The sequence below is a fragment of the Candidatus Thalassolituus haligoni genome, from assembly GCF_041222825.1.
In the GTDB taxonomy this organism is placed as follows: domain Bacteria; phylum Pseudomonadota; class Gammaproteobacteria; order Pseudomonadales; family Oceanobacteraceae; genus Oceanobacter; species Oceanobacter antarcticus.
This window is the reverse complement of record NZ_CP139482.1, coordinates 1,135,418-1,193,088: the sequence shown is the minus strand read 5'-3', so window position 1 is coordinate 1,193,088 and position 57,671 is coordinate 1,135,418. Positions and strand designations below refer to the sequence as shown.

At 54.1% G+C, this 57,671-nt stretch carries 54 protein-coding genes and 1 tRNA gene (2 of these 55 running past the window's edge); 23 read left to right on the top strand and 32 right to left on the bottom strand.

Going from position 1 to position 57,671, the window contains the following annotated elements; translation table 11 throughout:
- Positions 1 to 336: the 5' portion of an ATP-binding protein gene (locus tag SOJ49_RS05430; RefSeq protein WP_369858034.1), read on the bottom strand. Its footprint begins 3,261 nt before the window's first position; the window shows 336 of its 3,597 coding nt (coding positions 1-336); its start codon is at positions 334 to 336; its stop codon lies off the left edge, out of view.
- 223 nt (positions 337 to 559) lie between these two features.
- On the opposite strand from SOJ49_RS05430, the gene SOJ49_RS05425 reads away from it, so the two are divergent.
- Complete coding sequence (locus SOJ49_RS05425) at positions 560 to 1,006, top strand: group II truncated hemoglobin (protein ID WP_369857219.1); 447 nt, start codon at positions 560 to 562, stop codon at positions 1,004 to 1,006.
- A gap of 93 nt (positions 1,007 to 1,099) precedes the next feature.
- Here SOJ49_RS05425 and SOJ49_RS05420 read toward each other — a convergent pair whose 3' ends face one another.
- From SOJ49_RS05420 to SOJ49_RS05400, 5 genes are all read right to left on the bottom strand, one after another.
- Positions 1,100 to 1,489 (bottom strand): hypothetical protein, encoded by a 390-nt coding sequence (locus tag SOJ49_RS05420; protein WP_369857218.1) that lies wholly within the window; start codon positions 1,487 to 1,489, stop codon positions 1,100 to 1,102.
- An 82-nt stretch (positions 1,490 to 1,571) separates the two neighbouring features.
- The gene (locus SOJ49_RS05415) at positions 1,572 to 1,808 is read right to left on the bottom strand and encodes a thioredoxin family protein (RefSeq protein ID WP_369857217.1); all 237 of its coding nucleotides are present in this window, start codon (positions 1,806 to 1,808) and stop codon (positions 1,572 to 1,574) included.
- Between the two features lie 82 nt (positions 1,809 to 1,890).
- Entirely contained in the window at positions 1,891 to 2,883 is a 993-nt protein-coding gene (locus SOJ49_RS05410) for a permease (RefSeq protein WP_369857216.1), read from the bottom strand.
- 165 nt (positions 2,884 to 3,048) lie between these two features.
- Positions 3,049 to 3,849 (bottom strand): class III extradiol ring-cleavage dioxygenase, encoded by an 801-nt coding sequence (locus SOJ49_RS05405; RefSeq protein WP_369857215.1) that lies wholly within the window; start codon positions 3,847 to 3,849, stop codon positions 3,049 to 3,051.
- Between the two features lie 97 nt (positions 3,850 to 3,946).
- Entirely contained in the window at positions 3,947 to 4,429 is a 483-nt protein-coding gene (locus SOJ49_RS05400; RefSeq protein WP_369857214.1) for a DoxX family protein, read from the bottom strand.
- A 159-nt stretch (positions 4,430 to 4,588) separates the two neighbouring features.
- Here SOJ49_RS05400 and SOJ49_RS05395 point away from each other — a divergent pair, with 159 nt between their 5' ends.
- Positions 4,589 to 5,515, top strand: coding sequence for a LysR family transcriptional regulator (locus tag SOJ49_RS05395; protein WP_369857213.1), 927 nt, complete (start codon positions 4,589 to 4,591; stop codon positions 5,513 to 5,515).
- A 90-nt stretch (positions 5,516 to 5,605) separates the two neighbouring features.
- Here SOJ49_RS05395 and SOJ49_RS05390 read toward each other — a convergent pair whose 3' ends face one another.
- Together SOJ49_RS05390 and SOJ49_RS05385 are read right to left on the bottom strand one after the other, a co-directional pair.
- Positions 5,606 to 6,523: a glutaminase gene (locus SOJ49_RS05390; protein ID WP_369857212.1), complete on the bottom strand. Its 918-nt coding sequence runs from the start codon at positions 6,521 to 6,523 to the stop codon at positions 5,606 to 5,608.
- Between the two features lie 70 nt (positions 6,524 to 6,593).
- Positions 6,594 to 7,115: an NlpC/P60 family protein gene (locus SOJ49_RS05385; RefSeq protein WP_369857211.1), complete on the bottom strand. Its 522-nt coding sequence runs from the start codon at positions 7,113 to 7,115 to the stop codon at positions 6,594 to 6,596.
- 287 nt (positions 7,116 to 7,402) lie between these two features.
- Between SOJ49_RS05385 and SOJ49_RS05380 the strand changes: the two genes are divergently transcribed.
- The gene (locus tag SOJ49_RS05380; protein ID WP_369857210.1) at positions 7,403 to 9,109 is read left to right on the top strand and encodes a diguanylate cyclase; all 1,707 of its coding nucleotides are present in this window, start codon (positions 7,403 to 7,405) and stop codon (positions 9,107 to 9,109) included.
- Between the two features lie 198 nt (positions 9,110 to 9,307).
- Positions 9,308 to 9,946: an NAD(P)H-dependent oxidoreductase gene (locus SOJ49_RS05375; RefSeq protein ID WP_369857209.1), complete on the top strand. Its 639-nt coding sequence runs from the start codon at positions 9,308 to 9,310 to the stop codon at positions 9,944 to 9,946.
- Positions 9,947 to 10,043: 97 nt separating this feature from the next.
- On the opposite strand, the gene SOJ49_RS05370 is transcribed toward SOJ49_RS05375, so the two are convergent.
- From SOJ49_RS05370 to SOJ49_RS05330, 9 genes are all read right to left on the bottom strand, one after another.
- A complete protein-coding gene (locus SOJ49_RS05370) occupies positions 10,044 to 10,823 on the bottom strand; it encodes a hypothetical protein (protein ID WP_369857208.1) in 780 nt (259 codons plus the stop codon).
- A gap of 788 nt (positions 10,824 to 11,611) precedes the next feature.
- Positions 11,612 to 12,646, bottom strand: coding sequence for an Rpn family recombination-promoting nuclease/putative transposase (locus SOJ49_RS05365; protein WP_369857207.1), 1,035 nt, complete (start codon positions 12,644 to 12,646; stop codon positions 11,612 to 11,614).
- A 67-nt stretch (positions 12,647 to 12,713) separates the two neighbouring features.
- On the bottom strand, positions 12,714 to 13,715 hold the full coding sequence (locus SOJ49_RS05360; protein WP_369857206.1) for a hypothetical protein: 1,002 nt from the start codon (positions 13,713 to 13,715) through the stop codon (positions 12,714 to 12,716).
- Positions 13,716 to 13,725: 10 nt separating this feature from the next.
- Positions 13,726 to 16,125 (bottom strand): hypothetical protein, encoded by a 2,400-nt coding sequence (locus SOJ49_RS05355; protein WP_369857205.1) that lies wholly within the window; start codon positions 16,123 to 16,125, stop codon positions 13,726 to 13,728.
- Between the two features lie 398 nt (positions 16,126 to 16,523).
- The gene (locus SOJ49_RS05350; protein WP_369857204.1) at positions 16,524 to 16,970 is read right to left on the bottom strand and encodes a hypothetical protein; all 447 of its coding nucleotides are present in this window, start codon (positions 16,968 to 16,970) and stop codon (positions 16,524 to 16,526) included.
- A 27-nt stretch (positions 16,971 to 16,997) separates the two neighbouring features.
- Complete coding sequence (locus tag SOJ49_RS05345; protein WP_369857203.1) at positions 16,998 to 17,984, bottom strand: hypothetical protein; 987 nt, start codon at positions 17,982 to 17,984, stop codon at positions 16,998 to 17,000.
- The gene (locus tag SOJ49_RS05340) at positions 17,981 to 18,874 is read right to left on the bottom strand and encodes a hypothetical protein (RefSeq protein WP_369857202.1); all 894 of its coding nucleotides are present in this window, start codon (positions 18,872 to 18,874) and stop codon (positions 17,981 to 17,983) included. The genes SOJ49_RS05345 and SOJ49_RS05340 overlap by 4 nt, the downstream gene beginning before the upstream one ends.
- Positions 18,871 to 19,686 carry a hypothetical protein gene (locus SOJ49_RS05335; protein ID WP_369857201.1) on the bottom strand — a complete coding sequence of 272 codons (816 nt, stop codon included), beginning with the start codon at positions 19,684 to 19,686 and terminating at the stop codon, positions 18,871 to 18,873. Before SOJ49_RS05335 ends, SOJ49_RS05340 begins: the two co-directional genes overlap by 4 nt.
- Entirely contained in the window at positions 19,679 to 20,158 is a 480-nt protein-coding gene (locus tag SOJ49_RS05330; protein WP_369857200.1) for a transposase, read from the bottom strand. The genes SOJ49_RS05335 and SOJ49_RS05330 overlap by 8 nt, the downstream gene beginning before the upstream one ends.
- A 307-nt stretch (positions 20,159 to 20,465) precedes the next feature.
- Between SOJ49_RS05330 and SOJ49_RS05325 the strand changes: the two genes are divergently transcribed.
- Complete coding sequence (locus tag SOJ49_RS05325; protein WP_369857199.1) at positions 20,466 to 20,717, top strand: type II toxin-antitoxin system Phd/YefM family antitoxin; 252 nt, start codon at positions 20,466 to 20,468, stop codon at positions 20,715 to 20,717.
- Positions 20,714 to 20,974: a Txe/YoeB family addiction module toxin gene (locus tag SOJ49_RS05320; RefSeq protein ID WP_369857198.1), complete on the top strand. Its 261-nt coding sequence runs from the start codon at positions 20,714 to 20,716 to the stop codon at positions 20,972 to 20,974. The genes SOJ49_RS05325 and SOJ49_RS05320 overlap by 4 nt, the downstream gene beginning before the upstream one ends.
- 262 nt (positions 20,975 to 21,236) lie before the next feature.
- Here SOJ49_RS05320 and SOJ49_RS05315 read toward each other — a convergent pair whose 3' ends face one another.
- The 3 genes from SOJ49_RS05315 to SOJ49_RS05305 form a co-directional block, all read right to left on the bottom strand.
- Positions 21,237 to 21,539 carry a transposase gene (locus SOJ49_RS05315; RefSeq protein WP_369857197.1) on the bottom strand — a complete coding sequence of 101 codons (303 nt, stop codon included), beginning with the start codon at positions 21,537 to 21,539 and terminating at the stop codon, positions 21,237 to 21,239.
- 204 nt (positions 21,540 to 21,743) lie between these two features.
- A complete protein-coding gene (locus tag SOJ49_RS05310) occupies positions 21,744 to 22,481 on the bottom strand; it encodes a transposase (protein WP_369858033.1) in 738 nt (245 codons plus the stop codon).
- A 992-nt stretch (positions 22,482 to 23,473) separates the two neighbouring features.
- Complete coding sequence (locus SOJ49_RS05305) at positions 23,474 to 24,301, bottom strand: IS110 family transposase (protein ID WP_369857196.1); 828 nt, start codon at positions 24,299 to 24,301, stop codon at positions 23,474 to 23,476.
- A 146-nt stretch (positions 24,302 to 24,447) separates the two neighbouring features.
- Between SOJ49_RS05305 and SOJ49_RS05300 the strand changes: the two genes are divergently transcribed.
- The 4 genes from SOJ49_RS05300 to SOJ49_RS05285 all read left to right on the top strand — a co-directional run bounded on the left by SOJ49_RS05300 (position 24,448) and on the right by SOJ49_RS05285 (position 28,546).
- Entirely contained in the window at positions 24,448 to 24,594 is a 147-nt protein-coding gene (locus SOJ49_RS05300; protein WP_369857195.1) for a hypothetical protein, read from the top strand.
- A 403-nt stretch (positions 24,595 to 24,997) separates the two neighbouring features.
- The gene (locus SOJ49_RS05295) at positions 24,998 to 26,653 is read left to right on the top strand and encodes a flavin-containing monooxygenase (RefSeq protein WP_369857194.1); all 1,656 of its coding nucleotides are present in this window, start codon (positions 24,998 to 25,000) and stop codon (positions 26,651 to 26,653) included.
- Positions 26,654 to 26,679: 26 nt separating this feature from the next.
- On the top strand, positions 26,680 to 27,447 hold the full coding sequence (locus tag SOJ49_RS05290; protein ID WP_369857193.1) for an SDR family NAD(P)-dependent oxidoreductase: 768 nt from the start codon (positions 26,680 to 26,682) through the stop codon (positions 27,445 to 27,447).
- A gap of 49 nt (positions 27,448 to 27,496) precedes the next feature.
- On the top strand, positions 27,497 to 28,546 hold the full coding sequence (locus SOJ49_RS05285) for an alpha/beta fold hydrolase (protein ID WP_369857192.1): 1,050 nt from the start codon (positions 27,497 to 27,499) through the stop codon (positions 28,544 to 28,546).
- A gap of 110 nt (positions 28,547 to 28,656) precedes the next feature.
- Here SOJ49_RS05285 and SOJ49_RS05280 read toward each other — a convergent pair whose 3' ends face one another.
- The 4 genes from SOJ49_RS05280 to SOJ49_RS05265 form a co-directional block, all read right to left on the bottom strand.
- Complete coding sequence (locus SOJ49_RS05280; RefSeq protein WP_369857191.1) at positions 28,657 to 29,544, bottom strand: helix-turn-helix domain-containing protein; 888 nt, start codon at positions 29,542 to 29,544, stop codon at positions 28,657 to 28,659.
- A 576-nt stretch (positions 29,545 to 30,120) separates the two neighbouring features.
- Complete coding sequence (locus SOJ49_RS05275; RefSeq protein ID WP_369857190.1) at positions 30,121 to 31,338, bottom strand: argininosuccinate synthase; 1,218 nt, start codon at positions 31,336 to 31,338, stop codon at positions 30,121 to 30,123.
- Positions 31,339 to 31,495: 157 nt separating this feature from the next.
- A complete protein-coding gene (locus SOJ49_RS05270) occupies positions 31,496 to 32,200 on the bottom strand; it encodes a hypothetical protein (RefSeq protein ID WP_369857189.1) in 705 nt (234 codons plus the stop codon).
- A 44-nt stretch (positions 32,201 to 32,244) separates the two neighbouring features.
- Positions 32,245 to 33,603, bottom strand: coding sequence for a thrombospondin type 3 repeat-containing protein (locus SOJ49_RS05265; RefSeq protein WP_369857188.1), 1,359 nt, complete (start codon positions 33,601 to 33,603; stop codon positions 32,245 to 32,247).
- Between the two features lie 339 nt (positions 33,604 to 33,942).
- On the opposite strand from SOJ49_RS05265, the gene SOJ49_RS05260 reads away from it, so the two are divergent.
- Together SOJ49_RS05260 and pbpC are read left to right on the top strand one after the other, a co-directional pair.
- Positions 33,943 to 39,159, top strand: a complete 5,217-nt coding sequence (locus SOJ49_RS05260; RefSeq protein WP_369857187.1) for an alpha-2-macroglobulin — start codon at positions 33,943 to 33,945, stop codon at positions 39,157 to 39,159.
- 97 nt (positions 39,160 to 39,256) lie between these two features.
- Positions 39,257 to 41,545: a penicillin-binding protein 1C gene (gene pbpC, locus SOJ49_RS05255; RefSeq protein WP_369857186.1), complete on the top strand. Its 2,289-nt coding sequence runs from the start codon at positions 39,257 to 39,259 to the stop codon at positions 41,543 to 41,545.
- Positions 41,546 to 41,820: 275 nt separating this feature from the next.
- Here the strand turns inward: pbpC and SOJ49_RS05250 are convergent, their stop codons facing one another.
- Complete coding sequence (locus tag SOJ49_RS05250; RefSeq protein ID WP_369857185.1) at positions 41,821 to 42,822, bottom strand: OmpA family protein; 1,002 nt, start codon at positions 42,820 to 42,822, stop codon at positions 41,821 to 41,823.
- A 297-nt stretch (positions 42,823 to 43,119) separates the two neighbouring features.
- Here SOJ49_RS05250 and pyrC point away from each other — a divergent pair, with 297 nt between their 5' ends.
- From pyrC to SOJ49_RS05230, 4 genes are all read left to right on the top strand, one after another.
- On the top strand, positions 43,120 to 44,157 hold the full coding sequence (gene pyrC / locus SOJ49_RS05245; protein WP_369857184.1) for a dihydroorotase: 1,038 nt from the start codon (positions 43,120 to 43,122) through the stop codon (positions 44,155 to 44,157).
- Between the two features lie 62 nt (positions 44,158 to 44,219).
- On the top strand, positions 44,220 to 44,849 hold the full coding sequence (rnt, locus tag SOJ49_RS05240) for a ribonuclease T (RefSeq protein ID WP_369857183.1): 630 nt from the start codon (positions 44,220 to 44,222) through the stop codon (positions 44,847 to 44,849).
- A gap of 101 nt (positions 44,850 to 44,950) precedes the next feature.
- Positions 44,951 to 45,316 carry a YacL family protein gene (locus SOJ49_RS05235; protein ID WP_369857182.1) on the top strand — a complete coding sequence of 122 codons (366 nt, stop codon included), beginning with the start codon at positions 44,951 to 44,953 and terminating at the stop codon, positions 45,314 to 45,316.
- An 18-nt stretch (positions 45,317 to 45,334) separates the two neighbouring features.
- Complete coding sequence (locus tag SOJ49_RS05230; protein WP_369857181.1) at positions 45,335 to 45,838, top strand: GNAT family N-acetyltransferase; 504 nt, start codon at positions 45,335 to 45,337, stop codon at positions 45,836 to 45,838.
- 116 nt (positions 45,839 to 45,954) lie between these two features.
- On the opposite strand, the gene SOJ49_RS05225 is transcribed toward SOJ49_RS05230, so the two are convergent.
- Together SOJ49_RS05225 and SOJ49_RS05220 are read right to left on the bottom strand one after the other, a co-directional pair.
- The gene (locus tag SOJ49_RS05225; protein WP_369857180.1) at positions 45,955 to 46,776 is read right to left on the bottom strand and encodes a protein-glutamate O-methyltransferase CheR; all 822 of its coding nucleotides are present in this window, start codon (positions 46,774 to 46,776) and stop codon (positions 45,955 to 45,957) included.
- A gap of 106 nt (positions 46,777 to 46,882) precedes the next feature.
- On the bottom strand, positions 46,883 to 47,806 hold the full coding sequence (locus SOJ49_RS05220; RefSeq protein ID WP_369857179.1) for a chemotaxis protein CheV: 924 nt from the start codon (positions 47,804 to 47,806) through the stop codon (positions 46,883 to 46,885).
- A 128-nt stretch (positions 47,807 to 47,934) separates the two neighbouring features.
- On the opposite strand from SOJ49_RS05220, the gene flgA reads away from it, so the two are divergent.
- From flgA to SOJ49_RS05200, 4 genes are all read left to right on the top strand, one after another.
- Complete coding sequence (flgA, locus tag SOJ49_RS05215; protein ID WP_369857178.1) at positions 47,935 to 48,633, top strand: flagellar basal body P-ring formation chaperone FlgA; 699 nt, start codon at positions 47,935 to 47,937, stop codon at positions 48,631 to 48,633.
- A 162-nt stretch (positions 48,634 to 48,795) separates the two neighbouring features.
- Positions 48,796 to 49,110, top strand: a complete 315-nt coding sequence (flgM, locus tag SOJ49_RS05210; RefSeq protein WP_369857177.1) for a flagellar biosynthesis anti-sigma factor FlgM — start codon at positions 48,796 to 48,798, stop codon at positions 49,108 to 49,110.
- 13 nt (positions 49,111 to 49,123) lie between these two features.
- The gene (gene flgN, locus SOJ49_RS05205; protein WP_369857176.1) at positions 49,124 to 49,624 is read left to right on the top strand and encodes a flagellar export chaperone FlgN; all 501 of its coding nucleotides are present in this window, start codon (positions 49,124 to 49,126) and stop codon (positions 49,622 to 49,624) included.
- Positions 49,625 to 49,668: 44 nt separating this feature from the next.
- The gene (locus SOJ49_RS05200) at positions 49,669 to 50,448 is read left to right on the top strand and encodes a flagellar brake protein (RefSeq protein ID WP_369857175.1); all 780 of its coding nucleotides are present in this window, start codon (positions 49,669 to 49,671) and stop codon (positions 50,446 to 50,448) included.
- Positions 50,449 to 50,534: 86 nt separating this feature from the next.
- On the opposite strand, the gene SOJ49_RS05195 is transcribed toward SOJ49_RS05200, so the two are convergent.
- The gene (locus SOJ49_RS05195) at positions 50,535 to 51,797 is read right to left on the bottom strand and encodes a copper resistance protein B (protein ID WP_369857174.1); all 1,263 of its coding nucleotides are present in this window, start codon (positions 51,795 to 51,797) and stop codon (positions 50,535 to 50,537) included.
- Complete coding sequence (locus SOJ49_RS05190) at positions 51,794 to 53,623, bottom strand: copper resistance system multicopper oxidase (RefSeq protein ID WP_369857173.1); 1,830 nt, start codon at positions 53,621 to 53,623, stop codon at positions 51,794 to 51,796. The genes SOJ49_RS05195 and SOJ49_RS05190 overlap by 4 nt, the downstream gene beginning before the upstream one ends.
- A 148-nt stretch (positions 53,624 to 53,771) precedes the next feature.
- Here SOJ49_RS05190 and SOJ49_RS05185 point away from each other — a divergent pair, with 148 nt between their 5' ends.
- The 3 genes from SOJ49_RS05185 to SOJ49_RS05175 all read left to right on the top strand — a co-directional run bounded on the left by SOJ49_RS05185 (position 53,772) and on the right by SOJ49_RS05175 (position 56,042).
- Positions 53,772 to 54,452 (top strand): heavy metal response regulator transcription factor, encoded by a 681-nt coding sequence (locus tag SOJ49_RS05185; protein WP_369857172.1) that lies wholly within the window; start codon positions 53,772 to 53,774, stop codon positions 54,450 to 54,452.
- Positions 54,445 to 55,908 carry a heavy metal sensor histidine kinase gene (locus SOJ49_RS05180; RefSeq protein ID WP_369857171.1) on the top strand — a complete coding sequence of 488 codons (1,464 nt, stop codon included), beginning with the start codon at positions 54,445 to 54,447 and terminating at the stop codon, positions 55,906 to 55,908. Before SOJ49_RS05185 ends, SOJ49_RS05180 begins: the two co-directional genes overlap by 8 nt.
- Before the next feature lie 58 nt (positions 55,909 to 55,966).
- Positions 55,967 to 56,042 (top strand) — tRNA-Arg (locus SOJ49_RS05175).
- Between the two features lie 290 nt (positions 56,043 to 56,332).
- Here SOJ49_RS05175 and SOJ49_RS05170 read toward each other — a convergent pair.
- From SOJ49_RS05170 to SOJ49_RS05160, 3 genes are all read right to left on the bottom strand, one after another.
- The gene (locus tag SOJ49_RS05170) at positions 56,333 to 56,896 is read right to left on the bottom strand and encodes a putative toxin-antitoxin system toxin component, PIN family (RefSeq protein WP_369857170.1); all 564 of its coding nucleotides are present in this window, start codon (positions 56,894 to 56,896) and stop codon (positions 56,333 to 56,335) included.
- Positions 56,896 to 57,357: a helix-turn-helix domain-containing protein gene (locus SOJ49_RS05165; protein WP_369857169.1), complete on the bottom strand. Its 462-nt coding sequence runs from the start codon at positions 57,355 to 57,357 to the stop codon at positions 56,896 to 56,898. Before SOJ49_RS05165 ends, SOJ49_RS05170 begins: the two co-directional genes overlap by 1 nt.
- A 181-nt stretch (positions 57,358 to 57,538) precedes the next feature.
- On the bottom strand, positions 57,539 to 57,671 hold the final stretch of the coding sequence (locus SOJ49_RS05160; protein ID WP_369857168.1) for a DNA methyltransferase. The gene runs 3,434 nt beyond the window's last position; the window shows 133 of its 3,567 coding nt (coding positions 3,435-3,567); its start codon lies off the right edge, out of view; the stop codon is at positions 57,539 to 57,541.

Sequence of the window (57,671 nt, the reverse complement as noted above, 5' to 3'; positions counted from 1 at the left end):
ATAACCAAATCCGGCACCGCGTGTCAGCAAGTCGATATCCAGACCGTGCTTGGCGGCATAATAGGTAATCGGTACGCCGGTGATAAAAAACAGCAGACACACCACCAGCATGGCATACACGGTATTGGTAAAGCCGTAGTTCAGCGTCACCGCCGCCGCCAGCCCTTCCAGTGCCAGAAATGCCGTTGCTCCCAACGCCGTTTGTGCCACCCGTTCGATCGACATACGCCGACCGCTGCGAGCGGTAAAGCGCAGGGCAAAGTCTTCCAGCGTCTGATCCGCCACCCAGCGATTATAATGGCGGCGAACTTTGAAAATCTTTTGCGAGGCAGGCATAAGTAAGCAGTCGATATACAAACGGTCAGCGCGCAGCATACCCAAACCGCCGCCAGAAGACTGCAATTGCGCACCGCCACCACCGCATACAACCGACGCACTGGCCAAATACCAGTCCGTCATCGGCCAAGCGGTGCCCCAAATAACCTGCGATAGATCAGTGAGTCTGCACAGTAGGCTGATATAGTCCGTTGGTTTATTTTACGAGATCAAGGCAACCGACATGAGCCCAACCTCAAATACTCCCGCGTATGGACAAGGCGACGCCACTTATCAGGCCGCCGGTGGTCTGGAAGGTATCACCGCATTGGTCGACCGTTTTTATCAACGGATGGACACTCTGCCAGAAGCCAGAATCCTGCGTGCCATGCACTCAGACGATCTGACCTCATCGCGGCAAAAACTCACCTGGTTTCTGTCTGGCTGGACTGGCGGCCCGAAGCTGTATGCCGAGCACGTGGGTGCCATCAGTATTCCTGTCGCTCACGCCCACCTGCCAGCCGATGAAAGCAGCGTTCAAGCCTGGCTGACCTGCATGGATCTGGCGTTACAGGATCTGAACTACCCGGATGATTTTCGCCACTACATGATCCAGCAGCTGTCACGACCGGCCGAAAGTATTCGACTGATGTGTAAATTCCACGCCGATAAAAACGCCAATGGTTCGTAGGGACGCCCTCTGTGGCTGTCCGCAACGATGCTAAGCCGGAGCAGCAGCCACGCACTGAGGCGGGCCTACGGAATCGCAATGGCGCGGTCGATATCAGACCGACAGCGTTGACAACTGCTCTTTCAGGGAGCGAATTTCCCTGAAGCGGGCAAGCGCCGTCGGAAACATACCACTATCGTAAAACGCCAAAGTCGGCAGACTTTCCGGGCTGATGCCGTGCGCAGCGGCAAAGTGCTGAATCAAACCAGCGGTGTCGCTGAGATACTGACCCGGAGACAATTCGACGGTTGGAAAGGAGGCCACCTCGCCAGTCAGTTGCTGAAGCTCAGACCGACGAGCATTCAGCTGATCTTCATCATCCGCATCGACCCGAACCACTTCGACCTGATCCAGCAAACCGGCTTCCGTGATAAACAGCAAAAACCGAAAGCAAAACGGGCAGGAACTCTTCAACCAGGCTTTGGCTTTAAACTCGTTGGTCATCGTGATCTCCGGGATTCAAATTGGAAAAAGTGCGCCATCCTGCCAGTTTCCAGCCGCTGTTGTCCAATACCCGCACCTCCTGTCAGCTTGTCAGCCAAGACTCAACACTGGCCCGATCCGGGATTGAACCAGAATGCACCAGCTGTTCATCCACCACCACCGCCGGAGTACTCATCACCCCGTAACCCATAATGGTCTCGGGACTAGTGACCTTATTCAACTCAATCGTTACCCCTTGTTCGGCGGCAATTTTCTGTATCAAATCAGCGGTTTTCTGGCACTTGGTACAACCACTGCCGAGCACATTAAACACTTTCATATCAGTCACCTTTTACGTAAAAAAAGACACAGAACGGCATTCATATAACTCTCATCAAACCACTGTCTTCAAACCACTATCTTCAGACCAACAGTAAGGCCACCGCATTTAACACCCAACCCACCAGCGTGAATGCCACCAGCAACAATGCAAATACCGTCGCCAGCAATTTCCACTGCATCACCTGTTTCAACAAGATAAATTCAGGAAAACTGGCCGCAACCGTACTCATACAAAACGCCATCGTCGTGCCCAGTGGCAGCCCCTTCAGAAACAGACTTTCCATCACCGGGATAACCCCGGTCGCGTTGGAATACAATGGCACGCCAACCAATACCGCAGCGGGTACCGACCACCATTGCCCTTGTCCCAAGGTGTTTTGCAGCCAACCTGCCGGAATAAACCCATGCAGCGCCGCCCCAAGGCCAACACCGATAAATACCCACTTCCAGACCCGTGAGACAATGTCGGTCAGCTCAGCCAGAGCAAATACATGACGCTGCCTGAACGACAATTGACTGGCTGTTACTGCGCCCGCATCTGTCTGGGCGCTGGCATTCAGATAAGCCTTGAGCGCAAACGGCTGCAACCAGCGCTCGGCATGAATCGCATCCAGGAACATCCCGCCCAATACCCCCACCAACATGCCTACCAGCACATAGATGGCGGTAATCTCCCACCCTACCAAACTCAGCAATAACAACACTGCCACCTCGTTGATTAACGGCGAGGTCAGCAAAAACGCCATGGTGATGCCTACCGGAATACCGGCCGAGGTAAACCCCAGAAAAATCGGAATACTGGAACAGGAACAAAACGGCGTAATGGCACCGAAGACACTTCCCAGCAGATAGCCCACGCCCCGGTTGGTACTGGCCAGATAACGGCGTACCCGCTCCACATTCAGCGAGGCGCGAATAAACGACACACAATAAATCATCACCACCAGCAAAAAGAAAATCTTGCTGGTGTCTTCAATAAAGAAATGCAGCGACTGCCCAAGTCGCGAGTCAGGATCCAGCGCCAACAGCGAATACGTCAGCCAGGAAGCAAAATCGGTAAACCACGACAGCATGACAAAGTACCCTCTGAACAGATCAAGCTGATTTCTTTTTACACCCGTTCTGCAATGCCAACTTGATCCAGATTAATAACCGAATGGTTATAAAAAATGCGCTGAACATACACACTATTCAGCAGCGGTGATTCTTACGCGGAACCTGGGAAGGCGGGCCGCCCGTCAAGCCGACCAATAAAACATGCCAGACTTTTTATTCAGAATGGTCGCCACATAATGGGCATCACACGGCTTGCCTGCCAGCCCGTAACACACATGCAAGGGTAACAAGTGCTCTTCGCGAGGATGACAGAAACGAGCGGCTGGAGCCTGCTCCCATGCCACAAAACGGCGACTGCGCTCCCCTTCATCCAGCGCCTGGCTGGAACAGGTTTCCAGTAACCAGTCTTCAAATGACTGGTTACGTGCTCGCATCTCGGCTGAATCCGGCGCAAAAAACGCCCGCATATTATGGAATGAAAAACCGGAACCCAGCACCAGCAGATTGTCATAATCAAGTGCCTGCAAAGCCTGGCCAATCGCCAGATGATCCGCTGCATCCAGGTTATGTTTCAGCGACAGCTGCACACACGGAATATCCGCCTGCGGATACATCAACATCAATGGCACAAACAGGCCATGATCAAAGCCGCGCTGAGTATCCAGCCGACTCGGAATGCCAGCAGATTCTAACGACTGATAGACTCTATTCGCCAGCTCCGGCTCGCCGCCGCAAGGGTACTGCAACTGATAGGATTCTGGCGGAAAACCATAATAGTCATAAATCAGCGCCGGATCGGCTCCGGCAGTAATCGTCGGTACTTGCTCTTCCCAATGGGCGCTGATTACCAGAATCGCCGCAGGCTTCTTTAATGTGGCGGTAATTTCCTGTAACCGTTGCACCATCTCACGGTGGCCAGGATCGCCTAGCAACGGCATCGGACCACCACCATGGGAAATAAACAAAATATCTTTGTGGCTCATACTCGGGTTCTCACGTTAACCGGCAGTCAATTAACCGGCAGTAATAGGAGGTGCAGGGCTCTGAGTGCAATACGCGGCTCAATACCCTGACCTGGCTTCAGACAGTCACCGGCTCCAGACGGTTAACACGACCGCCCTTGAGCGCTTGATGCAACCACTGATCCAGCGCCAGGCTTCCGCCTCCCTGAACCGTCAGCGCCGCCGTCACCGCCAATAAGCTTAACGCGTATTCATAGCCGTTATTGCTCAGAAACAAACCATGACTGATATGAGTGCTGAAGATCGCCACCAGCATGGTCAATGCAATGACCAGCGCCGCCGGACGAGTCAGTAGCCCCAACACCAGCGCCAGACCTCCAAAAAACTCCGCACTACCGGCCAGCAACGCCATCAGATAACCGGGTTCCAGGCCAATACTGGCCATCCACTGACCAGTACCTTCCAGGCCGTAGCCACCCCACCAGCCGAACAGTTTTTGAGAACCGTGGGCGGCTAATACCAGGCCGACGGGTACACGCAGAATCAGCGCAGCCAAACCCGCATCAGAAGCCAACAAGGTCGTGATCAATTTATTACTCATGGTGAATCCTCACAGAAATAGTTAAGTGCCCGCGCCATTACGTCAGGCGATAAGCACACTTTACTCTTGCGATTCATAAACACTAAGATGGCAGCCATTGCTTAATTAGCAACGATATGTTGATAACCAACCCCTCATACTCTTAAACAGGAAGCCGCTATGGATCGTATCAGCGCCATGCGCGCCTTTATCACCGTGGTTGATGAAGGCGCGTTTGCCCGTGCAGCTGAACGGCTGGATACCTCTCCCCAGCTGATCAGTAAATACGTCTCACAGCTGGAACAACACCTGGGCGTTCGGCTGTTGAACCGCACCACCCGCAAAGTTCACCTGACCGAAGCCGGTAGCCGCTATTACCAGCGTGCCAGCCAGCTGCTGGATGACCTTGACGACATGGAAAGCCAATTGGGCGATATGCAAGGCCAAGCCCAGGGGCTACTGAGAATCAGTGCGCCGGTCTCGTTTGCCACCCAGCATCTGGCGGCGTTGCTGTGCGATTTTCAAAAAGCGCATCCCGCTGTCGGCATCGACGTCCAACTGAATGACCGCAAGGTTGATATTGTTGAGGAAGGTTTCGACGTCGCCCTGCGCATCGGCCATTTAAAAAGCTCGTCACTGATTGCCCGCAAAATTGCCCCGGTGCGCTTGCTAATGTGCGCCTCGCCGCAATACCTCGCGCAACACGGCACTCCCACCAGCCCCGACGACCTGCAACAGCATCGCTATCTGCACTACAGTTATATGAAAAGCGACAGCAGCCTGAACATCCATCAGCGGCTGAAAGATGCCGGGCGTGAACAGCAGTGGAATATCATCAGCAACAACGGCGACATACTGATAAAAGCCGCCATTGAAGGCGCGGGTATTACCATTCAGCCGAGTTTTATTTCCGGGGCCGACATTGCGGCAGGCCGACTGCACGTCATCCTGCCAGAGTACGAACCGGAACCCATGGGGCTATATGCGGTGTATGCCCATCGCCAGCTATTGGCCAGCAAGGTACGCTGCTTTATCGACTTTATGGAAGGCTACTTTGGCTCGCCACCCTATTGGGACAAAGGGTTAGAGATTGGGACAAAGGGTTAGAGTCGGCTACGATCCGGTATTAACAAAACGTCTGCTCCAGCTCGAATTGAATAAACGTCATGTCGAGCGCAGCCATTTATCGATATGCCCTCAAGCAAATACCGACCAGCCGGTCTGCTGCACCAGCTTCTCCAACGCCTCAGTGCCCAATTTACTGTTGCCCACCTCATCCAGCCCCGGCGACCAAACCGCAATCGAGGCATGCCCCGGCGCCACCGCCAGAATACCGCCGCCGACGCCACTCTTGCCCGGCAAGCCCACCCGATAGGCAAACTCACCGGAGCCATCGTAATGGCCGCACATCATCATCAGCGAATTGATTCGGCGCGCTCGACGGGCAGACACTACCCGCGTCCCGGTGACCGGGTTTTCGCCATCCCCCGCCAAAAACAACCCGGCTTTGGCCAACTGCTGGCAAGTCATGGCAATTGAACAGTGGTGAAAATAGGTACCCAGCACATAATCGACCGGATTATTCATACGGCCGAACGACGCCATAAAATGTGCCAGCGAAGCGTTACGATCGCCGGTTTTCAACTCGGATTCCGCCACGTTATGGTCGATACAAATACTCTCATCGTCAGCAATAAAGCGCACAAACTGCAGAATTTCTGCCAACGTCTCTTTCGGCTGATGCCCCACCATAATGGCATCGGCAATCGCAATCGCACCGGCATTAATAAACGGGTTTCTTGGTTTGCCGTTTTCATGCTCCAGCTGCACGATAGAATTAAACGGATCTCCCGACGGCTCTCGTCCTACCCGCGCCCAGACGCCATCACCCAACTTGCCCAGTGCAATGGTCAGCGTAAACACCTTGGAAATACTCTGGATAGAAAACAGCTGCTGATGATCCCCGGCACTGAACACCCGGCCATCCGCCAGCGCCACAGAAATAGCAAACTGGTTCGGGTCGATACACGCCAGCTGCGGAATATAATCGGCCACCTTGCCACGGTCGTTGCTTACACCAATCGTCGCAACGATCTCATCCAAAATAGCTTGCACAACAAAACTCCACCGAAGAATATGGCCATCGATTGTAGTCAGTCGGCCGTCAGGATGCTTCTTTTTCTATTCAAGGAGCCATTCGACGGGCTTGCCAGAACTTGCCTCGCCAGTAGGCGCTATCCAGCCTGGAAATAATCACCCCTTCACTGCTGGACGCATGCAGGAACTTGCCCTTTTCAAGATAAATACCCACATGACGAACCTTGTCAGCCGTCTTGAAAAACACCAGGTCACCGGCCTGTAATTCACCCATCGCGACCGGCTCACCAAACTGTGACTGCAACAAAGTGGTACGGGGAACCCAGCTATCCAGCTGATCGCGATAGGTCACATTCACAAACCCTGAACAGTCCACTCCATTTCTGGTGGTACCACCATACAAATAGCCAGTGCCACGCCAATCGTCATACTGCTGATACAAGTGCTTGAGCCAGTCACTGCGACGGACAGCCGCTGCAGAATCAGCCGATTCTAACGCACGATCCGGGGTAGCGAATCCAGATTCAACCGAAGTCATACTGCTGCAACCACTCAACAGTACCGTGGCGAGATACAACCAGCTCAACATCGGATACACCCGCGAAGACATACACACTCCTGCTATAGTGACAAAATTGACAATACAGGCCACACTCTGGCGCCAGCTTAGAGCAACAAGCTCAGCGAATAGCATGCCTGCGGTATAAAAGCGTGATAGTCTCAGAGTATCGCTGGTTGTCCAGTTGTAGAGCAATTAACAACACTGGCCAGGCATGATTCCAATACACAGATCCAGTCCTGAATTCAGGCAGACAGAGCAGCACCGCTTGTCAGATCGGGACCAGAACAGCAGCAGCGTACATCTGCCCTGTATAAACGGCCAACCGGGAAGCCGAGATGAACCTTAAGCCACGTTTTCTGCTTCTCACTGCACTACTGATGCTGTTATCCGGCCTGGCTATCTGGTTGTTCAGCCAAAAAATTGTCCTGAACGTACTGCAAGAATCCGCCCTGCGTCAGTTCGAAACCCAGGTCAAACTGGAAAAAGAACGCTCACTTCAGCCCATCATCCGTGAAGTGGCACTGGCCCGTCAGCTGGCTGATTCACAAATTTTGCGCAGCTGGGCAAAAGACGAAAACAACGAAGAGAAAAAGCAGACGGCGCTGGCAGAGCTGGAGTCCTATCGCAACAACTTCTCTGACCACAGCTACTTTGTCGCCCTGCCCGGTTCCGGTAACTACTACCACAACAATGCCAGCAACGAATTTGCCAACGACCAATATCGCTATACCCTGCGTTCCGATAACCCCAATGACCGCTGGTTCTACAGCATCATCGAGCAAAACCGTGACATTCACCTGAACGTTAACCCGGACATTCCACTCAAGGTCACCAAACTCTGGATCGATGTTTTACTGCGTGATGGCGACCAGATTCTCGGTGTTGTTGGCACCGGCCTCGACCTGACCACCTTTATTCAACAGTTCACCACCACCCCGGAACCGGGTATCAACAACCTGTTTTTCGACCACGAAGGGGCCATTCAGGTATCGGAAGACATCTCCCAGATCGACTTTGCCAGCATCACCAAGGATGCCAGTGAACACAAAACCATCTGGCAGCAGCTCGACAACGAAGCCCAACGGGCCGAGCTGGAGCACATACTGCAAACCGCCCGTTCAAGGCCCGATCAAGTCGTCAGTATCCATGTCGAAAGAAATGGCAGCGATCAGCTGGCAGGGGTGGTCTACTTGCCAGAAGTAGACTGGTTTGTAATGACCTTGCTGGATCTGAACATTCTACTCCCCCTCAGCACCTTTAATGAGCTGTTCCTATTGGCGGGCGTCAGCATCTTCATCGCCCTGCTACTGTTTAATCTGGCACTCAATCGCTACGTACTGAAGCCACTGCGCCAACTGGAAAACGGGATCGAACAGCTGCGCGACGGCCAACCAGTAAACAACGTGATCCCGCAACATATTCATGGCGACATTGGCCGCATCATGAGTCATTTCAGCAGCATGGCGAGTGAAGTATTAAAATCACGTGAACGGCTGGAAATCAGAGTCCGGCAGCGTACCGAAGAACTGGAACAACTGACCTATGCCGACCCCGTCACCGGACTGCTCAACCGCCGTGGCATGATGGAACAACTGCAGCAACAAATGAAACAGCTGCCACAGAATTCGGGGGGATTTGGCATCCTCTGGCTCGATCTCGATCGATTCAAAAACATTAACGACCAATATGGCCACGCCGCTGGCGACCTGGCGCTGAAAGCCACTGCACAGATCATTCAGGATCACATTCGCCCGGATGATTTTGCCTGCCGCTGGGGCGGAGATGAATTCCTGCTGTTGATCAACACCGACCAGCAATTCCTGCTCGACCAGCTTGGCCGCCGCCTCTGCGCTGCCATACAAAAACACGAAATCCGCAACGACCTGAACGAAATACTGCCACTCAGCATCAGCGCAGGCAGCAGCCGCGCCATGGCAGGACAATCTCTCAACGAAATACTGGCAACCGCCGACCAGGCCCTGTACGAAGCCAAGGCCAGTGGTCGCCACCGCTACTGTCCAGGGTTAATCACCAGCCACTAAGATGGCTCACAAAAACCGTTCCCGTTCACACCAGGCACTCAGCCTTGGCCGTGAACCAAGCCCACGCCAATGACTACTCCACACACTGCATTATTATGCGACTGGGCCGAATAAATTGTTCGCCACAACCCGGTCTATCGGCAGTGACGGATCTGCCACTATAACGACAGTCCATCTGAACACCCTGGAGACCAGCCAATGACCGACATCATCGAACTGCTGAACTGGCGCTACGCCACCAAAAAAATGAACCCGGCCAAAGCCGTCCCGGAAGACAAGGTAGAGCGCATACTCGAAGCCATCCGCCTCACCGCCACCTCCAGCGGCCTGCAACCCTATGACATGCTAGTGGTTACCAACCCCGAAGTGCGTGAGCAGATTAAAGCCATCGCCTGGAACCAGGCACAAATCACCGACTGCTCCCACCTGCTGGTCTTTGCCGCCTGGGACAATTACACCCCCGAACGCATCAATATGATGTTCGACCTGACCAACGATATACGCGAGTCCACCAACGAGGGGTGGGAAAACTACCGCCAACGCTTACTCAAGGCCTACCCGGCCCGAGATGCCGAAGTCAACTTCCAGCACGCGGCACGCCAGGCCTACATTGGACTGGGCAGCGCACTGATTGCCGCTGCCGCTGAACAGGTCGACTGCACCCCGATGGAAGGCTTCACCCCCGCCGATCTGGACAACATCCTCAACCTGCCAGAACGCGGTTTGCGCTCCGTCGTGATACTGCCACTGGGCTACCGCGAAGAAGACGGTGACTGGCTGGTGAACCTGAAAAAAGTACGTCGATCCAAAGAACAGTTTGTCACCGAAATAAAATAGTCCGCAACGGAATAACGGCAACACCTGCCGTTATTCACTCCCTTCCTGTTTTCCACTGCCACCCGGACAACCCGCACTTGAGCAGCAGCCCCGATTATTACTGTAACAAATCACTCATCACACTCTGATCTACCTGAATCAAACCGCGCTTGGGCCGATCCAGATCGATGATGGTGAATACAATCATGGTAATGAGCAACGACACCAGCACGATCGGTGCCACCATGCGTTTACCACTTAACCCGGCGGAATAACCCATAATCCCTCCGCTCGATATAAACACAAAGAAAAGTAATATCAGTATGGTTTCTGGCACATGCAATTGCAGCAACGCATTTCTTTTACCCTGAGCATCAATCACATCGTTGAGGGATTTCAGAAATACCCCCGTTGTCACCGGCCGGGGATCGGCCTCCGTCGCCGCCAGCGTAATCTCCCAAAGCAGGTTCTGCTGCGCCACAATTTTACGATTGTATTCAGCCCGAACATCGGCGTGGGTCAAATCAATTTGCCCGACTTCCACCCGTAAGGCGATATAATCTCTTAAGACTTTATCGGCATCAGCCTTGAACTCATCCGGCAGTAATTGCGCCCGCAACATTGCCGTACCAATGCTGTTGGATTCATCAATCAATGCCATGGTACGGTTATCGTATCGCTGCATTGACATACTGAAAGTAAAACCCAACAGCAGCGCCAACAAGCCCAGAATACTGGCCTGAATGGAACCGGTAAGGGCTTTTATTTCATCATTGGTACGAGACTGCACAAAACGCCCGGCAATAAAGCCAAATTCATTGGCAATGATAATAGCGACAAACAACACCGTAGCAATCAAGGCGCTGTCGTAATTGTAAAGCAATTCACTCTGGCTCATGGTCTTTCCTGTCAACCGCAAACGGCCCACGCCGGCCGCATAAAAGAGAAATTCAAGCCGACACTATATATGAACTGGCAACCAACAGGGCTAACCCGCATATTTCACGAGGGTAGATACAAGAACGGCGGTATCCCTTATGGTTCCTCGGAACGTGTCAAAGCAATCACCAAAGAGCTTACCGCCGTGACAAAAAGCGACCAGAATGCCATCCCGCTTTCCTCTCTTGATCAACGCCAGATTGCAGCCAGGGCGGTGACATCACTTCCAACGCCGGTTTACTACTGCTCCGAGAGATCATTCAAACAAACGGGTTAGCCAAAAAAGCCACCGCTTGTCTCAACCGCTTGGTATCCCAAAAAACCTTCACGATGTTCAGCGGAATAACAGGCGGTGACCTTTTCCGGCTTGCTGCTGTTCGGCGGCAAGCCACTTCCTACGTCTATGGGTATTGTCACTCTCTCCGGGCGATACACACCAGCTGTCATTCCAGACGAGCATTGGCGAAATTCGGAATCCAGTGTGCGAATACGTGGATACCGGATCAGGCCCGGTATGGCCGCGTGGCGTATGAATGTCGGGCCACTAACAACGGAAGCTTCAGCTCCAATGCTGAGCAGTTAAGCATCTGATCGACATTATGTTTTTCTGATCGGGGATTTCTGAGGGCGGAGTTTCATCGCTCTTGGATACAATGTTTACGTAAAACATCCATGTTGTGATGACTCCCACTCAGTCGCCGTGCTCTGGGCCAAGTCCAGAAGCTTACCCCAACAACTCTCGATTGATCAGTGCTGCAGGCCTTGCTGCAACACCTCGACTTCTAGCTGTGACAAACCAGTAATTTTGGTGATTAAGTCAACTGGCAGGCTTTCTTTCAGCATATTCAATGCGGTGGCTTTTTGAGCCTCATAACGGCCCAGCTCCAGGCCTCGGGCTTCTCCTAATGTTATACCCTGGGCTTTGCCTTTTTCAATGCCACGGGCTTCAAGTTGTTCTGCAATGGTCATAAAGGTGTCTCCTATAGGCTGCGGCAGTTGTTGGCTGGATTCGACCAGCTGTTCCAGGTCGATGACGTTGCCGGTTCCGATGGCGTAGTGTAGCAAAGTGCGGATGAAATCTAACCACTGGTTGCTGTGATCGTCCAGCCCTTCACAATCCTGTAGCAGGTCGAGCAGATACGGGCTGATGTCAGCAGCGCGTATGTGTTTGAGGGCGCGGGCAACGATGCCAATCCACTGTTGTTGCTTGAGTTGGTCGTCCGGCAGCTGGTTGATGTCGATCAGGGCAATGGGGCGCTGAAACAGCTCAGTCATTAATTGGAGCGGGTCGTTAAAACAGTCCGCCAGGTGCAGGGAATAAGGATAGGGGCTGGTCTGGCCGTGGTAAAACACCAGCGCATAGACCGGGGTTAATAAACGTCGCGGCACTTTTTTAGTGGGTGCCATTAATGGTGGTGTTGATTCCGTCGCTGTGGAGTGTGGCTGACGCTGTTTCAGTTGTTTGGTTAACAGGCTGAACAGGTAGTGGCCAATGCGCACCGGCATAAAGGCATCCGGGCGTGACTGGTGTTCGATCAGGATGGAAATACAGGCCTCTTCTCCCGCCAGTTGGCAGTGATACACCAGATCAGAGAGGCTTTCGGCCAGTTCGGTGTCGATATAGCTGTCGTGCTGCAGGATCAGCGAGTCGGTATCCAGCGCTTGAAACACCGGCTCCGGCAGGTAATAACGCATAAAGTCCAGCGCCACTGACCGGTTTTCCATAGCGCTGCGGAAGAAGCGGTCGTGGGGATTATGTGGCTTATGGGGAGGCTGGGTCATGGGCTGGCTCGGATGTGCAGGTGCGCGCAAGTATAGCGGATATCCGGTTAATGGCTTGAGTTCTGTATTAATGCAACACATCCGGGTCATTCAACAAGGGATCGTGCATTTCAGGAATCAGTTGACCTTCCTCCCCTTCGCACTCGCTTTTGGACGGGTAGCCTTGTTGCCAGGTTAGATTCTTCTCTGCAAGCCAGGATTGGATGGTCTTGGGGGCAGTATCTTTCAGAACATATTCACCAGTAGCAGATTTTTCATAGTGGTAGTAGGTATCACTGATTTTGTCGAAGCCTTTGTCAACATTTAACATGCGGGACAGATAAAGTTTGCGCCACACCAGAATGTCAGGGCTGCCATTTTTGTCGAAATCACTGCTATAGAGTTTTCCATATCCGCGATACCCAGGCAGTTCACTGGCGTAGTCCATGTTAGCGGCACTTTGGTAATAAGGCGTAATCTCGTCGATTCCCGCTGGCGGATAATATTCAAAGTGAGATTGGGTTTCTTCTTCGGTCATCCAGTCATCCACGCGCACATTCATCCCAAATACGGTTTTCTGCGCGCTGGGTGAGAACACCAGCAGTTGGTTTCCAATAAAAATAACCAGTTCATTAACCCCGTCTCCATCGATATCGCCATAGCGTAATGGCGTACTTTTCAAGCAGCCCAGCGGGTGGCTTGGACTCGGGTGCAGCGTTGAAAAATCTCGCCGGACTTGTTGGTACCGTTCCACAATTTCCGGTTCTATGGGTTCATATTGCCAGCGGGTAAGGGGCCAGTTGCCTAATAAAGTTCCCTGCGACACGTCCACACCATATAGATGAATATTCTCGTATAAACGAAACCAATTACTTGTTTCTGCTATATTTGTAAAAGCCAAACTCATTCCTGTATTTGATGAATCACTTAATTTAATAGAGTTAGTAATTACAGGAAGAGCAGATTTTTGAGCATCTGTAAATATCATGCCAAATTCTTGAGTTGTTCCATTCACCAGCTCTAATGCCTGAGCTGGACTTAGAATACTAAGAACAGCCATAGTGATAAAAATATTCTTCAAATAATTCATCATAATCACCTTAATTACAGTTAACTCGGCCTACGGGTGTTTGTGGCGCATCATCAGTATTTGTATCCGATGCATTCTGTCTGGCTTGAGCATAAGTAGTCCCACTCACCCACTCTCTCTCCCCATACTCAAAACACCACGCCTGCCCTGCTCTTGGATCTGGATTGCCATCGGCATCTGTTAAGTCTGCCGTGTAACTCCCTCCCTGCCAAATATATTGCCGATATGGTAATCCGTATTTCTCATTCCTCACCTGGATCGTATAGCGACAGGTAAAGCAGTTGTCTCCATCATTGGAGGTGCTCTTCGCTGGCGGATTCACTTTGTGCTTCAGGATATAAGGCCAACTGTGTACGGTGAACCCTGGTGTGTTACTGTTGTAATAACCAATGCCTTTGGCCAGTTTTTCATAATCATCTTCCTGACGGGGGGTATTTGTGTAGGTCACGGTTTGGGTTCCTTGCTGGTAACCTTTAAGGTCGACAATATCGGTTTCAAAGCTTTTCGCGAAGCTGCTGTTGTGAAAAGCTTGATACAGACCGCCAGAGCCACAGTTAATCTCGCCATCGCGCTGCCACGATTTCATCATTGTATGGATGGCAAACCCTTTGATGTTACCCAGGGGGTGGTAGTAGTTGAGCCCGGCTGCTTTATGCACGCTGCAAGGTCTGTCGCTGTAGCGGTATTTGTACAGCACCTGATTAAAGCCGAGGCTGCCTTGCTCATCGGCTCCGCCCTCGGTCATGCGGAAAGGGGTTGCCTGATAGTCTTTTGTGTTAGTGCCCCAGTGGTATGGAGATTCCTGGAGCTTCCAGGCTTTAATCAGGGCTGCTCGGGTCTTGGTAGTATCGTCGACCCCTGCCGCACTAAGAACCCCGTTATGAATGTCATCAGTGTACCCCCCCACGGCTACATAGCTGTTGCTTTCCAGTCCATTTTTCCAGATGTCGGTCGCTGCCTGGATCCATGTATCGATCTGAGCATGCTCTTTGCCAACGATGGAACTGGTCGAGTATTCAGAGTAGGCCTGCATGTAGGATTCAAAGTCATCTCTGAGCCAGGCGATGGTTTTTGGGCCTACGTTCCCGATAATTCCTGATTCTAACCGTTCACCACCTTCACTGCGCCCCTGGAAACGACGAATCATGCCTTCGGTGGAGACACTCCATTGGGGGCAAGTGCTCCAACCGGCATAATAAACAGAACGATCATTGGCCGCATCGCCATTGCAGTCTTTGGTGTTAATGGCACCACTTCCGCCACGGTTACTGGCGATTCGGGCACCTTCACTACCTGGCCCACCTTTTTGCGGACTGATCCCTAGCTGCCAAAGAATCGCCTCTACCAGCTGAATATCACTACCCTTGTTGATTTCATCGCTCTCGCTGTTTGGTTTAATCGTCCGGCTTTTAATTTTAAAATATTCCGTTACCGGGGCCATGTGCGATAGCTGGGTAAAGGTCGCGGTGTAATGGGCATTGATGTCCAATTCATTCGACCACAGTGTATCGCCGCTGCCGCCACCATTTTCTGTCGCCGGTTGCCACCATACAGACCATTTGGGAATACCGTTAATGTGGTATGGAAACGGGGGATAATAGGGCTGGGTTATTTCAAAGGGGGCTTCACCATCAGAATAGGTGCAGTGTTCTTCTGTATTGACTCCAGGTTGGGTGCAGTACCATCCCGGGTGCTCGATTTGTAATTTAACCGATTGAACGTCCTCAACACGTATTTCAGCGGGCGGTTGATAACCATAACGCAGCCGCACACCACCCAACGTGTAGACAACCAGCGCACGCACGGGATCGGCCACCTCGGCTATCGGCACCCGACTGAGCATTAAGTCATCATCCAGATAGGGGGCAAATTCAAACGGCCCATACACGTGCAAGCCGTTTCTTCCAAACGCGTATTCCCAGAGGATGTTGCCGGTGTCGTTGTTCAGGTAAAACGAGATGACGAGGTAGTCGGTGGAACCCAGTTTATCCAGAAAACTCAGGTCGTTGAGTTCAAGGCTGCCATTGTCGGTTATATGAATTTCGGTTTCCTGACCGGCGACATTGAGGATCAGGATCTGGTCTTCGGATTGGTAGCTGTCAAGGCGATCATTGTTTATCCCGTAAAGTTCATACAAAATTTCCAGATAGGTTTCGCTGCTGGCGATGGTGGGGTCGTCGTTGTCAAGTATGTTGACGGTATCGATACTGCCGTCTTCCAGATATTCATTCACTCGAATGTCACTGACTTCCAGATCATAGACGCTGAACTGGTATTCTGGCCGACTCAGCCACTGATACATACCTTCTGGCTTTTCAATGGTATCCGGGTCAACGCCTTCGGCCATTTGCTGGTTTTTATATGTCATATAAGCCTGTTCTTGTATCAGGCTGTTGTTTTCGTCATACACAGGTACTGTCAGCGGCACAAAGAATTTCGGCCGCCAGGCATTCTCTTCTACCCCTTGCAGGTCGGTTTCGCTCAAGCCCCGGCTTTGTTGCCCCAGGGCGAAGTCCTGAAATTCTCCATAAGGGACACCAAAGGCTTGCAGGTAAAAGTGTTGATTTCCAGCGGTGCCGTTGCCGGGCAACCGTATCACCTGGGCATGGGTGCCGGGTTCTATCTTGAAGCGGGCTGTACCCGCCTGGCTCGCATCCGACAGCGAATTGTCGCTGGTACTGTAGGCAATGCGGCCGGTGTAGCCGTAGTCTTGCAGCGCGGTGGGGATGGCGGTGCCGTCGGGGGCTGTCCAGTCGGTGTAGATCTGTATGACGGTGTCGTCGGCTTCGCCCGCGCCTTCGTAGCCAATCAGGTATTCGGGGGTTCCCCTTGGTTATTACCGGCTTCAATGGTGTATTTGCGCTCGGCCCAGACTTTGAGGTTGGGTGGGTACATCACAATAGGGCTAACCAGGGTATCCAGCGTGGCGCCTGCCAGTTGGTCGGTCAGGACGCGTTGATAGCCCATGTAGCCGGTGACGCGGTTGATGGCGTAGATCAGCAGGGTTTCGCCCGGTTTTACGAGGTCGCTGTCGATGCCGTGGAATTGTGGGGCGATATTGCCTTTGGCCTGCCATTCGGAGAAGTTGGCGGCGTTGACGCTGCCGGGGCTTCCCGAATAGGAGACGTCATCGCCTCCGCGCATCAGCATGCGATAGCGTGTCAGTAGCCGCTGATTGGAGCTGACGATTTCTCCGGTGCCGCCCAGAATATATTCATAGTCTGGTGTTCCGTCGCTGGCTTCTCCCATGTACATGGCAGCGGATTCGCTGTCTTTGAGGCGTTACTGCAACACATCCGGGTCATTCAACAAGGGGTCGTGCATTTCAGGAATCAGCTGACCTTCCTCCCCTTCGCACTCGCTTTTGGACGGGTAGCCTTGTTGCCAGGTTAGATTCTTCTCTGCAAGCCAGGATCGGATGGTGCCGGGATCAGTTTCTTGCGGCAGGTATTCACCCGTACTGCCTGCCGCCGTCGATCTTTCGTAATGGTAAAAGCTGTCTTTCAACTTATGAAAACCCTTTACCGGATTGTTTTGCATATTAGATTCGTACAGTTTACGCCAGACCAGAATATCGGTCTGGCCGTTTTTATCAAAATCGCCGACGTAGAGTTTGGCGTAGCCTCTTAACCCCGCTAACGCATCACCATAGTGTTCATCCAGTAAATTCTGATACTGTGGAACGCCTTCATCACCCTCCTTAATCCAGTTTGCTTCGTGATGATGTGCTGTACCTTCCAGAGACATCCAACCGGGAACGGTATAATTGATCATAAAAACGATACGACCCGCTTCAGGAGAGAAGACCACCAGATCATAGCCAAGGAATAGAATTAGCTCTGACTTTCCATCCGCATCCAGGTCTCCCTGATTTAGAGGTATTTCATCTAAACACCCTATTGGGTTGAATACCTTTTGGTATAACTTTTTGTAAATATCTGCCTGAAAAAATTTCACTTCATTTTCGATTGGCTCATATTGCCAGCGGGTAAGGGGCCACCCTTTTATTGTATTACTTGAACTATTTAATTCATAATCACCAATAGCTGAACCATTTTTAGATAGTGAATAATATTTATCTTCGGAATACCCATATAGGTATCCAGGCCTCGTTCCATACTTTTGATTTATAGTCTTAAATAGAATTCCATTTTCAGCATTTCTTGAAAACCCTTCATCTAGCTCCATAGAAAAAGTTAATGGAGAAAAAAATAAAAAAATTGCAAACCATTTCACACTGAACATTTGGGCACCACCTAATTTATTCAATTACATGACATACGTAAAGATTCATCATCAAGAGCATCATCCGAATAATCGCTAAAAGCCTTAGGACGAATAGATCCATCATCATTCACAACAGTAGCTCCCGACACCCACTCCCTCTCCCCATACTCAAAACACCAGTCCGGCTGGCCATAGTGGTTGGCATCATCACCTTCCCAGATGTAGGTTCTAAGGTTATCATTGCCGAATGCTCCTTCTCTAATTTGTATTGAATATTTACAGGAATGACAGACTCCACTGTCTTGGTTGTTTGTCGCACTGTCACTTGAATAAACCAAATTTCTTATAATATAAGGCCAACTGTGCCTGCTACGCCCACTAACCCAAGCATTTCCTTCCCCAGCATTATAAACAAAAATGGCTTTGGCTAATTTCTCATAATCGTCTTCGGTATTTCCTAGTGTATTTTGTCCTTGTATACGAACAAGGTCTGGAACATCCGCATAACTTCTTCCTAATGTATCTTCAACAAAGGCCATATTCATACCCCCAGAACAGCTATGGTTGTCGGTTGGCTCGGACCCCAAAAAAGTAGCGATGATTTTTACCTGCCCTTCCGGCGAATAGGGATTAATATCTGTTGCTGTCAGTGCAGCACAAGCTGAATCAGCTCCATAACGATTGGGATAAACGAGCTGGCTAAAGGAAAGACTGCCGTGCTCATCACCTCCTTCTGTCATTCTGAACGGTGTTTGCTGATAAGGGCCAGACTTTGCAGCTTTATTGGTTCCCCAGTGGTAAGGCGATTCGTGCTGCAACCACTCTCTCAATAAATGAGTTCGAGTCATCGTTTCCCGAGTGTTTTCAGCAACACCTGCTTGTGCAAGCACTCTATTATGTAGTCGCCCCTGCAAAACTGGCCATTTCATCATGCAGCCCACTCCAGAGCCTGATCACGCCCAAATCCAGACAAATAGGGTCGGCTTATTCCACCCAATAACACCCAGAATATAAGCGCAAAAAGAGAGCTCAGGTGTCTCAGGATCTTTCTCTGGTTCTGGCCAACACCACACTGCAAAGTGTGGATGTAATCCCCGGTGATCCCTTTCAGCCAGTTTCTCTTCATCAGTCCATCTGACTTCATGTGGCCTATGATCGGCTCAATACCATTCTGCTTTGATTGTTGCGGATGAACTTTGCCTCGCCCTTGCTTCTGATGGCTGATGCAGACGTTCACCGCAGCAATACGACGGTCGTGTTGCGCCCCTCGATAACCCCGGTCAACCAGGATCTCTTGCGGCTTTACTCCTGTGTTCAGCCAGCTTTGAATCAGATTCCAGTACAGGGTATGGCCATCATAGAGTTGTCGGCTCTTGCCTTTGGCTATGCACTGAACGTCCGGTTCATGCAAGCTGTACCGTTTCGGGCCTTCCCAGCCTGGTCGGGTTTGCTTGATGAGTTGGGATGCCTGCGCGGCTTTCTCAAGAATAAGTCGGCTTTGCTCGGTGGCTGGAAGCTTGCTCAGGATGTCCCGCGTCAGTCGCCCAACCAGCGTCGCCATTTTCTTGAGAGCCTTCTTCAAACGCTTGAACTGTCGGGCATGGGCATAGCCCGCCGCTTTGTGTTTGAGATGAGTCAGCTCTTTTTCGTAGCTTTGCCGCAACGAGATCCCCTGAGCTTTGGCGAGCATCGCCAGCTGTTCCTGTACGCGCTTGAAGAGCTGGCTGTCGGTCGGATTAGGCAATGGCTTTTTCCATCACGGTCGTGTCCGCGACCAGAGTCTTACAGCTGGCTTCGTCGATGATATTCAGTTCCAACCCTAGGCGAACCGTCATTTTCATCAGTGTCTTTAACCCGTCCTCGCCGAGACGTCGGCAGAAACGCCCGAACGTGGTGGGATCAATCAGTGGTCGATGTTGAAAGTATTGTTCGCCGCAGAAGTGCTGCCAGTAAGGGTTTTCTACCCAGCGGGCGATGCAGTGTTCATCCGATAGCGCGTAGATGTGTTTCAGGAGTGTCAGGCCAATCATTAATCGGGACGATGATCCAGGACGTCCGTTGTCTGTGCAGTAAAAACTCTGACAGTGACGCTCCAGTTCAGCCCAGTCGATACGTTGACTGAGCTGAACGAGTTCATGCCTGGGGTCGATCAGGTCAAGCAGCTCCGGGCGCAGGAAATCTTTCTGTTTATCGTGCTGTTTGTCCTTGGGCGTCATGGCTATCTACCAGATTTTGATATCGTAATATGATTTTACTGGTAGAAAGTCTTGCCGTAACAGGCTTGAGAGGCCGATGAAAACTGGGGTTCTGGCTTTTCAGGGGCGACTTGTTAATGTTTGGTTGAGCGTATAAAGAGGGGTTTGATACGTCTAACGCCGTTGTAAACGGTACGGTTTGTGAAGTGGAGTTTTGCGGTAAAGTGGCGCAGCCACCGCAAAACGGAGCGTAGCAAACTGCATTCGGTTGACAACCTTGTTATGTGGCCTCACAGTTACGTACAGGTTTACGTACAGGAAAATTATTATGGACGCCATAAGCTACACAGCAGCCCGAGCAAACCTTGCCAAAACCATGGAAAGGGTCTGTAACGACCACTCACCAGTGATTATTACCAGAAAGAGTGAGACACCCGTGGTTATGCTCTCCCTCGAAGACTACCAAGCCATGGAGGAGACAGCCTACCTTCTACGCTCTCCTGCAAACGCGAGACATTTGCTTGAATCCATTGCAGAACTCGAAGCCGGAAAAGGCACCGAGAGAGACTTAATGGAATGAAGCTAACATTCTCCTCTAGGGCTTGGGAAGAGTATCTATATTGGCAGAAAACAGACAAAGCCATGGTCAAAAGGATCAACGCCTTAATCAAGGATTCTTCCCGTGATCCTTTTGAAGGTATAGGTAAACCCGAGCCGCTAAAGCATGGCCTATCTGGTTTTTGGTCTCGTCGTATTAATGATGAGCATCGATTCGTATATAAAGTATCCGATGATAGCCTTTTAATCGCTCAGTTACGCTACCACTATGAATACTGATTCACATAACGAGACTGTAGAAAAACTATTTGAAAGACTGATATATCAATCATATCAAAAATGCGCTCCACTGCAGTGCTTCCAGCCTCTGGGCCCCATCTATTTAATCAGTTCTTGATACACTCCCACACACGACTTCGGATAACAACGGTTACACGGTATGCAGCCAGGATTCTTCGACTTTGATGACCTGAACGACAAACTGAATCAGCACAACGACCCACTCGCCAAAATTAATGGTAAACGCCAATCGAAACACGCCCTAGCCGAACGCCACATTCCATGGCAATAACGCTTCAATATCCTCAACGCCTTGGGCGTTAGGCAGCTCGTTAAAAATTAGGGCTAAATAATCATACACATTGAGGTCATTGGCCTTGGCCGTTTCGATCACACTGTAGAGATTAGCACTGGCTCTGGCACCCGCCTGGCTTTTACTAAACATCCAGTTTTTTCGGCCAATGGTGAAGGGCCGGATTGCACGCTCGGCCGGATTGTTGTCGATGGGATAAGCCCCATCTTCAAGGTAGCCGATAAATCGGCCCCATTGATTATGTAAATACATTAATGCTTTACCCAGTGCTGTCGAGGGCAATACAGTAACTAAGCTTTAGGGGAGATCTATTTAGTCGTGTAAAGCCACCGTTGCAGCACATTATTCACATCAATGACTTCGAAATATCCTAATGCGGCTTGATCCGGCCTATTTCCGGCCAATTCAGTAAAGATTTGGACTACTTTCAGTCCAAATCGCGTCATGCAGACGCACCTATCCCACACGAGATAAAAAGCTCCAGCGACGAGCGTTGTACACCATGTTCATCAAACCGATTCTCAGTTCCGCTCTGGCCTGGCCGATGCAGCGCACCATGAACTTTTTGCCGTCGCGTTTCATGTCCGCATAAACATGTTCGACACGTGCCCGAACCTGAGAGCGTTTTTGATTCGCCAGCTTGCTACGTTCAGGCATGTCCTTGCCTCGCGGTTTCTTGCGGTGGATGTGGGAGCGATAGCCCCGATCTTTCAACATGCTTTCATTTTCTGCGCTTCGATAAGCGCTATCTGCCCAGACATCCGCGCTGGTGTGATTTTTATAGCCGAAGTAGCTCTTGCCATGTTTCTTCGTCCAGGCCGCATCTCGACTGGCCTGGCGCTGCTGGGCCGGAGTGCGTTCCGGAGGGGCCGGCGGTGTCGAATCATCGTCATCTCCGTCTGATTTTTCTTGTGCTTTGCGGGCTTTTTCCTGCTGCTGCTCTTCGGTTTTTCGCTTGGGTGCTTCAACCAGGGTAGCATCGACAATTTGACCGCCTTGAGGCCGATAACCGTGGGCTTCGATTTGCGAGAGCAAGCTGTAAAACAGTTCATCAGTGAGGTTTTTCTGGACGAGTAACTCTTCATACTTCCAGACGGTATTGGCATCGGGTACCGGATCTTCCAGCGACAAGCCAAGGAAGCGGCGGAATGACAAGCGGTCTAACACTTGATACTCAACCTGCTTGAGCGACAGGCTGTCGTAGTGGCGTAGGAAAACTATTTTGAACAGAGCGGGAGGGTGTCTGAACGAGGACGGCCCTTGTTGGATGAGCGTGGCATGCGGATCTTGCTGAGCACAGGCCGGAAGGCAGCCCAGTCGACGAGTTCGTTGATTTTGGCGAGTGGGTCGTTGTGCTGATCCAGCTTGTCGTTCAGGTTATCAAAGTCGAAGAATCCGGGTTGCGTAGCGTGTGGCCGTTGTTATCCGAAGTCGTGTGTGGGAGTGTATCAAGAACTGATTAAATAGATGGGCCCTCAGGGTTGACAGCCCAATTAACATTCACATGCAGAGCGTAGGAATGAGGAAAATCAGATCAATTTTGAGTCCTGCGCCCGCCCCCGCAGCAGAAATATCAGCTCAAAGCCGCCATGCAGCAGCTTTCTAACGAGTTTTCAACACAACGGCCACAACAGAATGCTAAAAATCGAGCAAATTTCGCGGAGAGATCATATGAGGGTACTGATCTAAAGGGGACATATATAGACGCTTCCCCAATATCAAGGATGACTTGGCCCTGACACCTGCCATATGCCCTTGATTTATTTCCTGTTAACCATCACTTGTTCGTTGCGATGACAGTGGCAGTTCTGACATCCCGTCCATGAATGAATAGCGGCTTCTGTTCGGGATCAGCTCCCGCAGCCCTGATGAAATCCGAACCCTGGCACCTTTAACATCTATTCGATCTGGCTACGCCGATCGTGTCCCGCTCAGGCTCTACCAGGGACGGATTGCCCCGTTACATCATCAAACAACGACTACCCGATGGGTTCTTGCTTTCAGGCCGGATTAAAGGCCGTTTGACGTGTCAAAACGCTCCAAATAATCCGCGCCAGTTTATGCGCAATGGCGACAACGCCCTTGTGCAATCCGCGACGCTGGACGATGTCTATCATCCAGCGCGCCAGATTTGTGTCTTCGTTTCGCTTGGCCCAGCGCAGTGTGTGACGTGCAGCCTGCACCAGTCATTTTCTCAAGTAGGCATCCCCACGCTTGGTAATCCCTGACATCACCGATTTATGACCACTGGCCTTTTGTCTCGGCGTTAACCCCGTCCACGCCGCAAAATCCCGGCTGTTATGAAAGACCTCCGCATTGCCCACCGTACTCTTGATGGCCGTCGCGATATGAGCCCCGATTCCAGGGATAGAGATCAGGTTCTGGCATTGCTGATCCTGTTCGCCATAACGCTTTAATTCTTCGTTAATGTGATCAATCCGACGCGATAACAGGTCATATTCAGTCAATGTCCAATTCAACTCCGACTGCATCATGCCAGACAGCTCACCTTGTTCCAGAATCTCGCGCAACCCTTTAAGTACAGCATTGATTCCGACGGGGAAGATATAACCATAGTCCGTCAACAAACCGCGCATCTGATTGCAAAGCGCAGTGCGATCCTTGACCAGCCGTTCTCGCATTCGATGCAGGCTCTGAACATCCTGTTGACCCAATGACTTGATCGGTACAAACCGGATATTGGGTCTCATGGATGCTTCATAAATGGCCAGAGCATCGTTCTGATCGTTCTTGTTGCCCCGCACAAATGGCGTGACATGCTGGGCCGGAATCAACAGTACCTGATGGCCTTGTTGCTGAAATAACCTGGCCCAGTAATGCGAGGAATAACAGGCCTCCATGACGACTCTGGAGGGTGTTTGCTCCAGCATGAATTGCCTGAATTTCTCCCGGCTGAGGCGTAACTGCTTCGATACCTTGTTGTGCCCGGAGACGATGCAGATCTGAAAAACGGACTTTGCAAGATCGATGGCGATGGTACTAATATTGTTCATGTGGACGCTCCTCATATTGACGTTTTGCTCGTAACAAAATATTAGCGCTTTTGACGCTGGATCCTATGGGGAGCGTCCATCTCATCATCTATTTAATCCTGCACGGCTCTGCGCGAGTGTTGCCGTTGTTCAGGGCAAGGCGACGAATGCAGCGAAATGACGAGTCCTTTTCAAATTCGTCAACACCGCACTGGACGGCGGCAACCCGCGCCCTTCGGGGGCTGCCGGATGGTCTCGACTCTGTGTCGACGACGTTTGACTTGACCCGTCAGGCCTGCAAGTCGGCTTCGTGATTCGACACCATCCGGTAGCCCAGAGTGAGACCGGATTAAATAGATGGCCCCTGTACATCAATTTCATATGTGTTATCGGACATAGCGTGTCATTTCCTGTTTTGGTCAGGGTAGTTAAATGACACAGAAAACTGAACACTCCCCAGTCAATCCGGAACTGCAGAAGGTCTTCTGAGCACAGAGTTCTCGCCAGCAACCAGCACCTGAAGCGTCGATGAACCTCAACAGGATAGTCGGCTTTTTTCCCCTGTCGGTTCTTGATGGACTGCCGAGGCGCTCACTTCACTTGATCGTTCAAACATTCGCCGCGAATCGACAAGATGCGCCCACCGCTCTTTCCTTAAATTCTGATCACGGCCGACGCATCCCTGCGCCGACTGACCATAACAAGAAAGGAGATAAGATGAGTACTCAACAGCTCCCCGTGAAGGGATACGCAGATATAGACCTGCACGGCGGTATTTACCTGAACGCAGTCGTCATTGGTGCAGGCGTCGCCGGCCTGTATCAGCTGCATCGCCTGCGCGAAATGGGCATGTCGGTTCGAGCCTATGAAGCCGGCAGTGGCGTAGGCGGTACCTGGTACTGGAACCGCTACCCTGGCGCTCGCTTCGACTCCCAGGCAGAGATCTATCAGTACTGGTTCTCGGAAGAACTCTACAAATCGTGGCAGCCCTCGGAGCGCTTCCCAGCCCAGCCGGAAACCGAACGCTGGCTCAACCACGTGGCCGATACGCTTGACCTGAAGAAAGACATCCAGTTCAACACTCGTATCGCCTCGGCCCACTTCGATGAACAAGACGAAGTCTGGCGTATCGAGACCACAGAAGGTGAAAAGATCGTCACTCAATTCCTGATCGCCTGCTGTGGCATGCTCTCCGCGCCGCTGTCCAATCGCTTCGAAGGCCAGTCCAGCTTCAAGGGACAAATCTTCCACACAGCCCTGTGGCCCAAGGAGCCGGTCGACCTCAAGGGTAAGCGAGTGGCGGTTATCGGCACCGGTGCCACCGGTATTCAGGTGATCCAGACCATTGCGCCGGAAGTCGGCACCTTGAAGATTTTCATGCGCACCCCGCAGTACGTTATCCCCATGCGTAACCCCAAGTACAGCAAGGCCGACTGGAATCAGTGGAGTGCACGTTTCCATGAACTCAAGGAGCGTGTACGTGGGACCTTCGCCGGTTTCGACTACGACTTCGATGCCGGCCCCTGGGCAGAAAAAACGCCAGAAGAGCGCACCCGGGTACTCGAGAGCCTTTGGGAAGACGGTTCTCTCGCTCTGTGGCTGGCCTCTTTCCCCGAGATGTTCTTTGATGAGGCCGTCAGCGAAGAAGTCTCCAGGTTCGTACGCATTAAAATGCGCGCGCGCCTGGGCAACGACCCCAAGCTGTGCGAGCTGCTGATCCCCACCGACTACGGCTTCGGTACCCACCGGGTGCCGTTGGAAAACAAGTATCTCGAGGTCTACCTGCAACCCAACGTGGAGACAGTGGACTGCAAGAAAACCGCCATCACCCGTGTTGTGCCCGAGGGTATCGAGACGTCCGACGGCACCGTGCATGAGGTGGATGTGATCATCATGGCCGTAGGCTTCGATGCCGGTTCAGGTGCCCTCTCACGCATCGACATTCGCGGCCGCAACAATCGCTCGCTCAAGGACCAGTGGCAACAGGAAATCCGCACCTCCATGGGCCTGCAGGTGCATGGTTATCCTAACCTGTTCACCACCGGTGCCCCGCTGGCACCCTCGGCCGCCCTATGCAACATGACCACCTGTCTGCAACAGCAGGTTGACTGGATCACCGGCTGCATCGACTACGCCCTCAAGCACGACAAGCAGGTGGTTGAAGCAACCGCCGAGTTCGAAGACGACTGGGTGCGCCACCACGACGAGACCGCAGCCAGAACCCTCGTGGTCAAGACCGACTCCTGGTACATGGGCTCCAACGTGGAAGGCAAGCCCCGGCGCCTGCTCTCCTACATCGGCGGCGTCGGCAACTACCACAAGCGCTGTGACGAACTGGCCCGCGATGGCTACCCCGGCTTCGAGATGCACTGAACGCAGAGTCGACTGGAGATAAGACAATGAAACGACTTGAAAACAAGGTTGCGGCAATCACCGGCGGCAGCAACGGCTTTGGCGAAGCTATCTGCCTGCGCATGGCCGAGCACGGTGCGGCCATCGGCATTCTCGACCTCGACAGCCGGGGCGCTGATCTGGCGCACCGGATCGAAACCGGCGGAGGCCAGGCGATGTTCGTCCAGGTCGATGTGACCAATGAAGAGCAGGTGCGTGACGCGATGCAAGCCGTTGAGCAGCGCTTTGGTCACCTCGACATTCTGGTTAACAACGCCGGCATCGAAGGCGAGAACACGCCCACCGACCAGCTCAGCCTGGCGGAATGGAACCGCGTCATGAACGTGGACGCCACTTCGGTGTTCCTGTGTACCAAGCACGTGATCCCGGCCATGCGCCGGGCGGGAGGCGGATCGGTGGTGAACATCTCATCCATCTACGGACTGGTCGGCGGTGGCGACATTCCACCCTACCACGCCGCCAAGGGCGCGGTGCGGCTGATGACCAAGAACGACGCGCTCATCTACGCTCCGGACAAGATCCGCTTCAACTCCATTCACCCCGGATTCGTGTTCACCGCCCTGGTCAAGCGTTATGCCAACAACGCCGGTATGGAACTGGAGAAGGCCAAGGCGGCGCTGGACGCGCTGCATCCGCTGCTGGGTACGGGTGATCCGGACGACATCGCCTGGGGCGCGGTCTATCTCGCCTCCGACGAAGCCCGCTGGGTTACCGGCTCAGAGCTGGTGATCGACGGCGGCTACACCGCACGCTGAACTCTCACGCTCCGGCAGCGGCCGGGGCACTCACAGATGAGATATTGCCATGAACAACTACTACACGCAGGACAGCCACGGCCCCTTCGAGCTGATCGATATTGGCCGTCTCGAACTGGAAGAAGGCGGTGTCATCGAACACTGCCAGCTGGCGGTGGCCATGCACGGCACGCTCAATGAGGCGCGCGACAACGCCATTCTGGTGCCCACCTGGTACTCGGGCACCAGCAAGATCATGGGCGATGCCTACATCGGCGAAGGCCGGGCGCTGGATCCGTCACGTTACTGCATCATCGTGGTCAATCAGATCGGTAATGGCTTGTCCACTTCACCCAGCAATGCACCAGAGCCTATCGCGGGGCCGGATTTTCCGCGTGTGCGCATCGGTGATGACGTGCGCGCCCAGCACCGCTTGCTGACCGAGCACTTCGGCATCGAAAAACTGCAACTCGTGGTCGGCGGCTCCATGGGCGCACAGCAGACCTACGAGTGGGCGGTCCGTTATCCGCAGATGGTGCTGCGTGCCGCGCCGATTGCCGGCACGGCAAAAAACACCGAGCACGACTTCCTGTATGCCGAGACCCTGATCGAAACCATCACCACCGACCCGGGATTCAGCGATGGGCGCTACAAAACAGCGGCCGACGTGGCCGCCGGTCTGAAGCGGCATGCCAAGCTGTGGGCGGTCATGGGCTGGAGCACCGAGTTTTTCCGCGCCGGCCGGCACCGGGTCCTCGGCTTTGCCGACATGGACGCGTTCGTGGACGAATTCATGACCGGCTACTTCGGGCCTATGGACCCGAACAACCTGCTGTGCATGGCATGGAAATGGCAGCGTGGCGACGTCAGCCGACATACCGGAGGCAGTCTGGCCGAGGCACTCAGCCGCATCACCGCTCACACCTTCGTGATGCCGATCAGCCACGACATGTTCTTCCCGCCCAACGACTGCCTGGCCGAGCAGCAACTCATCGCCGGCAGTGAGTTCCATCCCTTGAGCAGCATCGACGGCCATCTGGGGCTGTTTGGCACCGATGCCAACATGATGACCGAACTCGACCGGAATCTTTCAGCATTATTGTCCTGTTCCGTGTCATGACACGCTCTCCGCTTCTGACGTAGCTCTGTCCAGCGGCGGATAGAGGCAAGCGTCGCAGCGCCTTGGCCGGGTGCCCAGAACGGCACCCGGCCTTTTTTCGTGCTGTCGTCTCAACGCCCTGCGTCACGCCGCAGCTGCGCCGGAGTCATGCCCTGACGCGCACGCAACGCCCGAGTCAGGTGCGCCTGATCGGAAAATCCGCAATCGGCGGCAATCTCCTTGATGGCACGCTGGCTGCCCGTGAGCAGCCGGGTGGCGCGCTCAACGCGACGCCGGATCACGTATTCGTAGGGGGAAACTCCCGCACTTTCCCGAAAATGCCTGGTGAAGGTCCAGACCCCCAGACCGGCGATCATCGCCATGCGTTCGATGGTGATCCCCTCGTGCAGATGCGTGTCGATGAACTCGTCAAGGCGTCGCATCAGCGTCGGTGACAACACACCGCCCACCGCCTCGCCGCGAAAACTCACTTCGGCATACTGTCGAATCAAGTGCACTGCCAACTGAATCGACAGGGCCTCAGCGTACAAGGCACCGCCCACACCCTGTTGTTTGGCCTCGGCCATGATGGCATCGGTGATCTGCGTCACCACCTGGTCTTGCGCCTGAAGCACATCATGCAGTCGCACTTCCGCCACATCACGTTCGACGATGTCGGTCGCTACCCGGGACATGAGTGCATCGGACAAGTAGGTGTGCGCGACATCGATGCACTGGGTCCAGTGCCAGTGGGAATGAGTCGACCGGGTCAGCAGCGAAAAATCGCCCGGGGTGCAGGTTTTGCGCGTCCAGCGCCCATCAAGGCAGCGATCCATAGGAGTATCACCACCCCGATAGCGGACGATCATGAAACAATCCATGGCAGGAATGAGCACGTCGAGACCGGTATAGAGATAAGCCCGATGAGCGACATCCTTCCAGCCCTGGCCATCGCTGGCGGAAAGCACACGTCCGGGCACCCAGGTGGGCAGGTCTCGTGGGGTGATCAGTGTCGCCATGCCTGATGTCTCCTGTGCGCTGGCCATTCCGACACGACAGAGATGTCAGCAAGGCTCAGTCTGTCGCCGCCGTGAGCCACAGCTCCGGGCAAACGCCAGACAATCCGATCAGCGACTACAACAATTTGCTTTTATTTTTGTTCACGGATTATATGCCCAACCCACCCGGGTGGCCCATTGTCCAAACGGATGTGGTCGCATTTGAAACATCCGGTGCAGACATCTGCAATGGCCCCGCAACCCGATGCCGTCCAAGGGCATACGCCAAACCGGCTGGCTTGTCAGTTCGATGTCTCGTGGTGGATACTCCGGCGTTATTTCCGGGCTGCCTCAGCGCGACTCATCCTCGCTCTGCTGACGCATACGACTTGTGGTCGGTAAAACGATCGTCCTCGACCAAGGTAGGAAGATGTCAATATTGGCATCAATCAGCAACCGTCCAGAGCGAAACCACAATCGCGGCAGCAAGTCAGACCCTGGACCAAACAAAACGGGAGCCGATGCTCCCGTTGTGTTCTGTCTTGCCGGATTCAGGCCGAGACGCCCAACATCAAATGCCTGATATCCAGCAACGCCTTACAGCATGCTGCGGCCTTTTTTGGCAGCAGTACGCAGACGCAGGGCGTTGAGCTTGATAAAGCCTGCGGCGTCTTTCTGGTCGTAGGCACCGGCATCGTCTTCGAAGGTAGCGATGGCTTCGTCGAACAGTGAACCTTCAGACTGGCGGCCAACTACGATCACGTTGCCTTTGTACAGTTTTACGCGGACGTCGCCGTTTACCACTGATTGGGTGTCGTCGATGGCGGCTTGCAGCATTTTACGTTCTGGAGACCACCAGTAACCGTTGTAGATCAGGTTGGCGTATTTCGGCATCAATTCGTCTTTCAGGTGCGCGGCTTCACGATCCAGCGTAATCGACTCGATGGCGCGGTGTGCTTTCAGCAGTACCGTACCGGCTGGGGTTTCGTAACAACCACGGGCTTTCATGCCGACGTAGCGGTTTTCAACGATGTCGACACGGCCAATGCCGTTTTCGCCGCCGACCTTGTTCAGTTCTTCCATGATGGTCGCCGGGGATTTATCAACGCCGTCGATGGCTACCGGGTCACCGTTCTTGAAGCTGATGGTCAGGTAGGTCGGTTCATCCGGGGCCTTTTCCGGCGAAACAGACCACAGCCACATGTCTTCTTCTGGCTCGTTCCATGGGTTTTCCAGGATGTCGCCTTCGTAGGAGATGTGCAGCAGGTTGGCGTCCATGGAGTATGGCGACTTTTTACCGGCTTTCTTTTCGACCTTGATGTCGTGCTCGTCGCAGTAGGCCATCAGGGTTTCACGGGAAGTCAGATCCCATTCGCGCCATGGGGCAATTACTTTAACGCCGGGCTTGAGGGCATAGGCACCCAGTTCAAAACGCACCTGGTCGTTGCCTTTGCCGGTCGCGCCGTGAGCAATGGCATCGGCACCGGTTGCGTTGGCGATTTCAATCAGACGCTTGGCGATCAATGGGCGCGCAATGGAGGTACCCAGCAGGTACTCACCTTCGTAGATGGTGTTGGCACGGAACATCGGAAAGACGAAGTCACGGGCAAATTCTTCACGCAGGTCGTCGATAAAGATTTCTTTAATACCAAGTGCTTCGGCCTTGGCGCGTGCCGGTTCGACTTCTTCGCCCTGACCCAGGTCGGCGGTGAAGGTGACGACTTCGCAGTTGTATTCGGTTTGCAGCCATTTGGCGATCACAGATGTATCCAGACCACCGGAATAGGCCAGCACCACTTTTTTGATGTCTGACATGAAATTCTCCAGATGAATTCAGCCTTGGAAGGCTCCGGTATTTCAATCAGAACATGATGAAACAACCGGGCAAAAGAAAAGGGCGACATTCTATCGATATGCCGCCCTTTTAGCCAGTTCAGGCCGGAATCCCGCTATTGCTCTATTACTGGCACTCCTACTGGCACTCCACCAGTACGGCGGTGGTGTTCCACATTTCAGCCGGTGCGGCGCTACTGTCGTCAGTGAATGAACGGCCGATCATCACGTCGCCGTATTTGCTGACGTAAAACTGGATGGTATCGCTGCCGACGGTCACCGACAGCTCACCGTTGCTCAGGCTGTTGATGGTGCCATTATAAGATTCCGGCTCCTGATAGGCTTCCAGTGTCCCCTGCAGACCATCCACGTCACTGCCGTTGTAGCTGTATTGACTCAGCTGCAAGCCCAGTTCTGCTTCATCCGACGACACGCCGGTGATCGATAGCTGGGTTTCGCTGGTCACCGTAACGGTGGAGGTTTCACTGGCGAAATTGACGCTGGCGTAGTTATTGCCCTCGTAACGCCCGGCGCTGTGATCCTGGATCATGCAATAGGTACGGCCAACCAGATCGGACACGTCGGTTACTTTGGTCGGCATGGATTCCAGCTGGGTTTGCAGGGCTTCAATACTGGATTGTAAAGCGGCCAGGCTGGATGCGTTGTCATTCACCGCAGTGATCACGGTGCTGAAGTTGCCGTTCACTTCCGAGGCTTTTGCTGCGGAACCGGCGCTGAAGGTGGTAACGCCCGACGTATCCACCGTACCAGCCTTGGCCACCAGCGGTGCAATCGCCATCGACAACATCATCAGGGAAATGACTGAAATGCTCCGAGTTTTCATAATTTGCTCCAAATTCGTTGTGTTCGTTGGGCCGCAGTACTGACTTATTGCCAGTTGGCTTCGTCCCAGTTGAAATTGTCCCAGCTGCTGCCGCTGCTCGGCTCACACGCATCACCGGTTCCGTTTTGATCGTCATCTGCCTGGTCGGCGTTCGCCAAGGTCGGGCAGTTGTCTAATGGATCATCAATACCGTCGGCATCTCCATCGACGCTGTTGGGATATGGGTCGGAGTTGTCGCCGAGGCCATCGCTGTCGGAATCGATGGTTTCGGTGCTGTCATGCGGAAAGGCATCTGAGTTGTCGCCCACTCCATCAGAATCGCTGTCGGTGGTTTCGGTAGCGTCTTGGGGAAAGGCGTCTTCGCTGTCTGCCACGCCATCGCCGTCGATGTCGGCTTCAGCATTGGCGGCTTCCGGTTCGCTGCTGACCGTGCCGTCACTGAGCGGAGTGGTCGATTGGGTCACCAGTGTGGTGGCCGTTTCCGACACCAGTAGCGCTTCAACATTGCCGACGGTGACGTTGGTGCCCGGAATCAGCTTGCTGCTGACGTCCTCTTCCACAACCGCCTGCAGGTCATCGCTGGATACCGAGCTGAACAGTTCGATAGCACCACTGCTGGAACGACCGTCGATTATCCCATTGGTCAAATCCAGCGCCAGCACATCGAACACCTGTTCGGCAGTGGCATTGCCAGCCAGCAGCTGGGTAGCAATGTCGTTAGCCACTACGGCCACACTCTCGATCGCCTGACGGCACAACAGCACTTGCTGCAATTCGTCGTCGCTGGCCGCTTCGCTGGTCACCAGAGGTGGGGTATTAAGCAGATCTGCGCTGGTTTTCCAGCCAAAGCCGAGGGTCGATAGCACTTGCTGAACAGCAATGTCCAATGCACTGTCAAATTCCGCAGCGGAAATAATGCCATCGCCATTACCGGCATACGGTGACGCCGTGTCTGCCTGTAACTGCGCGAGGCTAACCGCCAGGCTGGTCAGTGGTGAGGCGTACACAGAACCGCCGGACAAGACAGTATCCGCATCAATCACCGTTTTAAAACGACGGATCAGCGGCGTTACGCCGGTATTGATATCGGTTGTGGACGTCGAGCTGCTGAATTCAACCAGCAACGCTTGACCGGCTAAATCCGGTGTTATCGACAGACTGTCGATAAACGAGGTATCAGCCGTTTGGCCTTCAGCAATCAGCGCCCCTTTCAGGTCGCTGGCATTGACATCCAACCGGTACACGGCAACGCTTGCCTGGGCCAAAGGGCCCTTCACTGCAACACCGGTCACCGAGACGCTCTGAACCTCTTCCGGGTTATCCCCGCCACCGCCACCACAGGCGGTCAAACCCATGACTCCCAACAGCCCGAAGGCCATTAAGGAATGTCTTAGTGCCGTCATTTACACACGCCTCCCAGGGCAGGCAAGCCCCTACCCGTTTGTACTGGTCTATCTGTTATTGGACAGATTTTACACGACTATCCGATGACAACAACTCCGATTCAAGATAAAGACCCCGAGACAATGAATCGGGGAATTGGGTTCATTTGCATCAAATAAAATGTGGCAAACTTATCAATATGAGATATTAACGATGGTATTTTGATCCCGATTGGAACCGCTCGCAGGTCGATATTTGGTGCAGAAATATCAATCGCCCATCGGCACGCCACTGGCCGGGAGGATGTGAATATGGCTTAATCCTGCCCACACAACACGGCAGCAAAGGAAGGCATTTCCATGTCCAGCAAGTTACTGCGACGGGCTTTCGCTAGCCTGGTATTGATTGGTCTTTTCAGCATCGTCGGCTGTGACCCATCGGATCCAGAGCCTCCATCCAAAGAGCCACTGCCCAAAGAATCCCCATCCAAAGAGCCACCGCCCAAACAGCTTGCAGGTGAAACACCCACGGTCACCTCCGAATCGGAACCAGTCACAGTCAACCCGAACCTAACCGCTGAACCCACACCGCTGCGACAGCCAGCATCTGATGACACACAGGTAGAGTACGTTGCATCCGTAACACCAGAATCAAGCGAGCCTGGATCAAACGTAACGGAGCCAGTATCCGACGATCTTGAACAACGCTACGCCGGTATTCCTCTTACAGTTGTGCGCATCAGCGAAGCCAGCTACGACGGTGGTAGTACGGTACATATTCAGTTTTCCGTGCCACTGGACGAGCGTCAATCATTTGCAGAGTACATCAGCGTTAACAGCCGCAAGGGCAAAAGCTGGATACTGTCTGACGATCGTCGCAACCTGTATATGCTTGACGCAGAACCACAAACCCAATATCGCCTGACCGTGAACGCCGGGTTAAAAGGCATCAACGACTCCGTATTAAACAGTGCCAGCCGAGCAACCGTCACAACCCAGGCGGCTCCAGCCAGCCTGGAGTTCGCCAGCGATGGCCGGGTATTGGCATTCAGTAGTCAACAAGGGCTGCCGGTGATTACCCAGAATGTAGCCGAAGCCAACGTCAGTTTTTTCCGCTTGCACGATGACAAGCTCAACCAGATCAGCCGCTACCTGGGTCACGGCACACGCGCCTCCCAGTGGAATCTTAATAAGCTGGCCAAGCTGGCAGAGCTGAAATACGAAGGCCGCTTCAAACTGACCGATGAACAAAATCACCGTCGCCAGATAAACCTGCCCGTGCGTGATATTCCCGAGCTGGCTACGCCAGGGGTGTATCTGGTGGTGATGCAAGCCCCAGGCACCTTTGAAAACCAGCTGGCGACCACTTACTACAGTCTCACCGATATTGGCTTGCACCTGCATCAGTACGCCAACCAGGCCGAATTACTGGTGCAAAGCCTGGAAACCACCCTGCCAATTGCCGCTGCAACGGTTGAATTATTAGGGCAAGACGGTTCCTCCATTAAACTCGGCAACACCAATCGCGATGGACAACTGAGTATCCGCCGTACGTTACTCAATCGTAATAATACTGGCGCTACTCTGGTGGTGCGTAAAGGCACCTCGGTCAGCCTGTTGTCACTGAACACCAGCGCCCTCGATTTGTCCGATTTTCACTTCAGCCAGCGCCCGGCCCACCAGCAGGAGCTGTTTATTTACAGCCCACGGGATTTGTATCGCGGTGGTGAAACCGCTGAATTCTCAGCCTTGCTGCGCGGCCCGGATGGCGAAAAAATCCGGCTACCCAAGCTCAAGGCCGTGTTCACGCGTCCCGATGGCCAACAGGTCAAAACCCTGTCGCTGGCGGCAGAGGACGCCGGTTACTACCATTGGTCCTTGCCGTTGGCAGCAGACGCCATGACAGGGAACTGGAACGTCAGCATCAAGCTGCCAGACAACAGCACCAGCCGCTATCAATTCAAGGTCGAAGACTTTATGCCAGAGCGGCTGAAAATCAGCTGGCACCCGCAGGCCACCCGCAGCGATGCCAACCAACATACCGGTGCAGGCAACCTGATTGTGCCGCTACTGGGCGAGTATTTGTACGGTGCCCCTGCCGCTGGCAATCGTTTGCAGGCGGCGCTGGACATCAAACCCGAACTGCGGCCATTCGAACACTGGCCCGACTACGTGTTTGGTAACGCTGGCGCAACCGACTGGAACAGTCAGAGTCAGCTTGAACACACGCTGGATACGCAAGGCAAACTGGATCTGAATATTGCCAACAGCTGGTCGGCGTCCCCCACTCCCATGGCGGTGACCATTACCGCCAGCCTGTTTGAAAGTGGCGGTCGGCCAGTGGTACGACGGCAGAAAGAAATCTGGTTACCGGAGCAGCAACTGGTTGGTGTCAAACCGCTGTTTGACGACCGTGCTCCTGCCAATGGTATGGCCCATTTTGAACTCCTCATGACCGACGGCAGCGATCAGTTGTTTGCTGCCAGTCAGGTCACGGTACGGCTGATCAATACCAACCCGGACTACGACTGGCGTTATAACAGCAACCGGGGCTGGTACTACGAAAAGCAGGATCGGGCCACGGTAGAACTGAGCCTGACGGTAGACTTGTCGGCCAGCCAGCCAACCCGTATTGCCGTACCGGTCGATTGGGGCCATTACCGGCTGGAGGTGCAGAACCCGCACAACGGCCAGACTGCCGTGCTGACGTTTGAGTCCGGTTACACCTGGTATGGTCAGTATGCGCAAAATCGCCAGGGTAATGCTCGCCCGCGTCAGGTCACTCTGGCCTGGGACAAGGGTGGTTATGAGGGTGGCGACGTTGCCCGGCTGTCGATTACTCCACCGTCGGCTGCCGAGCAGTCGCTCGCTCAACCAAACTCTCAACCAAACTCTCAACCAAACTCTCAATCAAGTGCTCAGCCAACTCCCCAACCAACCTCGCAGGCGCTGGTGATGGTCGAGGCAGATACCTTGTTATGGCTCAAACGTATCGACCTGAGCAGTCAGGGCGGACAAGTAGATATTCCCATCGATCCCGGCTGGAAACGTCATGATCTGTACGTCACCGTGCTGTATCTGCAACCGGCCGATAGCCAGAAGCGCATTACCCCGACCCGCGCCGTTGGCCTGATCCATTTGCCGCTGGATCGTCGTGATCGCCAACTGACGATTGAATCCAATGCGCCAGCCAAATGGCTGCCCGATCGTACCGTCAACGTCGATCTGCAGGTCACGGACAACCAGCAACAACCCGTGCAAAAAGCCTGGGTGACACTGGCAGCCGTCGATGTCGGTGTATTGTCGGTTTCCCGTTTTGACACACCCGACCCGTTTAGGTTTTTCTTCGAGCCGCGCCGTTACGCCGTTGATCTGTTCGACCTGTATAGTCAGGTGATCGACTTCAACAACAGCCAACCCGCCACACTGAATTTTGGTGGTGATGCCGCCATGGCTCGTGGTGGTGATATGGCCCGTTCGCAGGTGCACATTGTCTCGCTGTTCTCCGGCAAGGTGGCGGTGGTCAACGGTGTAGCCCGTATCCCGCTGCAATTACCCGACTTTAATGGCCGCCTGCGGCTGATGGCCGTTGCCTTCACTGACCATGCGTTTGGGCACCTGGAGCAAGAAGTCACAGTCGCTGCACCGGTGGTTACCCAACTATCGATGCCCCGTTTTGCCGGTATGGACGACGATGCCCAAATTGCCCTGGATGTCACCAACCTGAGCGGAAAATCCCTCACTCTGACGGTGACAGCAGATGCCAGTGGCGCGGTTGAATTCCAGACCGAGCCGCACACCCTGACACTGGCCAACCAGCAAAAACAGACGCTGGTGTACCCGTTCAAGGCGACCTACCCAGAAGCGGCGTCCTTGGGCGATATTGAATTTCGCATGCAGGTAACCGGACTGCAGGAATACCCGATTGACCGCCGCTGGACACTGGTCAGCCGCCCGACCCTGCCTGCCTACACCGAGTTTGCCCGTGGCCGTCTGAGCAGTAATGAGCAACTGCAATTAAGTGCCGAACAGCTGACTGGATTGGACGCCCGTTATATCAGCACCCAACTGACACTGGATGAGCAGGTAAACCTGAATCCACACCGCCAGCTGGACCAACTGCTGCATTATCCTTATGGCTGTCTGGAACAATCGGTCTCCAGCAGTTACCCCTGGCTGATAGTGGGACAGCAGCAAATCGATGTTTTTAATAATGGCACCTCACGCAGCGCTCATCCCATCAGCCGCGAACAAGCGATGGAAGCCGGGATTCAGCGCATCATCAAAAAAGTGCGCAGCAGTGGTGGCTTTTCGTTGTGGTCGTCCGATGACCCCTACGAACAGCACTGGCTCACTGCCTACACCACCCAATTCCTGATCGATGCCAAAACCCATGGTTTTGATGTCGACCAGCAAATCATCGACAAGGCACTGACACGCCTGCATGACTATATTCGTGGTCGTGCCGAAAACGCCGAACGCTGGAATGACGATGCCAGCCTGTACCGTTTTGTCTACCGTGCCTACGCCGCCTATGTGCTGGCCCGGCAGCAGCGCATCACCCTGACCGACGTCCGTAAACTCAGTAACGCCAAGCCCGCCAATGCCACTCCGCTGGCATTGGTTCAATTGGCATTAGCCGCCCGGCAGCTGGGTGATAACGCCCTGGCCAACCAGCTGATGCAACAGGCGCAGCACGCCAAACGACCATCTCATATGTATATTGGTGACTACGGCTCACCCATTCGTGATCAGGCAGCCATTGCCGCCTTGTTAATGGCAAACGGTATGGAACCAGCCTGGGCCGATGACTTGTTGCTCGCACTGGAAACCGAACTGCGCCGCCGCCGTTACCTCAGCACCCAGGAGCGTATTCAGCTGTTAAATGCCTCACAACAGCAAGCACAGCAACCATCACCAAACACTCCAGCCTGGCAAGCCAATCTGAGTTATGCCGATATCAGCCATGACTTGAGCGGCACGCACATGAAGCGCTTTCACTACGATGATCCGACCGTATTGCAAGGCCTTTCCCTCACCAATACCGGGGCCGAATCCGTCAGTGCCGAGCTGGCGGTACAAGGCTACCGCGAGCTGGCCAGCCAACAGAGCAGCGGCAATGTGGCCATCGAACGCCACTATTACAGCCGCACTGGCGAACCCATCGCCCTGACCGATCAACCGTTGAGGTTAGCAACCGGCGACCTGATTCTGGTTGAATTACGCATAGCCAGCACACAGTACCGGCCCGACCTGATGGCAGTCGATCTGCTGCCCGCCGGGCTGGAACTGGAAAATCAGAACCTGCTCGACAGCCAGTCGGTGGCCGACATCCTGGTCGACAGCACATCCGTTGCCGACTGGACTCGCAACAACGGCGTGTTACACCAGGAATACCGCGACGACCGCTTTATTGCCGCCCTCGAAACCGGCGCACACCGCAGCTCACGGGTGTTTTATCTGGCTCGTGCCGTCACACCTGGCAAATACCGGATTCCCGGCCCCTTGCTGGAAGATATGTACGACCCGGAAGTCCGCTCCGTGGGAGCCAATGCACACTGGTTAATCATTGAATAAACGGCCTGCCAGCGCGCCTGTTGTATTCACAGCAGTCGCATTAACAGCTGTCGTACTCACGGCAGTTGTACTAACAGTCGTATTAACGGCCGCGCTGTTGAACTGGCGCTACCCGTTGCAGTTACCCGAACACAACGAGCGCGAATTTGCCCGCGTCGTGGTCGATCGTAACGGCCGCACGCTGCGCGCCTTCCCCGATGCCCTGGGAGTCTGGCGTTTGCCCGTCACGCTGGAGCAGATTGCACCCGCCTACCTGCAAGCGGTTATCCAGTACGAAGATCGCTGGTTTTACTTTCACCCTGGCGTCAATCCGGTTGCCATTGCCCGCGCAGCCTGGCAAAACCTCCGCTGTGGCTGCGTGGTGTCCGGTGGCTCCACCCTGACCATGCAGGTGGCCCGCCGTCTGTATCCCCATACTCGGGATATGCGTGGCAAACTGCAGCAGGCATTACGCGCCTTGCAACTGGAATGGCACCTGAGCAAGGACGAGATTCTTGCCCTGTACCTCAACTATGCCCCCATGGGTGGCGTCATCGAAGGCGTCGAAGCCGCCGCCCAGATGTACCTCGACAAACCCGCCGCAGACCTGTCGCTGTCGGAATCTGCGCTGCTGGCAGTACTGCCGCAAGCCCCCAGTTTCCTGCGCCCCGACCGTCACCCACAGCGTGCTCGTGCCGCCCGCGACAAAGTACTCCGGCGTCTGCTCCGATTTCAGGCGATCGATAACGCCGCCTACCAGCAAGCGCTGCTCGACCCGGTCTTTGGCCGTCAACCGGCAACACCTCAACAAGCGCCGCTATTGGCACGCCTGCTGATTCAGGCATACCCGCAACAACGACTGATTCGCACCACCCTGAATGGTGACTTGCAGCGCGAACTCAGCCAGCAATTACAGCGGGATATCCAATTGCTGCCACGGCAACATTCCGCAGCGGTACTGGTGGTTCATAATCCCAGCCATCAAGTGCGCGCTTATATTGGCACCGCCGACTTCGGCGATAGCCAGCGGCTTGGTCATGTCGATATGGTGCAAGCCATTCGCTCGCCGGGTTCAACACTGAAGCCGTTTATTTACGGGCTGGCGCTGGATCAGGGACTGATTCACGGTGCCAGCCTGCTAACCGATGCGCCCCGTCTGCGCCAGCAATATCAACCGGGCAACTTCTCCGCCGGGTTTTCCGGGCCAGTAACACCGCAGCAAGCGTTACATTTTTCCCTCAATCTACCCGCCGTCCAGGTGTTGGAAGCCCTGACACCAGCACGTTTTTATGCGGCCTTGAGTAATGCCGGATTCCACTACCAGTTACCTCTCGCCGCCCGTCCGAATCTGTCGCTGGCACTGGGAGGTGGCGGGGTCAGCCTGTGGGAACTGGGGATGCTGTACAGTTCGCTTATGAATCAGGGACAGCTGTTTCCGTTACAGTCAGTACAACAGCCCATCACAGCGCAAGCCAATCAAGTACCTCGCCCGCTGCTCACCCCAGCTGCCGCCTGGGTCACCGCCGACTGGTTACGCAACCCGCTACCAGACCGCAGCCGCAGTGTTGCCGTTATTCAGCCGCGTTCTTTCGGTTGGAAAACCGGCACCAGCTATGGTTTTCGCGACAGCTGGGCCATCGGCATCACCCCGGAGTACACCGTCGGCGTCTGGTTTGGTCGCCCGGATGGCACCCCATCGCCCGGCTACTTTGGAGCCGTAACCGCCATGCCGACTCTGCAACGGGTGATCACCATGATCGACCGACAGCCCCATTGGCCAGCGCCGCCGTCGCAGGTACAGCAGATAAACGCCTGCTGGCCACTGGGTCGACTGGCCAGCAGTACTCCTTCCGACCAGTGCCATCGCAGCGTCAGTGGCTGGAGCATTCGCCAACTGGTGCCGCCAACCCTGCCAGACAGCGCCAACCCCATCGCCGCCAATCCACTGCCCGTGCTGGTGAACCAACAAGGCCAACGAATCAACGCCCGCTGTGAGAATGACGGCAAAAACAGCACCCGGCGGCTGATCCAGCTGGCGCTGTGGCCAGTAATACTGGAATCCTGGATTCCCGCAGCCCAAAGACTGAGCCACCAACTCCCCGCTCCGGCACCAGGTTGCGAATCCTCGCTGATCATCGGGCGTACCTTGCAAATCACCGGTATCGAACCCGGCGAACATATACGTTCAACACAAAGAAACAGCGCGGGCGAACGACAACTGCCCAATCTTGCGCTCGGAGCCAACGGCGGAGTCGGAATGCGTTACTGGTATATCAATGGTATATACCGGGGCAGCAGCGCTGAACGACACGTACTGACCATTCCTTTACGCCGCAACGGTGAACAACACATCGTATTGATAGACGATCAAGGCAACAGTGATCGAATGACCGTCTATGCCGACTAGCTGGCACTTGAAGGGCGTTCTCAATGATTAAACCGAGCCTGCCAAGAGCCAGCTGGTTTCAGAACAAGACACGAGGAACCTGGTTTAGCGAGCTCAATAAGTGACGAATAACGCCGTACTGGAAGTTACTGGCCTCAGCCCGAAGGGTCAGGGTCAACATCCCGCCATGCGGTGTGATTCAACGTGAAAAGGACGCGTCATTTCTCGGCGTCCAACGCCTTGCCTGACGGAATACTTCCTCCTGACAGGCCGTGGCAAATAATTGAGAACGCCCCCTAAGGCTTAAACTTCAGCGCATCCGGTATCGGCATGTCGTCACGCATTTCCAGTCGAATGGTTACACGGCGGTTTTCGTTACGGCCTTTCACGGTTTTATTGCTGGCTACCGGATAGCGGTCACCATGAAAACGGGTGGTGATCATGGTCGGGTCGATGCCTTGTTTGACAAAATAACGCTCGACGTCTTCCACCCGGCGTTTGGACACTTGCCGGTTGTCATAACGACGGCCAACGCTGTCTGAGTGGCCATCCAGGTACAGCGCAAAGACTCTGGGGTCGTGTTTGATGTAGTAGGCAACCCGCTCCAGTACCTTGATGTCGTTTTTTTCTATTTTGTCTTCACCACTGGCGAAAAACACCTTGCTGCGGGCCACCTGATCATAATTCATCGGTAATAACCGACTGATGCAATCAAGAAACTCCGGGTAATAATCCTGAAAGGTGACACCGGAGACGTACACCCGGACAAAGCGGTTGGCGTCATACCAGGTCTGGTGGCTGATCGTCGGGCGTTTGCCTTCCAGCAAGCCATGAATAAACTGGTTGCTGCGGCGTGTATCGAGTGCCAGTAGTGGTGTTTCCTGGCGGATACGAACAGTGCCCAGATTTTCGGTACGTTCTGCCGGACGCCAGGGAGGCGGCAATAATGAGACTCTGGCATCACTGTATGCCATGCGGTTTTGGGTGGCTTCGAGTCGAAAAGAGACATTTTCTCCGGCTCGTTGCAAAAAAACAGCGCTGCCGTAGCCCGGAATGGTCTGGCTAAACTGGCAGTCAAATACCGACCCGGAGACGGCCCAGCGGGTGTTGTAGATATCCAGCCCGTATTCCAACGGCATGGCGGTTTGACCGGCCAGCGCTGGCCGACCCAACCACAGCGAGAATAACAAGCCGAACAACAGCCAAGCCAGCACCCTGCTGGCCTTATAACCAGAGTGTGAGCCAGATTCCGGCACGCCGGGTGAATGACCAGCAGCGAGATTGTCCAGACGAATCATGTGTCTCTACGTTGGCCTCTGTGGTAGTGAAGTTGGTAATAGGCATGTCTCTGAGGGGCTATCGGCCAGTCGCGGAAAATCTTGAACCTTCAACGTGAACAGCCCTCCCGCCAAGCGCTCGCGGCCCTAACGTCAGGAACCACAAAGCCAAGCAGTAAAAAACCGGTTGCGCTACAATGCCGGGTCACATTTTTGCCTGTCGGAATCACTGCCAGCCACCGTGTAGCAACCATGAGTCATGGCCGCAGCACGCAGACAGCGTCAAACAGCACAGTAAAACGTAAAGAAGGAATCCTCATGACCGACCGCTTGACGATCACCCGCCCGGACGACTGGCATTTACACGTTCGCGATGGCCAGGTACTGCAACACACAGTCCCCGCCACTGCTCGGGTGATGAAACGAGCGATCATCATGCCCAACCTGCAACCGCCGGTGATGAGTGCCGAACAGGCATTGGCTTACCGCGAGCGCATTCTGGCCCAGGCTGGCGACAGCGGTTTTGACCCGTTAATGGTGCTTTACCTGACCGACAACACCACGCCCGAGATGATCAGCGCTGCCAAGGCTACTGGCCGCGTTGTGGCAGCCAAGCTGTATCCGGCGGGAGCGACCACCAACTCAGCCTCCGGCGTTACCGACCTCGGCAAGCTTGATGACGTTTGCGCGGCACTGGCTGACAACGATATGAAACTGCTGGTACACGGTGAAGTAACCCACCAGCACGTCGATATTTTTGACCGCGAAAAAGAATTTCTCGATACCGTACTGGCACCACTGGCAAGCAAACACAAAGCACTGAGCCTGGTGGTGGAACACATCACCACCAAAGACGCCGCCGAGTTTGTATTGAGTCAGGGTGACAACGTCGCCGCCACCATTACCGTGCAGCATCTGGCCTACAACCGTAACCACATGCTGGTTGGCGGTATTCGGCCGCATTTTTATTGTCTGCCGATTCTGAAGCGCAATATTCACCAGCAAGCGCTGCAAGACGCGGTGGTCTCTGGTAGCCGCAAGTTTTTCCTCGGTACCGACAGCGCTCCTCATGCCAGGGGTGCCAAGGAAAACGCCTGTGGTTGTGCCGGTTGCTATACCGCTTACGGCGCGATTGAGCTGTATGCCGAAATTTTTGAAGACCTCGGTGTACTCCACAATCTGGAAGGCTTCGCCAGTCACTACGGCCCCGATTTCTACCACCTGCCACGTAACGAAGACACCATTACCCTGGTGAAATCCAAGTGGCAGGTGCCCTCTGAAATGCCATTTGGCAACGACATCATTGTGCCATTGCGTGCGGGTGAAACCCTGCGCTGGCAACTGCAAAACTCCTGAAGATAAGGCTTAGGATGAGTACAACTCCCGCTGGAAACGGCGAAAAGCAGGAAAAAACCCCAATGGCCCAACGCTTCCGCGGCTTTTTGCCCGTGGTGGTCGATGTGGAAACCGGTGGGTTTAATCCCGATACCGACGCCCTGCTCGAAATTGCCATGGTCACCCTGCGCATGGATGACGAAGGCTATATCCACCCAGACCAGACATTGTCTGCCGAGGTGCACCCGTTTGACGGCGCCAACCTGGAAAAGGAAGCCCTCGACTTCACCGGCATCGACCCGTTCGACCCGGAACGGGATGCCGAATTTGAAATCGACGTGCTGACCAATATGTTCCAGGTGGTGCGGCGTGAGATTAAACACTACGGCTGTAACCGGGCGGTGTTGGTCGGCCATAACGCGCATTTCGATCACGCATTTCTGCGTGCTGCGATTGAGCGTAACGACATCAAGCGCGATCCGTTCCACCCGTTTTCGTCATTCGATACCGCCTCGATTGCCGCCATCGCCCTCGGCCAAACCGTGTTGGCAAAAAGCTGCATTACCGCCGGGCTCGATTTCGACAACAGCGCCGCTCACAGCGCCGCCTACGACACCTGGAAAACCGCTGAGCTGTTCTGTTTTATTGTGAACCGCTACAAGGATCTGGGTGGCTGGCCACTGGCGATTGAACCCGGCGTACAGCTAGACTGAACGATACTGCACCGTGCCGCCGCTGAGCGTAACAGCGCAGCGGCTTAACACCATCCTTCGTGACACCACGATCATGCTCTATCCGTTATGTGAGATTCCCCTTGGACTACGAATTCTGGTTTGAAGGCAATAAGCCTGTTGCCCGCCTTGATGAAGAGCATTCTCTGATTGGCAACTGGCTGACCGATGAGATCGGTGACGATCTGAAGCACCTGCGGGCACTGATCACCACGGCGGAGTTACTGCAATCCGGTGGTTTGCGAGATTATCGCTGGCAGGGAAAAGAAACAATTTTGCAAATAACGCAACACGAGGTCGATATCTCATCCAACGCCTTGATGTTCGATGAAGACCTTGATCTGGAAGATGAATCCCTGACGCTACACGATTACGATCTGACCGCAGGCTGCGGGCTTGAAGACTTTATCGAGCTGATGCAAGCCTGGAAAGAATTTATCGCCAGCTGAACCACTCCGGGAATCCCGATGCACACACACGCCGACTACCGTATACGGCTGGCGCAACCCGCCGACGCCAACGTCTGTTTTGCTATTGAAAACAGTGCCTATCAAGGTGATGAAGCCGCAACGCTGGAGAAAATTCGCCTGCGTATCGAACGTTATCCCCAAGGGTTTCTGGTACTGGAGTTGGCCGGAGCCATCATCGGTTTCGTCAATTCCGGCTGTTGTTTCAAGGTGGCGATGGACAACGAAGCGTTCAAGCAACTGGCAGGCCACGATCCGCAAGGCCCGGAAAATGTCGTGATGTCGGTGGTGATTCACCCGGTATGGCAGCGTCATGGCTGGGGTCGTACGCTGTTGCTCAATTACATTGAGCATATGCGCCGTCTCGGCAAGCAACGTATTCATCTGATGTGTCGCAGCCAACACATCCGTTTTTATCAGCGTGCTGGCTTTATTTACCAGTCCGAATCCGCCTCCAGCCACGGCGGTTTGCAATGGCATGAAATGCAGCTGGAACTTGCCTAAGCAGTTGCCCGACCGACAGCATCAGGATTCACCCCCACTATCGTTTAACCAATCACTCTTGTTCACCCAACCACTCTTGTTCACCCAACGACGGTTGTTCACCCAACGGCGCTTGTTCAACGCGCCCGGTAAATAATACCGGGGTGGCACTGCACCATCTCAAAATACTCACCCAGGTTATTCAGACTCTCCGACGCCCCAAGCACCAGATAGCCTTGCGGATTCAAGCTGCCATGCATACGTTTGAGAATGTCGTACTTCAGATCAGCAGAAAAATAGATCAGTACGTTACGGCAATAAATCACATCAAACTTGCCCAGCCCGGTAAAGCTCTGCTGCAAATTCTGCTGGCGAAAATCCACTCGGCTCTTGATCTTCTGATCAATCTGCCAACGATCACCATCCCGTGGGTGAAAATAGCTTTTCAGATGCTGCTCGTTCATACCACGACGAATAGCCAGCTGCTGATAAATACCGTCTTTCGCCTGCGCCAGCGAACTGGGAGAGATATCGGTCGCCAGAATCCGCTCACCGGTTGCCAGGCTGCCAGGAGAACGTTTGCGAAACTCTTCAATCTCGATACTGAGCGAATACGGTTCCTGGCCCGTTGAACAAGCAGCAGACCAGATTTTTAACGGGCGGCGCAACCCGGCCAATTCCGGCAATAAACGCTCACGAAACACCCGGTACGGATGTTCATCGCGAAACCACAGCGTCTCGTTGGTGGTCATAGCGTCAATCACCAGCTCCTGCAAGCGTCGATTGCCGTTGAGCGTGCTCAGCAAGTCGGAAATCGAGCTCAGGTTGTGCTGCTCCAGCAATCGCCGCAGACGACTGCTGACCAGATATTCCTTGCCATCGCCCAGCATGATGCCGCTGGATTGCTCCAGCATGTCCCGAAACCGGAGATACTCATCTGCAGTGATCTGGAGTGTCATACTCAGTCCTGAAAAAATTCGGCGTTAAACGCCACTTAACTTATGGAAAACCGTCATTCAATCGCGATCCAACCTGTTGCAACCGTCTTATCCTGGCCGAGCCGGCTCAGCAAGACTGAACCCGAATAGCCACCTGTCCAGCCAAGACGTCAGGATCAAATTTGGCGATAAAATCATCGGCCCCCACCTTTTCCACCATCGCCTTGTTGAATACACCGCTCAACGAGGAATGCAGCACCACATGAAAACCGGCCATTCGTGAATCAGCACGAATGCGAGTCGTCAGTGTATAACCATCCATTTCCGGCATTTCAATATCAGATACCATCATCATATAAACGTCTTGCAAGCGCTCACCCCGCTCCGCGATACCGTACAGATGCTCCCAGGCCTGACGACCATCATTCATCGATACCACTTCCACACCCAGATTTTCCAGACAACGGGTAATCTGTTTACGGGCAATCTTGGAATCGTCCACGATCAGCACCCGGTGTGCTTTCGCGCGCTGATGCACCTCTGCTGAAATAAGACCGGCACTGATTTCTTCATTGATCGGAGAAACTTCTGCCAGAATTTTCTCCACATCAATAATTTCCACCAACTGCTTGTCCACCTGTGTCACCGCCGTCAGGTAGTGTTCTTTACCCGTGCCCCGTGGTGGTGGATGGATCTCTTCCCAGTTCATATTGATGATGCGCTCAACACCACCAACCAGGAACCCCTGAGTCTTGCCGTTGTACTCGGTAATAATCACAAATGCATTATTCAGATCGCTCAACCCCGCATTCCCCGTTGCCAGCCCCATATCCATGATCGGGATCGTGCCCGATCGAATATGCGCCACACCGCGAACGACAGGATTACTGCCCGGCAAAACAGTCAGCTTGGGGCACTGTAGTACCTCCTTCACCTTGAACACGTTAATGCCGTAAACCTGTCGCCCGTTTACACGGAACAGCAACAGCTCCAGCCGGTTGGCACCGACCAACTGGGTTCGCTGGTTAACCGCATCTAACACACCAGCCATAAAAAGCTCCCGAAAAGTTATCCGGCACAGCCCTTGCAAAACCTCTGTCAGGTTCAACAAGCGCTGCTTAATCGCCAGAATCATGACGTTTACATCAGTCACCTAAAAGCATAGTAGAGAACCAGACAGTGCGTCGGATAATTGTTTTACTCCTGATATGCCAACCTCTCTGGGCTGATAAACTCCAGACTGCGGCGCTTTGGACGACTGAATCCTGGCAGGCAACACTGCAACACCAGTTGCTGCAGCAGTGGACAGACATCAGTGGCGACGCCCATGGCAACCGGGTTTCGCTGGTGGGACTCAGCCCCGACTATCAACTGCCCGCCTGCAGCCAGGCGCTGAATATCGAGCTGGCCCGGCCACTGCAACCGGGGCGTAATGGTGTTGAGCTGCGCTGCGCCTCGCCCTGGTGGCAACAATTTGTCGCGGTCGAACTGCACGTGATGGAAAGCGTCGCCATTCTGACGCAAGCCGCTCGTTCTGGTGACAGCACCGCCAGCGCCAGCATCCAGTTTGTGCAACAAGATCTGGGCAATCTGCAACAAGGCTATATCCGCAACCCGGAACAACTGCAGGATATGGAGTTTCGCCGGAACCTGCGCCCAGGCACCGTAATCACCCCGGACATGCTGATCTCAAAATTGCTGATAGAGCGCGGTGCGCTGGTGCGTATTCACCTGCAGCGGGGTGCCATCCAGCTGCAAACCGAAGGCGACGCCCTGAGCCAAGGCCGCAAGGGCGACACCATTCGAGTACGTAACCGCCGTTCCGGCAAGACCCTCACCGCCGAAGTCATCGGCCCCGGAGAGGTCACTATCCGTTAGCCGCTTGAATCAACCGATGACTTTTATGGCAGCGCGCACACGCGCGAATAGCAGCAAATCGACAGACTGCAAAAAAAATCAAAAAATACTAAAGTCTTTTGGCAAACCGCCGATACAGACATGGCAGGGGTTTATACAATGCAATGGTTTGGAGATTTCACAATGAATATCAACAAGTTAACAGGTGCCATCGACACCGGTAGTCGCGCTTCAGCGAAAACCGCCGATGCCACCAGCCCAATGTCAGCCAAGGGTGATCCAGCCTCCGGCACCCAGAATGCCAGCTACAGCGATCAGGTCAAACTGAGCGCCAGCAGCAAAAGCATCCAGCAGGTTGAGGCTGAAATCAGTGCCATGCCTGAGGTGAACGATGCCGCCGTCGACCGCATCAGAGCCGCCATCGACAGCGGTGAATACAAAATCGATTATGAAAAACTGGCAGGAAAAATGCTGGACTTTGAAGGACGCCTGAACTGAGCATTAAATAGCCATGAATTCTACTGCCAATGTGTACCTGCCAACGCCGGAATGTCATCAGCTGCGCCAGCTGTTGCTTGATGAACTGGCCCTGGGACGCCTGCTACAACACCAACTGGAGCAGGAAGGCCAGCTACTGGCCCGCATGGAGCCTGAACAACTGCAACGTGCCGGACAATCCAAGTCGGCGATATTGCAGCGCATGAAGGAACAGACCAAACAACGCATGGACTGGATGAGCCAGCAACAACTGCCGCTGGCGGCCGATTTTCTCCAGCATCCACAGATCCGCCAGCAGCCAGAGATTGCCCGCTTGTGGCAACAGCTTGCCGCTCAATATCGTCATAACCGCGATCGTTCCATCCAGCTGAACGAACTGGTTCTCACCGCCAAGCGCCGTATCCAGCAGCGTATCCATATTTTACGTGGCCAACCCGATCGCTCGCCATTGCTCTACACTGAAACAGGCCAGGGCAAATCGGCACGCCGAGGCCAGGGCTACATTCAGGCCTGACCGCCTTCTTTCTTCCAACGCCTACCCCTGCCAGGAGGTTACGTGTGACATCCCCAGCCCGCGTTCCGGCAAACAAGACACCTGACAATCCGCCGCAGGACTGCGCCCTGGATCAGGACGAAGACATCTACGGCGCGCTCCGCAGCCTGGTATTGCTGCAAGCGCCGGTAAGAGTACTGATTGACGACCAAACAACCGCCTTCTGTGCTCAAATAACCGATGTGCAGCTGAATAATCGCAGCTTTTTTATGACCCGGTTACAACCAGATAAAGGCAATGATCTGATCCGTCAGGGCAAACGCTTCCGCATTGATTGTGACAACCAGGGCATTCGTATTCGCTTCGTCGCCGACGGCCGTCTGCGCTACCAAAGTGCTGAACAACAGTATCGTGGTGAATTCCCCAGCCAGGTTGAATACCTGCAACGGCGCGATGCCTACCGGGTCAATGTGCCAGCGGCCCACTATCTGGTGGTCGAGATACCGGATCAGCACCCGACACCCGACGAGCAGACAGCTCCGCGCTATCGTTATAAAGGAAGGCTGCAGGATTTATCAGAATCCGGCTTCAAAGCCTGTTTTGAAGGTGATATTCAAGCTGATTTGAAACAACTGAATTTGATTGCCGCCGCCATCGTGCGCTGCAACGAACAACACTACCTGGATTGCGGGTTGGAACTACGCCACCTGATGCTCGATAGCGCTGGCAATACCCTCGCCGGATTTGTATTTACCCGGATTTCCTCTGCTGCCCGCCGTTATATATACCGTCTGACCACCGACTTTCAGTGGGAAGAACGGCAATTCAAAATTGCACCCTCATAACGTTTGTAGCCCTGGTATTGACTACCGCCCGGCCCAGACTGCCCTCCGTGGCTGTCCGCATATCGAGGCCGGAGCAATACACTGCGCTACAACCAGGCTTTTACACCTAACACCCACTCGGTACTGGCACGTTCTCCAAGGATGCCAGCGGTGCCACCATAATGATGGCTGCGTTCGACACCGAAGTAGGGTGCAAACCGGCGACTGAATTCGTAACGTAACCGGGCACCAAACTGAGTGCTGTTCAGCCCCTGACCAAACGCTCCTTCCGGGTCACGCTTACCGGTTGCCGTTAAAGCACCATCCAATCCGAGTATCCAGCGCTGGGTAAACAACAGGTCGTATTCGGCCTCCAGCTCCAGTTGCGTGACGCCCTGCTTGCCGACAAACAGCATGGCCTGGCTTTCAAACCAGTACGGAGCCAGGCCCTGAAAACCGACACCAACCCAGTTACGATCCAGATCATCCGAGCTGTCATGTCGCACCCCCAGTTGGGTATTCCAGAACGCGGTCAGGGCATGCCTCCAGTACACGCCCAGCTCGGCATCGGTAGCACCGTCCTGGCGCTCGCCATCGAATTGCACAACCGCTCGTTCCCAGGTAGTGCCGTACCAATATTCGCCACTCAGACGCTGAGAAGTATCACCGTCGTGCCGAGACAATTCGAGGTTGTCGATCATCAGCGCAGAAAACCGATGTTCATCGGCAAAATGCAGCTGACGGGGGCCTTTCCTGGCGTAGGGGCCAGAGGTCAGGGTGTAACCGCCGGAATAGGCATTCGGATCGCGGGCATTGGTCGGCGCTGAACCACCTTGCACCTGCATACTGGAATGATCCATCTGGCCATGATCCATATTTTCATGGTTCATGCCTTCGTGATTCATACCTTCGTGGTTCATACCTTCGTGAAGCATCTCGCCTTGATTCATCATGGAATGATCCATCTGGCTATGATCCATATTTTCATGGTTCATGCCTTCGTGATTCATACCTTCATGGTTCATGCCTTCGTGGGGCATCTCGCCTTGATTCATCATGGAATGATCCATCTGGCCATGATCCATATTTTCATGGTTCATGCTTTCATGGTTCATGCCTTCGTGGTTCATACTTTCGTGAGGCATCTCGCCTTGATTCATCATGGAATGATCCATCTGGCCATGATCCATATCTTCATGGTTCATGCTTTCATGGTTCATGCCTTCGTGGGGCATGCAATTGGCATCACCAGCCTGGCATTCCATACCAGACATCATGGTGCTGGTTTCTGCCCAGCTAATGGGAGCCACCAGCAACCCGGCCAGCAAACATGCCTGTGCGATCGGCTTTTTCATCATCAGTATTTTCATGAGATCACCACCTCGCGGAACATGCCCGCATCCATATGGAACATCAGGTGGCAATGCCACGCCCAACGTCCGACAGCATCTGCTGTTACCTGATAACTGATGCGTTGGGCCGGTTGTACCGGAATGGTGTGCAACCGCGCCTGAAATTCACCCCGGTCATTTTCCAGTTCGCTCCACACGCCGTGCATGTGCATCGGGTGGGTCATCATGGTGTCGTTCTGCAAAATTACCCGCACCCGCTCGCCATGGCGAAAATGTACCGGAGTCGACTGGCCAAATTCGACCCCATCAAACGACCAGCTGTAGCGTTCCATATTGCCGGTCAAGTGCAGTTCGACTTCACGCTCGGGGTCGCGTTTATCCATTGAGCCACCTAACGTATGTAAGTCCGCCAGGGTTAACACCCGCCGACCGTTGTTACGCAAGCCAATGCCGGGATCATCCAGATTGGTGCGCGGTGTATCGACGCGCATATCCACTTGCGGGCCGTATTCACTGCTGGCGTGATGGACAGTGGCAGACGGCACCGCCATGCCCCCGGGTTTCATATCGCCGTGATTCATACCTGCGTGATCCATGCCTGCCATACTGCCCATGCCCGACATACCACCCGACATATCGCCGTGATTCATGCCCGCCATACTGCCCATGCCCGACATACCACCCGACATACCACCCGACATATCGCCCATCATATCGGCCATGGTTAACCACTCCGGTTTATCCATAGCCGGTACAGCGGCCGTTAGCCCCATGGCTGGAGTCAACGTTCCGCGTGCATACCCGGAACGACCCATGTTCTGAGCAAAAATGGTGTACGGCTGATCCGCCGGATGCACAATCACGTCGTAGGTTTCACCTGGACCAAAGCGGAATTCATCCACCGTTACCGGCTCCAGGTTCTGACCATCAGCCTGTACGACCGTTAGTTTCAAACCGGGAATACGCACATCATAGAAGGTGTTGCCAGCGCCATTGATAAACCGCAGCCGCACGTACTCACCCGGTTTAAACACACCGCTCCAGTTACCCGCCGGAGCCGTACCGTTCATCAGATAGGTAAAGGTTTCGCCAGAGGTATCGGCCAGGTCGGTCGGGCTCATACGCATGTCGTTCCACATTTTGCGCATGGCGAACGCTTCGCTGAGGCCATAACGCTGGGCGTCGCGAATAAAATCTGGCCCGGTGGGCTGACTGTAGTTGTAATAATCCGACTGATTTTTCAGCTTGGCGAACACATCCATCGGGTTTTCGTCGGTCCAGTCCGACAGCACCACCGCCATCTCACGGTCGTAGTAGACCGGGTCTGACGCTTTCGGGCGCACAATAATTGCGCCGTACATGCCCGTTAGCTCCTGAAAACCGGAATGGGAGTGATACCAATACGTCCCGCTTTGCTGCACTTTGAACTGGTAGGTAAAGGTCTCACCTGGAGCAATCCCCGCAAAGCTGATACCCGGCACACCATCCATCTGATACGGCAGAATAATGCCGTGCCAATGAATCGAGGTGCTCACCGCCAGGTCGTTACGCACCCGGATGGTGACCGTTTCGCCTTCTTGCCACACCAGTGTCGGCGCTGGAACCGAACCATTGATAGCCGTGGCCTTACCGCGACTGCCGGTAAAATTCACCGCCAGTTCACTCACCACCAAATCAAACTGAGTGCCGGTCAGTACCTGCACTTGTGGATTGTTGCTGGCAGGCAAAGATCCCGCCCGAGCATTGCCCATGCCAGCCAGTGCCACACCCGTTGCTAACCCTTGCACAAACCGTCGCCGTGATAACCCGCTGGCCGAGATGCCAGTGGGAGTCAGAATCTTCATCACACTACCCCTGCTATATTCCATTTAGCCAGAATAACTGCCCCTAACTGACCCCCGGATGACCTGAACATGACAAAACCGTCATGTTCAGGTCATGTGTCTGTACGCCAGTTTTTGTACACTGGTAACAGATCCCAGAGAGCACACCATGCGGCTACTAATTGTTGAAGACGAAACCAAGATCGGCGACTACCTCCAGCAGGGCCTGACCGAAGCCGGTTTTAATGTAGTACTGGCGCGTAACGGCCTCGACGGCCACCACCTCGCCATGACCGAAGCGTTCGACTTGCTGCTACTGGATGTCATGTTGCCAGACGTCGACGGCTGGAAGATTTGCCAGTCGTTGCGAGAATCCGGCAACCAGACGCCGATTCTTTTTCTTACCGCCCGCGACCAGATAGAAGATCGGGTCAAAGGGCTGGAGCTGGGTGCCGACGACTATCTGGTCAAGCCCTTCGCTTTTGCCGAATTACTGGCCCGAGTGCGCACTCTGCTGCGGCGCGGGTTACGCCCGGTACAAGAGACGTTGGCCGTCGCCGACCTGACCCTCGACACCAGCAAACGTATTGCCGTGCGTGACGGCCAGAAAATCACCCTCACCAACCGCGAATTCGCGCTGCTGGAACTGCTGGTCAACCGCAAGGGCGAAGTCCTGACCCGCTCGCTGATAGCCTCCCAGGTGTGGGATATGAACTTCGACAGCGACACCAACGTCATCGACGTCGCCATTCGCCGCCTGCGCCGCAAAATCGACGACCCGTTTCAACAACGGCTGATTCACACCGTGCGTGGCATGGGTTATCGGCTGGACGATGAAAGCCATGACTAGACGACCGCTGTCGCTGCAATGGCGGGTCACCTTGCTGACCGCCCTCGTCATCAGCAGTGGGCTGATCTTGCTGGTCAGCATGGTGCAGCATTCCATCCGCAGCCACTTTGCCGAACAAGACAGCCAGGAACTGGCACAGGCCGCCGCCGCCATACAACAGGTGTTCGATACCAGCCCCGATCACACCGACGTACTGGCCGGACAGCCACTGCCCCATCATATCCAGCACCTGCTGGAACAAATCAGCCACAGCTACCACGGCATCTCCCTGCAACTGCTGCTACAACAGCCGTCGGAGCCACTGACAACGCTCTATCACAGCGGCAACGCCAGCATCAGCGCTACTCTGCTGCAACAGCCGCCCATCCAAAAAATCACCGCTCGCCAACTGCTCAGCTGGCAACAAGCAAGCCATCCATACCGGGGGGTGCTGGTCAAGCTGAAAGTCGCCTCAGCCTCCAACGACGCCACCTGGTTGCTGATGCTGGCGACTGACATGGGCTTCCACCTGCGCTTCCTCGACGAATTCCGCAGCACCCTGTGGGCCATTGTGCTTGGCATTGGCCTGCTGACCCTGCTGGCCGTCTGGTTCAGCATCCACCAGGGACATGCCCCGCTCCGTCAGATCAGCCAACGAATTACCCACATCGGTTCAGAACAATTAAACGAACGACTGGATCCCAACCAGGCACCCACCGAACTGGTGCCGCTGATACAGGCATTTAACGATATGCTGTCGCGACTGGAAGCCGGGTTTGAACGGCTGTCCAATTTTTCCGCCGACATCGCCCACGAACTGCGCACTCCCCTCACCAACCTGATCACCCAAACCCAGGTGATGCTCGGGCAACCCCGTGATCTCGACGCCTACCGCGAACTGCTCTACTCCAGCCTCGAAGAAGAAGAGCGACTGGCCCGTATGGTCGCCGACATGCTCTGGCTCGCCAAAGCCGACAACGGCCTGCAAGGCATCCACCCGGAACCCATCCAACTGAAAGCCGACATCCTCGACCTGTTTGATTTTTTTGAAGCCTGGGCCGACGAACAACAGGTAAGGCTCACCTTCAACCACTCAGAGTCACCGCAACTGACCGGCGACCGCAACATGATACGACGCGCCATCAGCAACCTGCTCTCCAACGCCATACGCCATACCGCACCAGGGCACAGCGTCGCCGTACAACTCAGCCAAACCCGAATACAAGGCCAGCCATACGCCCGGCTGGACATCAGCAACCCCGGCCCGGACATACCTGCAGAACACTTGCCGCAACTGTTCGACCGCTTCTACCGCGTCGATGCCGCCCGCCAGAAAAACCCCGATAGCAACCCCGACAGCACCGGCCTTGGGCTGGCCATTACCCACTCCATCATCAGCCTGCACAAAGGGAAAATCGGCGTCCACTCCCACAACGGCACCACCTGCTTCTACCTCGAAATACCCGCAGATCAGTAACCAACGGCAGCGGATGGTTTTCCTGCACGCCAGAATCCAGTACCATACGCGCCCCTGTCTCCTCATAGCTCAACAGGATAGAGCAGTTGCCTCCTAAGCGACCGATCGAGGTTCGAGTCCTCGTGGGGAGACCATCAAAAACCCAGTAAATTCAAGGCTTTGCGGCCGATTCGCTCCAGAATCATAGCGGTGTCAAAACCGCTCATAGTGTCAAAACGGTGTCAAACCGTGGCGGCTGTTTTCGCACTTTCCCGCGCTGTCGTGCAATGACCATTTTCCGCCGCCAACCCGCGCCAGTGCTGGTTTGGTTGGTTTCCGTCTGCTGGCATCACCCGCTGGCCCGCGCTCACCGCTTCAGACCTATGTGTCCTGCTTTATAATTACGTGTAGAAATAGAGCTACCTTGATCTTACTTTTTGTTTGATCAGATCAGACTCTGATATTCCATCATCATTGACGCGGTATTGGGTAATCTGGGCTTGATGGCAACCAGATATTCAGAGGCGGTATAGGGTGGGTTTTTCAGGCGCTGGCGCATTTTCTTAACAGCTGAGCAAACAGCAGCGGGCGCCATATCAACCTGATACGCAATAAAGTCATCAGGGTGAAGAACATCAATCCCCAATGGGGCTACAACATCAGCGGGAAAGTCTTTCAGGTTCAGTGTCACAATGGCATTGGCGCCGCACTTGATGGCAGCAGCAAGCACATGCCGATCATCCGGGTCAGGGAGGTTCAGGCCAGTAATCAGCGATTCATACCCCATCACAAGGGCGTCGTCCGTATGTTGATCCATCAGCTCACGAATCCTCTGCAATTGGGCCATTGGCATTCCCGAGTTTTCATGAAGATTACGAATCCATTCATCATGAATCTGCTCACTCCAATGTGCCTTGAAAATACGTTCAGCCGCCAAACTCATCAGCAAATCACGCAGTCCTTGTGGATACAGGACACAGGCGTCCAGAACGACGCGAAACTGGCTCATCAGAAATCCATTCCAGCGTCTTGAGAGAGCGCCGACAATTCATCCAAAGCCTTACCACGGGCTTCATCCACTTGCTTGCGGTAATCCATTACATCGGTCAACTTGACCCGACGATGGCTACCGACCTTGCGGAAGGGAATATCCCCCTGTTCCAGTAACTTCACCAGATGCGGACGACTGACACTCAATAATTCAGCCGCTTGCTGGGTACTGATTTCCTGATGAATCGGAACCAGACTGATGGCATTGCCTTGGGAAACCTGAGTCAACACAGTGAGCATCAGGTTCATAATGTCACCCGGTAGCACCAGTTCGTTGCTGCTGCCAGAGCTGCCCTGAATAGTCATACGTACCCGGTCATCAGCGGAATAATTGGCCAACGCCTGCGCCAGTACCCGACTCGAGTCCTTGGCCTGTTCACTGTCTTCGGCAGTCGGCAGGAATACAACTTCTGCGCCCATAGGATTAACCCCTGTTTTTCTGATTTTGCAGCACGTTACTCACGTGCTTCAGAACAGGTTAAACGAAATAAACGAAACAGCAAGGTTTCTGTTCAATCAGTCAGCTGCTGAAGAATACGTGAGTAGACTCCGGCCAAGTTCGGCGGTACTTGTCCAATACGATCCCTGTCGACGGTTGCCATTACATCACCAGCTGATACTTGCCATCTGCCAGATTCACCAAGCCCAGAGCAAAGAGTGAATCCAGTGCTTCCTGAACTTTCGGTCCAGTGGTTTTCGGGCTTTTGTACAGAGCAGTGATAGCCTCAGCTGTA

Bases quoted from the DNA above. Each gene is read 5' to 3' on its own strand.
- SOJ49_RS05195 (WP_369857174.1), bottom strand. From the start codon at position 51,797: ATGAAAATACTGATGATGAAAAAGCCGATCGCACAGGCATGTTTGCTG.
- SOJ49_RS05320 (WP_369857198.1), top strand. From the start codon at position 20,714: ATGAAGCTAACATTCTCCTCTAGGGCTTGGGAAGAGTATCTATATTGG.
- SOJ49_RS05400 (WP_369857214.1), bottom strand. From the start codon at position 4,429: ATGAGTAATAAATTGATCACGACCTTGTTGGCTTCTGATGCGGGTTTG.
- SOJ49_RS05230 (WP_369857181.1), top strand. From the start codon at position 45,335: ATGCACACACACGCCGACTACCGTATACGGCTGGCGCAACCCGCCGAC.
- SOJ49_RS05300 (WP_369857195.1), top strand. From the start codon at position 24,448: ATGCAGCGAAATGACGAGTCCTTTTCAAATTCGTCAACACCGCACTGG.
- SOJ49_RS05415 (WP_369857217.1), bottom strand. From the start codon at position 1,808: ATGAAAGTGTTTAATGTGCTCGGCAGTGGTTGTACCAAGTGCCAGAAA.
- SOJ49_RS05375 (WP_369857209.1), top strand. From the start codon at position 9,308: ATGACCGACATCATCGAACTGCTGAACTGGCGCTACGCCACCAAAAAA.
- SOJ49_RS05170 (WP_369857170.1), bottom strand. From the start codon at position 56,896: ATGAGCCAGTTTCGCGTCGTTCTGGACGCCTGTGTCCTGTATCCACAA.
- SOJ49_RS05330 (WP_369857200.1), bottom strand. From the start codon at position 20,158: ATGACGCCCAAGGACAAACAGCACGATAAACAGAAAGATTTCCTGCGC.
- SOJ49_RS05370 (WP_369857208.1), bottom strand. From the start codon at position 10,823: ATGAGCCAGAGTGAATTGCTTTACAATTACGACAGCGCCTTGATTGCT.
- SOJ49_RS05305 (WP_369857196.1), bottom strand. From the start codon at position 24,301: ATGAACAATATTAGTACCATCGCCATCGATCTTGCAAAGTCCGTTTTT.
- SOJ49_RS05365 (WP_369857207.1), bottom strand. From the start codon at position 12,646: ATGACCCAGCCTCCCCATAAGCCACATAATCCCCACGACCGCTTCTTC.
- SOJ49_RS05360 (WP_369857206.1), bottom strand. From the start codon at position 13,715: ATGAATTATTTGAAGAATATTTTTATCACTATGGCTGTTCTTAGTATT.
- SOJ49_RS05165 (WP_369857169.1), bottom strand. From the start codon at position 57,357: ATGGGCGCAGAAGTTGTATTCCTGCCGACTGCCGAAGACAGTGAACAG.
- SOJ49_RS05190 (WP_369857173.1), bottom strand. From the start codon at position 53,623: ATGAAGATTCTGACTCCCACTGGCATCTCGGCCAGCGGGTTATCACGG.
- pyrC (WP_369857184.1), top strand. From the start codon at position 43,120: ATGACCGACCGCTTGACGATCACCCGCCCGGACGACTGGCATTTACAC.
- SOJ49_RS05185 (WP_369857172.1), top strand. From the start codon at position 53,772: ATGCGGCTACTAATTGTTGAAGACGAAACCAAGATCGGCGACTACCTC.
- SOJ49_RS05285 (WP_369857192.1), top strand. From the start codon at position 27,497: ATGAACAACTACTACACGCAGGACAGCCACGGCCCCTTCGAGCTGATC.
- rnt (WP_369857183.1), top strand. From the start codon at position 44,220: ATGGCCCAACGCTTCCGCGGCTTTTTGCCCGTGGTGGTCGATGTGGAA.
- SOJ49_RS05410 (WP_369857216.1), bottom strand. From the start codon at position 2,883: ATGCTGTCGTGGTTTACCGATTTTGCTTCCTGGCTGACGTATTCGCTG.
- SOJ49_RS05340 (WP_369857202.1), bottom strand. From the start codon at position 18,874: ATGATGAAATGGCCAGTTTTGCAGGGGCGACTACATAATAGAGTGCTT.
- SOJ49_RS05425 (WP_369857219.1), top strand. From the start codon at position 560: ATGAGCCCAACCTCAAATACTCCCGCGTATGGACAAGGCGACGCCACT.
- SOJ49_RS05395 (WP_369857213.1), top strand. From the start codon at position 4,589: ATGGATCGTATCAGCGCCATGCGCGCCTTTATCACCGTGGTTGATGAA.
- SOJ49_RS05260 (WP_369857187.1), top strand. From the start codon at position 33,943: ATGTCCAGCAAGTTACTGCGACGGGCTTTCGCTAGCCTGGTATTGATT.
- SOJ49_RS05220 (WP_369857179.1), bottom strand. From the start codon at position 47,806: ATGGCTGGTGTGTTAGATGCGGTTAACCAGCGAACCCAGTTGGTCGGT.
- flgM (WP_369857177.1), top strand. From the start codon at position 48,796: ATGAATATCAACAAGTTAACAGGTGCCATCGACACCGGTAGTCGCGCT.
- SOJ49_RS05290 (WP_369857193.1), top strand. From the start codon at position 26,680: ATGAAACGACTTGAAAACAAGGTTGCGGCAATCACCGGCGGCAGCAAC.
- SOJ49_RS05405 (WP_369857215.1), bottom strand. From the start codon at position 3,849: ATGAGCCACAAAGATATTTTGTTTATTTCCCATGGTGGTGGTCCGATG.
- SOJ49_RS05315 (WP_369857197.1), bottom strand. From the start codon at position 21,539: ATGTATTTACATAATCAATGGGGCCGATTTATCGGCTACCTTGAAGAT.
- flgN (WP_369857176.1), top strand. From the start codon at position 49,124: ATGAATTCTACTGCCAATGTGTACCTGCCAACGCCGGAATGTCATCAG.
- SOJ49_RS05325 (WP_369857199.1), top strand. From the start codon at position 20,466: ATGGACGCCATAAGCTACACAGCAGCCCGAGCAAACCTTGCCAAAACC.
- SOJ49_RS05275 (WP_369857190.1), bottom strand. From the start codon at position 31,338: ATGTCAGACATCAAAAAAGTGGTGCTGGCCTATTCCGGTGGTCTGGAT.
- SOJ49_RS05265 (WP_369857188.1), bottom strand. From the start codon at position 33,603: ATGACGGCACTAAGACATTCCTTAATGGCCTTCGGGCTGTTGGGAGTC.
- SOJ49_RS05420 (WP_369857218.1), bottom strand. From the start codon at position 1,489: ATGACCAACGAGTTTAAAGCCAAAGCCTGGTTGAAGAGTTCCTGCCCG.
- SOJ49_RS05280 (WP_369857191.1), bottom strand. From the start codon at position 29,544: ATGGCGACACTGATCACCCCACGAGACCTGCCCACCTGGGTGCCCGGA.
- SOJ49_RS05225 (WP_369857180.1), bottom strand. From the start codon at position 46,776: ATGACACTCCAGATCACTGCAGATGAGTATCTCCGGTTTCGGGACATG.
- SOJ49_RS05180 (WP_369857171.1), top strand. From the start codon at position 54,445: ATGACTAGACGACCGCTGTCGCTGCAATGGCGGGTCACCTTGCTGACC.
- SOJ49_RS05350 (WP_369857204.1), bottom strand. From the start codon at position 16,970: ATGTACATGGGAGAAGCCAGCGACGGAACACCAGACTATGAATATATT.
- SOJ49_RS05385 (WP_369857211.1), bottom strand. From the start codon at position 7,115: ATGTCTTCGCGGGTGTATCCGATGTTGAGCTGGTTGTATCTCGCCACG.
- SOJ49_RS05380 (WP_369857210.1), top strand. From the start codon at position 7,403: ATGAACCTTAAGCCACGTTTTCTGCTTCTCACTGCACTACTGATGCTG.
- SOJ49_RS05270 (WP_369857189.1), bottom strand. From the start codon at position 32,200: ATGAAAACTCGGAGCATTTCAGTCATTTCCCTGATGATGTTGTCGATG.
- SOJ49_RS05295 (WP_369857194.1), top strand. From the start codon at position 24,998: ATGAGTACTCAACAGCTCCCCGTGAAGGGATACGCAGATATAGACCTG.
- SOJ49_RS05250 (WP_369857185.1), bottom strand. From the start codon at position 42,822: ATGATTCGTCTGGACAATCTCGCTGCTGGTCATTCACCCGGCGTGCCG.